Genomic DNA, 57193 nt, shown 5'->3' on the forward strand with positions numbered 1-57193 from the left:
CGGTCTGGTGCGTGCGATTCCAAGGCGGAGGAGGGAGGCGACGCGGAGCGTCGTCGACCGACGACAACGCGGGAAGCGTGCGTGCCAGACCGCGTCCGCTTTTCCGATCCGAGGTCACCCGACAGCCTCTCAGGCCCCGGTCCACTTCGGGTCGCGTCCGCTGTGGGCCAGCGCCTGTTCGAAGACCGTAGCCGACGCGGGCACCGTCACCTCGTCGGCGAAGCCTTCGTACTGCCGGTAGAGCGCGGCAGTGCTGTCGACGACACCGAGGACGTACGCGGCCGCCTCGTCGGAGAGCCGGAATTCCTCGCCGACGGCACTGGCCACGTCCCAGCCGTGCAGGGCCGTCTCCTCGATGAGCATCGCGGCGATGTCGGCGGCCGGGGAGGTCGATCCCCCGAGGTCGACCTCGCCGTCCCAGACCGCCGGGTCCGACCAGGCGGCGACCGCGCGGTCCAGCTGCGCCGCGTACTGCTGCGCCCAGTCGGCGTCGGCGGTGAAGTCGCGGGTGGTGAGCTCCTCGGGGAGGTCCTTGCGCAGGGCACGGTGCTCCAGGCCGTGGGAGGTGTACAGCACCCAGTGGTTGACGAGGCCGCGCACATCCCAGTCGCCGCAGGGCGTGTTCGGTGCGTCGAGCTGCTCGGTGCCGATGGAGCGGGCGATACGTGCCGCCTCGGCGGCGACTTCGGTCATGTGCGCGTGCTCGTTCTTCATACGTCCCAGTCTGCGTCCGTCCCGGCAGGCGGTATTGAAGAAACGCGACACCGGGGAACGCGACGCCGTCCGGTGCGACCGGCTCAGGACGTCGCGGCGTCCACGGCCGCGACGAGTTCGGCCACGGACATCGAGCCGGCCTCCCGGCGCTCGCGCGCGAAGGTGTTCGCGGTGCGGCGGAGTACCTCGTTGACCGGCGTGGGAATCCCGTGGAGGCGGCCGAGCAGCACGATCTCGCCGTTGAGGAAGTCCGCCTCGATCGTGCATCACGGGACGGCCCGTAGTGTTCCCGTCATGTCTTCGCTCTCCCCTCTTCCCGATGATGTGTTCCTGCTCGGCGGCGAGCTGCCCGTACGCCGCCTGGGCTACGGCACCGCCCAGCTGACCGGCCCCGGTTACTGGGGGCCGCGCGGTGAGCGGCAGGACGCCATGGCGGTGCTGCGGGCGGCCGTCGAGCAGGGCGTCACGCTCGTCGACACCGCCGACAACTACGGCCCGGGGGTGGCCGAGGAACTCGTCGCCGAGGCGCTCCACCCGTACCGCGAGGATCTGGTGATCGCGACCAAGGGCGGTGTGGTGCGCACCAGCGACAGCGCCTGGCACGTCGCGGGCCGGCCGGAGCAGCTGCGGGCGATGTGCGAGGCCAGTCTCCGACGGCTGCGGACGGACCGGATCGACCTCTATCAGCTGCACCGGCTGGATCCGGAGGTGCCGATGGCCGACCAGCTGGGCGCTCTGGACGCGCTGAGGCAGGAAGGTAAGATCCGGTACATCGGTCTGGACACCCTCACCGCCGACCAGCTGGAGCAGGCTCTCTCCCTGACCGGGATCGCCTCGGTGCAGAACCGCTTCAATCTCCTCGACCGTTCGTCGGACGCGGTACTGAAGGTGTGCGAGGCCCACGGCCTGGCTTTTCTGCCCTGGTTCCCGCTGGCCAACGGCGCTCTGACCGGCGACACCGCCGCGGCGCTCACCGGCATCGCCGACCGGCACGGTGCCACCCGCGGGCAGATCGCCCTCGCCTGGCTGCTGCACCGTTCCCCCGTGCTGTGCCCGACCCCGGGCACCGGTTCGCCCGCCCATCTGGCGGAGAACCTGGGGGCCCGGGAGATCCGGCTGTCCGCCGAGGACCTGAGCGGCCTGGAGGCGCTCGCACCCGCATGAAGGAGTACTCGCCCGTGACCACCGCCCGTACCACCTCCGCCGTACCCGCCCCGGCCGCCGCCCCCGGCCCGGCCGCCGAAACCGCCGCCCCGGTGATCCGGGCCGACGACGTCTCGCTCGTCCGGGACGGCAATGTACTGCTCGACTCGGTCTCCCTGACCGTACGGAGCGGTGAGCACTGGGCGCTGCTCGGAGCCAACGGCGCCGGGAAGAGCACGCTGCTGGGGCTGCTCGGCGCGGTCAACCACCCCACCCGGGGTTCGGTGGAGGTCCTGGGACGCACCCTCGGCCGGGTCGATCTGCGGGAGCTGCGGTCGCTGCTGGGGCATGTCAATCCGCGTCATCCGCTGCGTTCCCCGCTGTCGGTGCACGAGGTGGTGCTGACCGGCCTGACCAACTCGGTCGAGCCGGTGCCGCGCCGGTCGGTGGACGAGGAGCAGCGGGACCGGGCGGAGCGGCTGCTCAAGATGCTCGGCATGGGCGGCAAGTCGGGGTCGCGCTGGCCGGCGCTGTCGCAGGGTGAGCGGGGCCGTACGCTCATCGCCCGCGCCCTGATGCCGCAACCGCGGCTGCTACTGCTCGACGAGCCGGCCACCGGTCTCGATCTCGCCGCGCGTGAGCAGTTGCTCGACAGTCTGGACGTGCTGCGCGAGGAACATCCGGAGCTGGCGACGGTCCTGGTCACCCATCACCTGGAGGAGCTGCCCGCCTCCACCACGCACGCGCTGCTGCTGCGGGGCGGCCGGTGCGTGGCCTCGGGTCCGGCGGACGAGGTACTGACCACGGTCCGGGTCAGCGACTGCTTCGGGCATCCGGTGCGGATCTCCCGCACGGACGGCCGGTGGGCGGCGCGGGCACAGCGCGTCGCCCGTCGCTGACCGGGCTCAGAGGCTGTCGGCACCGGTGTCCGCGGCAGTGCCGAAGGGCGTGGCCTGGTGGAAGTAGAGCAGCCAGCCCGCGTCGGTCAGCCGCCACACCGAGCTGCGGTGGGCGAGGCGCCCCTTCGTCTCGGTGTCGTAGGTGAGGTGGACGAGGTCGTCGCCGAGCTGGACCCCGCTCATCCGGGACGCGGTCATCGGGCCGGGGCGCGGGGCGTCCTTCGCGGTGAGCGAGGCGATCATGGTCTCGCGGTCCCAGACCCGGCCGGCGTAGTCGATCTCGCGGTAGTCGGGGTGCAGCACCCGGGAGAGGAGTTCGGCGGAGGCGCGCACGGCGGGGTCCAGGAGGCGCAGCTCGCCCTCGACCGCCGAGGCCACGCCGGGGAACGGTTCGGTCATGCGGGGGCTCCGTCGCGCGTGGTCCCCGTGGGCGCCGTCATCTCCACCAGCTTGACCACGGTGTTCCAGTTGCGCGAGGTGGCGACGATGCCCTTGGTGACGGAGGACCGGGACAGCGCCTCGGCGAGTTTCGAACGGCCCAGCCCGTCGGGGGCGTAGAGGTAGAGCGCACGGTCGCCGAGGCCGAACGCCTCGGGGAGGAAGGCCGCCGGGTCGATCCGGGCGAAGCGGTCGGCGTCGACCGGCTGGTCGTAGTAGGTGATGTGCAGCTGCTTGCCTTCGAGTTCGGCGGCCGGGAACGGGCAGGCCGCCGCAACTGCCGCCAGGTAGGCGCCGTCCCGGACCAGACAGGGGACGGGGAAGCCGAACCGCTTCTCGATGGCCTGCTCCAGCTCGGCGGCGAGGGCGTTCTCGTCGTCCGACGCGCTGCTGAAGACGGCGTTGCCGCTCTGCAGGTGGGTGCGGACGTCGCCGTGTCCCAGTTCGGTGAGCAGCGTGCGGAGTTCGGCCATCGGGACCCTCTTGTGGCCGCTCACGTTGATCCCGCGCAACAGCGCCGCGTACATGGTCATGGGCACACCATAGGACGATCTCTTCGCACCGTGCGGCCGCCGCGCCCCGTGGGGGAGGGCGCGGCGGCCGCCGGTTCCGTCGTGACCGGGCATTCGCCGCCCGGTCACTGCTGCGGGGTCGGTTACTCGACGACCTTCAGCAGCTTGTTCGGCGTGCCCTCGGTCGCGTTGGAGATCGCGTCGGGGGTGGCCCCGTCGGTCAGCGCCGTGGCGACCTCCTCCGGGGTGGCGTCCGGGTGTCCGGCGAGGTAGACGGCGGCGGCACCGACGACGTGGGGGGTCGCCATGGACGTGCCGGAGATGGTGTTGGAGCCGTCGTCGCTGTCGTTCCAGGACGAGGTGATGTCCGAGCCCGGGGCGTAGATGTCCACGATCGAGCCGTAGTTGGAGAACGAGGACTGCTCGTCGTCCACCGTGGACGAGGCGACCGTGATGGCCTCCGGGACGCGGGCCGGGGAGCTCTCGCTCGCGTCGGCGGAGTCGTTTCCGGCGGCCACCGCGAAGGTGACTCCGGAGGCGATGGCCTTCTGGACCGCGGCGTCGAGCGCCTCGTCCGCGCCGCCGCCGAGGCTCATGTTGGCGACGGAGGGGCCCTCGTGGTTCTCGGTGACCCAGTCGATGCCGGCGACGACCTGCTCGGTGGTGCCCGAGCCGGAGTCGTCGAGCACCCGGACGGCGACAATCTTGGCCTTCTTGGCGACCCCGTAGGTCGCACCGGCGATGGTGCCCGCCACGTGGGTGCCGTGGCCGTTGCCGTCGTCGGCGCTGTCGTCGTTGTCCACGGCGTCGTAGCCCGAGCTGGCCCGGCCCTCGAACTCGTTGTGCGTAGTACGGACACCGGTGTCGATGACGTACGCGGTGACACCCTCGCCCGCGCTGTCCGGGTAGGTGTACGCGTTGTCGCCGGCCGTCTCGGTCTGGTCGATCCGGTCCAGCCCCCAGGACGGCGGGTTGGCCTGGGTCTCGTCGATGTGGAACTTCTTGTTCTGGACGACCTTGGAGACGGCCGGGTCGGCCGCCAGGCGCTTGGCCTCGGTGAGCGAAAGGCCGCTGGCGGAGAAGCCGTTGATGGCGGAGCTGTAGTTCCGCTTCAGCTTGCCGCCGTACTCCTTGGCGAGCTTCGCCTTGTCGGCCTTCTGGTCCAGCATCACGATGTAGCTGCCGGAGACGGCGTTCGCCGCGTCCGCGCCGTAGACGACACCCATCGCGGGAGCGGGTGCGGCGCCGGCGAGGGAGGTGTTGAGGAGGGTGACTCCGGCCGCTGCGGCCACCGCGGTTATCGCCGCGGTCAGCTTGATCCGGCGTGCGCGCTTGTGAATTGCCATGAAGAGGGGTCTCCTCGTCATTCTTTGTGGGGGGATTGACCCCCGGCCGGAAGATCTCCGGGGGTTGGCTCGAAACCCTCGCCGATTGACGCGCCCAGATCAAGACCTTCATACAGCTGTGACTTACTCAACAAAGTTGCGTAATAAGAAACCGGCCAGCCGCGCTCAAGTCGGGCACGGTTGCCGCGACATCCGCCGCGCACACCGGGCCCACGGCACGACCGGCACACTTCGCACATGGGAAGACGAACCCCGCCCGGCAGTAGGCGCGGACGGGGGGACGGCTTGTTTCCACCCCCGTGTTCACAGAGCCCTCACGAGGTGACCACGTTGAGGTCAGCTTCGGACGACCCGGACCTCGGAGACCCCCATCAGCCCGGCGAGGGGCACCTGCGCGGTGGTCTGCTCCGGACTCACCGTCAGGCCGTCGCCGCGCAGCATGTCGAGCAGCATCTCGGCGAGCGGCATCACCATGTGCCGGCCCCAACAGCGTTCGGAGGCATGCCCGAAGGGGAGGTATCCGGGCTGATCGTCCGGGTCGAGACTGTCCCAGCGCTCGGGGCGGAACTCGTCGGGGTCGTCCCAGAGCGCGGGGTCGCGGTGGCTCACCAGCGGCAGGATCAGTACGTCGTCGGCCGCGCCGATCCGGGAGTCGAGTGCGGGGTACTCCGGTGACGCCTTCCGCAGGACGTTCCAGGAGGGCGGCAGCAGTCGCATGGCCTCGTACAGGATGTTCCGGTTCGAGGTGTCCGCATCGAAGGGCGATCCGAGCCAGAGCGCGTTGGCGACGAGCGTCGAGACGGTGAAGCAGACCGGGGCCGCCGCCCGCCGGTAGAGGCCCATCGCGTAGCGCCGGTCGCTGTAGCTCCCGGCTTCGGCGGTCAGGCTCGCGATGGCGGAGACGGGTGCGCCGGGGCGGAGCCGGCCGGGCAGCGCGGCCCCCGCGGCGATGACCGTCCAGGTGAGCTTGGGCGTCAGCTCCAGCGCGCGGTCCATGAGGATGCGCAGCCGGTAGGGGTCGGCTCCGAGAACCAGATCGCGCAGGAACACATGGCCGACGTGCGGCCACGCGCCGGAGAGGTCGACCGCCTCGACGGGCTTCTTCAGTGCCGTCCGCACGTCCCGGCCGATGGCCTGCATGACCGTCGACGCCTCGGTGCGCGGAATGGAGCGCCCGTGAAGGGGTTTGAACGTGGGGCGTTCGTCCTCGGCGGCCGGCCTGGCGGCGAGGATCCGGTCCGTCAGGTCGGCCCCGGCGACGCCGACGGTGCCAGGGTCGAGGCGGAAGACCTCCTCGCCCCGGTGGTCTCGCAGGAGCGCCTGGAGTCTCGGCGCGAAGACGACGTCCCGGGCGCGGCTGCCGGTACCGGACATGTGCATCGGTGGTCTCCAAGAAGCGGGAAGGGCCCGCGCCCGGCGGGCCGATGAGGCCTGGCCGGACACGGGCCCGAATCGACTGACCGTGTCCCTCGAAGTGACGGACCGTTCTGTCGGTTTAGTACCAGTGGTACCAGGCGTACGCCTTCAGGCTCTTCTCCGGCGTCATCTTGTCCTTGAGCAAGAAAAGGAACTTCATAACAGCACCTCCATCTTTTACTCTGAATTTGCATTCATGCGGGCATGACTCTGACCGTTCACGACGACAATCCCCCGCCTCTGACCGGGAATTTCTCGCCGCTCACCGCCGACAGGAGTGAAGCTCAGCGCGAAAGGTATTGTCAATGACTTCTTTTTTCGCCGCGCCCGAATCGCGGCGAATCGGGCAGGGGTGGAACCAAGTCCGGGCGATTGCCGTCCGGGCAGGCTGAAACAGGCCGCGCGTTCAGTTTTCGGCAGCGTCCGACAGGCGAGACGCGCCGGAGGGACCACCGCGGCAGCAGGCACGATGCGGCACCCATACCCGCACAGGCGCACGGGCACAAGGATCTGAAGAGTCGAATTCAAGCCACTGAATGTCTGAATCGCCGACGTTCGGGAATATTTCGGACCGGTCTCCGCGATTCCCTCACTCTCACCGGAGAGCTCGGGCGGCGAGCCCAAAGAAACGTACCGGTCGGTAATTCCGGGTCCGGCCGCAAGAAAAACTGAGTGGCCCATGAAACCGGCCCGACCGGAACGGCGGCGGAATGACCGAAAGGACCATCCGCCGCCGCGTCGGCCGCAGGTGGGCTCAGCGCTGATAGCGGGCCAGGACCCGGTTCCCGTCGTCGACCAGACGCTTCCTCAGCTCGTCCGCCCCGACAACACCGCTGTAGTACTCCTGGAGGGCGGGCGTGGCGACCTTGTCCTTCCACTCCGGGTAGCCGCGCACCGACTGGGCGGGTGCCGGCCGGAGCGCCTTCGCGACGGCGACACCGGTCGCCCAGCCGTTCTCGGCGGTGTGCAGGGACGGGTCGGCGAGGGCCTCGGTGCCGGTCGGGAGCATCCAGTCGCCCTTGGCCAGGCGCACCATGTTCGGCGGCCGGAGCAGGAAGTCGATGAACTGCGCGGCCTCCTTCTTGTGCGGGCTGGCCTCCGAGACGGACAGGGTCTGCGGACTCACCCCCTGGGCGAGGCCCGCACTGCCCGCGGGAGCCGGCAGGACCGTCCATTCGAAGCCCTCGGGGGCCTGTCCGACGACCTGCTGGCGGTACGAGAAGCCCAGCGGCACCATCGCGTACTTGCCGCCGAAGAATCCGGGCAGGGTGTCGGAGCCGCCCATGCCGAGTGCGGTGCGCGAAGCACTGTGGTCGATGTTGACCTGGTCGTGAATGGTGCCGGGGACGATCCGGTCGCCCTCGTCCGCGCGGACGGTCACCTTGCCGTCGGCGCCTCGGTGGAAGAGCTCGCCGCCGCCGGAGAGGCCGAGGTTGAGGGTGACGGAGACCGGTTCCTTGAGCGGCCAGGCGACGCCGTATCGCCCCTTGCCCGTCAGCTCCTTGGTGACCTGCCGGAACTCGGCCCAGTTCCAGGGCTTGCCGGGGGTCGGGATGCGGACCCCGGACTCGGCGAGGATCTTGGTGTTGGCGATCAGGACGCGGGGCTCCTGGAGGAACGGCACTCCGTAGACGCCGTCGCCGAAGGTGGTGGTGGACCAGCTCTGCCGCGGGATGTCGGCGGTCAGCCGGCCGGGGAGCAGCCCGCGCAGGTCCGCGAGGTAGCCGCCGTACGCGAAGTCGGCCAGGTCGTCGGAGGCGTCGTGGATGATGTCCGGCGCCTCGCCGCCCTCGAAGGAGGTGAGCAGCTGGTCGTGGACGGTGTCCCAACTGCCCTGTACGTAGCTGACATGGATGTCCGGATGGGCTTCGTTCCACTCCTTCACCAGTTGCTTGTTGGCGTCGACGGACTCCTTCTGCCAGGCCAGCGACTGGAAGCTGAGCTCGATCCTCCCGTTGTCGCCCCTGCCGTCGTCCGTCCCCGCGCAGCCGGTGAGCAGCAGGGCCAGCGCGGTGGCCGCCGCGGCGGCCGTCGTCCGCAGGGATGCCCGCATCAGCTCTTCACCGCCCCGGCCAGCATGCCGCCCGTGATCCGCCGCTGGATGATCGCGAAGATGACCAGCGAGGGCAGAGTGGCGAGGAACGCGGCGGCGGCGAGCGGCCCGAGATCGGCCGCACCCTCCGCACCGATGAAGTGGGTCAGTACGACCGGCAAGGTCTGCTTCTCCGGAGTCTTGAGCAGGACGAGCGCGAAGAAGAGCTCGTTCCACGCGGTGATGAAGGCGAAGAGCGCGGTGGCGACGATGCCGGGGGTCAGCAGCGGGGCTGTGACCGAGACGAGTGTCCGCAGCCGGCCCGCACCGTCGACCGAGGCCGCCTCCTCCAGTTCGGCGGGCACGGCCCGTACGTATCCGACCAGCATCCAGAGCGCGAAGGGCAACGCCCAGACGGCGTAGACCATGATCAGCCCCCACCGGGTGTTGATCAGATGGAGGTTCTTCAGGATCAGGAAGAGCGGGATGATCAGCAGGACGAGCGGGAACGCCTGGCTGATCACGACCCATCCGGTGGCTGCCTTCGAGAGCCTGGAGCGGCGGCGGGCCATCACGTACGCCATGGGCGTGGCGACGACGACCGCGATGAGGGCGGCGCAGACCGCGGCGATCAGCGAATTGGCGGCGGCCTGGAGCAGCGGCTGTTCGTCGAACGCCTTGCGGAAGTTGTCGAGCGTCGGATGGTCGGGGATCCAGGTGGGGTGCAGGGAGCCGAGTTCGCGCGCCGGTTTGAAGGCGGTGGAGATCAGCCACAGGAACGGGAACGCCAGGAAGACGAGATAGCCGAGCAGCGCGGCGTACTGTCCGGCGCGTGCGGTTCTGCTGGTGCGCATGCTCATCGGTCCTCGCCTCCCCTGAGCCGGCCGGCGAGATGGACCGCGAGGATCACGGAGATCACCGCGACCATCACGCAGCCCATCGCCGCGGCGTATCCGAACTGTCCGTAGTGGAAGGCCTCTTCGTACGCGAAGAGCATCGGCAGCCGGGTGCGGCCGCCGGGTCCGCCGTTGGTCAGTACGTAGACCAGGGCGAAGGAGTTGAAGTTCCAGATGAAGTTGAGCGCGGTGATGGCGAGCGCGACCGGTCTGAGCACCGGCCAGGTGACGGTCCGGAAGCGGCGCCAGGCACCGGCTCCGTCCAGGGCGGCCGCCTCGTGGAGTTCTAGCGGGGTGTTCTGCAGCCCTGCGAGCAGGGCGACGGTGGTCTGGGGCATGCCCGCCCAGACGCCCACGACGATCACGGCGGGCAGCGCGGTGGCGAGTCCGGTGAGCCAGTCCCGGCCGTCGCCGAGGCCGAGATCGCGGATGGTCTCGTTGAGGACGCCCGCGTCCGGGTCGTAGACGAGCCGCCACATGATGCCCACGACCACCTCGGGCATCGCCCACGGAATGATCGCCAGCGCCCGCGCCAGCCAGCGCATCCGCAGATTCTGGTTGAGCAGCAGGGCGAGGCCGAGGGCCAGTACGAACTGCGGGACGGTGACGCCGAACGCCCACACCAGACCGATCCGGAACGAGTCCCAGAAGAGGGTGTCGTGGAGCAGGTCCTGGAAGTTGAGTCCGCCCACCCACTGGGTGGAGCGGGTGCGTCCGGACTGGGCATCGGTGAAGGCCAGCGCGATGCCGTAGAGCAGGGGGCCGACACTGAGAATCAGGATCGGGATCAGCGCGGGCAGCACCAGGAACCAGGTTCCGGCATTCCGGTCGACCGGCCGGGACCGTTTGTCCTGCGGCCCGCCGGGCGGGTCATGCTTTCCGGAACGTACGGTTGCACTCGCCAATGTCACGAATTAGCCCCCTTGCGTCATTCGATCGGCTTCATACCGTTCTGGCCGCTCAGGTGGCCTCCGTCATCGTGCTGACGCGCCGTCGGTTCGTCAAGGCAACCTGCACTGATGCGAAAATCGGAGCCATGAACGAGATGCGTGCGCGTGAGGTGCTGACCGCTGCCGGACTGTCCGGCGGTGCGGAGCTGCTCGCGATGGGTGAGAACGCGGTGTTCGCCGTCGGCGACCTGGTGGTCAAGGTCGGCCGGGACGCCGTGCAGCACCCGGAACTGCGGGACCGGGCCGAACGCGAGGTGGCCGTCGCCCGGTGGCTGGCCGCCTCGGACGTCCCCGCCGTACGGGCCGCCGAGCCCGTGGCGCGCCTGGTCGAGGGCCACCCCGTGACCCTCTGGCACCGGCTGCCCGACGCCGTACGCCCCGCCGAGCCGCGGGATCTGGCACAGCTGCTCACCCTGGTGCACGCGCTGCCCGCCCCGGACGGCTTCGGCCTGCCGCGCCGTGAACTGCTGGGCGGGGTCGAACGCTGGCTGCGGCTCGCGGGCGACGCGATCGACCCGGCCGACGCCGACTATCTGCGGGAGCGCCGCGACGGCTTCGCGGCGGCCGCCGCCGCACTGGTCCCGCACCTGCCCCCGGGGCCCATCCACGGCGACGCGCTGCCCCGCAATGTCCACGTCGGTCCGGAGGGGCCGGTGCTGGTCGATCTGGAGACCTTCTCCGCGGATCTGCGCGAGCACGATCTGGTGGTGCTCGCACTGTCCCGGGACCGGTACGGCCTGGCGCCCGAGGCGTACGACGCCTTCACCGCCACATACGGCTGGGACGTCCGCGAGTGGGAGGGCTGCGCGGTGCTTCGCGGGGCCCGGGAGACGGCCAGCTGTGCCTGGGTGTCCCAGCACGCGCCGGCCAACCCGAAGGCCCTCGCGGAATTCCGCCGCCGGGTGGCCTCGCTGCGAGACGGCGACACAGCGGTGCGGTGGTATCCGTTCTGAGGGCTGCCCCCGGACCTCGGCGGTGGGTCCGGGCCGTCAGCCCGCGGCGACCCCGGCCGCCTCCCGCAGCGGCCAGTGGCCGTCGATCACCGCGTCCGCGGTGCCCTTGCGGCGCAGGAACTGCTGGAAGTCCGCCGCCCATTGCGCGTACCACTCCACCTGGCGCTCATGCAGCTCGGCGGCGGTCAGCCCGGCCACCGAGCCGTGCCGCTCGGCTATGGCGTACGCCACCCGGACGGCGGCCAGCGCGTCCGCCCCCGCGTCATGGGCTCCGCCGTGCACCACGCCGTACTCGACGCAGACCGCTTCCAGGTTGCGCTTGCCCTTGCGGTAGCGGTCGACGGCCCGGTCGATGGTGTACGGGTCGATGACCGGCCCGATCCCCGCCCCGTCGAGCCGGTCGCTCAGCGACGGCAGCCCGTGCCGCTGCAACTCGGCCGTGAGCAGCGTCAGATCGAAGGCCGCGTTGTACGCGACGACCGGCACGCCGCGGCGCCAGTACTCCGTGAGCGTCCCGGCGATCTCGTCGGCCACCTCGCGCACCGGCCGGCCCTCCGCCGCCGCCCGCTCGCTGCTGATGCCGTGGATCGCCGAGGCCTGCTCGGGAATCCGGATGCCCGGATCCGCCAGCCAGCTGTGCTGCCGCACCGGCTCCCCGTCCCTGCCGCCGACGCCGACGATCGCGGCTGTCACGATCCGGGCCTCCAGCGGTTCCGTGCCCGTCGTCTCCAGGTCGAAGCCGACCAGCGCCTCCCGGTGCCAGCTCATCCCGTACCTCCTTCGTGGTGCTCTCCCCCAGGTGATGACCACCCTCGCATGCACCACTGACAACGCGGTCCCGGCCCCTCAGGAGACGGGCCGGGAGTCCGCCCACACGGACTCGAATTCCTCGCGGTACGTCTCGAACAGCCCGTGCTCGTTGTCCTGCCCCGCCCGGACCACGGCGCGCCCGCCGCCGCGCAGCACCAGCACGGGCGCCTCCATGCCGCGTGCGCGCCGCAGATAGGTCTGGACGACCCCGACCGCGTCCGTCCCGTCGCCGTCCACCAGATAGGCCGTGAAGCGCGGCGTCTCGTCGAACACATGGATCTCGAAGGCGCCCGGATCACGGAGCTTGGAGCGGACCCGGCGCATATGGAGGATGTTCATCTCCACCGACCGGCTCAGCTCGCCCTTCTTCAGACCCAGCTCCCGCTCCCGGCGCTTGACCGCGCTGCTCGCCGGGTTGATGAAGAGCAGCCGGACCCGGCAGCCCGACTCGGCGAGCCGGATGAGCCTGCGGCCGGAGAAGTTCTGCACCAGCAGGTTGAGCCCTATGCCGATCGCGTCGAGCCGGCGCGAACCGCCGAAGAGATCCTCGGCCGGCAGCTGGCGCTGGAGCCGCACCCGGTCGGAGTGGACGGAGACCACGTCCGCGTACCGGTCGCCGACGAGCTCCTCGACGGCGTCGACCGGGAGCCGGTCGGCCGACGGGACCGCGGCGCCGCTGCCCAGGATCTCCAGGAGCCGGGCGGAGGCGCGCTCGGCCTGGGCGAGGACCGCCTCGTTCAGGGCGCGGTTGCGGGAGACCACGTTGCGGGCGACCTCCAGCTCGTCGAGCGCCAGCTCCACCTCGCGCCGGTCGTCGAAGTACGCCTCGAAGCACGGCCAGTGCTGGACCATCAGCTCACGCAGCTGAGGCAGCGTGAGGAAGCTGAGGACGTTGTCGTCGGCGGGGTCCAGCAGATATCCCTTGCGGCGCGAGACCTCGCGCACGGCGACGGCGCGCTGCACCCACTCCTGCCCGGCGGGCCCGGCGGCGGCCACCACCCAGTCCTCGCCGTGGACCGGCTCGTAGATGGGCCGGAGCACCGCGGCGACCACGGCGCGCAGCCGCTGCTCCACGAGATTCAGCCAGATGTAGGCCCGGCCGGCCCGCTGGGCGCGCGTACGCACCTCGCTCCAGGCGTCCGCTCCCCAGTCCAGTTCCGCGCCGATCTCCATGGGCTGCGCAAGTGAAACCGCCCCCGGCGGGACATCGGTGGAGTCCCCCTCGTGACCTGGGTCACCTGGGGGCAGCTCGAAGCCTCCCGAGCTCACCCGCGCACCGCCTTCCACTCCCCCACCAACGATCAAGGAAGGGTACTCCGGGAGCGGGAGCCGGTGCAGCCGGATGCACATGCTGCTTCGTCAACTCCCCTATGGTGCAGGCATGTTCCCGGCGGCAAGATCTGCCGTAGTGAGGGGATTCATAGTGATTAAGCACCCCATCCGGGGCCCTGTACCGGGCGAGGGCCTGGGCCGGGGGTCCCGATCCCGGTTCCGGGCGACACGGAGAGGCCCGATGTTGACCGGACCGCGTGCCGTGCCGGTCGGTCTTAGGTAGCCGCACCTCTTTCGGGGAAGATCTGGCTCCAGGGCCCGTCCGGCGGATCAGGGCCGGACAGGGCCCAGGGCGTGTCCGCAAGCTCCAGGCACCCGGATCAGAAGTGGAAGAGTCGAGCCTATGCAGGTCTGGCCGGGACAGGCGTATCCCCTCGGCGCCACGTACGACGGCGCCGGGACCAACTTCGCGGTCTTCTCGGAGGCCGCCAGACGAATCGAGTTGTGCCTGCTGCACGACGACGGTTCCGAGACGGCGGTGGAGCTCAGGGAGACCGACGCCTTCGTCCGCCATGCCTATCTGCCCGGGGTGATGCCCGGTCAGCGGTACGGATTCAGGGTCCACGGGCCGTACGAACCGGAGCGCGGCGCCCGCTGCAATTCGGCCAAACTGCTGCTCGACCCGTACGCCCGCGCCGTCGCCGGGCAGATCCGTTGGGGCGAGGCGGTGTACGGCTATCCGTTCGGCCGGCCCGACGCGCGCAACGATCTCGATTCGGCGCCGCACACCATGACCTCGGTCGTGGTCAACCCGTACTTCGACTGGGGCGACGACCGGCGGCCCCGTACGGACTACCACCGCACGGTGATCTACGAGGCCCATGTGAAGGGCCTGACGATGCTCCACCCGGGGCTGCCGAAGGAGCTGCGCGGCACCTACGCGGGGCTGGCCCATCCGGAGGTGATCGCCCATCTGACGGAACTGGGCGTCACGGCCATCGAACTGATGCCGGTTCACCAGTTCGTCCAGGACCACCGGCTGTCCGACGCGGGGCTGGCCAATTACTGGGGCTACAACACCATCGGCTTCTTCGCCCCGCACAACGCCTACGCCTCCTGGGGCGACCGCGGCGAGCAGGTGCTGGAGTTCAAGCAGGCCGTACGGGCGCTGCACCAGGCCGGCATCGAGGTGATCCTCGACGTGGTCTACAACCACACCGCGGAGGGCAACCACCTGGGCCCGACGCTCTCCTTCCGGGGCCTGGACAATTCCTCGTACTACCGGCTCGCGGACGACCAGCGGTACTACACGGACACCACGGGGACCGGGAACTCCCTGCTGATGCGGTCGCCGCATGTGCTCCAGCTGATCATGGACTCGCTGCGGTACTGGGTCTCGGACATGCATGTGGACGGCTTCCGCTTCGATCTGGCGGCCACCCTGGCCCGGCAGTTCCACGAGGTGGACCGGCTGTCTTCGTTCTTCGACCTGGTGCAGCAGGACCCGGTGGTCAGCCAGGTGAAGCTGATCGCCGAGCCGTGGGATGTGGGCGAGGGCGGCTACCAGGTGGGGAACTTCCCGCCGCTGTGGACCGAGTGGAACGGCAAGTACCGGGACACCGTGCGGGACCTGTGGCGGGGCGAGCCGCGGACGCTGGCCGAGTTCGCGGGGCGGCTGACCGGGTCGTCGGACCTGTACCAGGACGACGGTCGGCGGCCGCTCGCCTCGATCAACTTCACCACCTGCCACGACGGATTCACGCTGCACGACCTGGTCTCGTACAACGACAAGCACAACGAGGCGAACGGCGAGGGCAACCGGGACGGCGAGAGCCACAACCGGTCCTGGAACTGCGGGGTGGAGGGGGAGACCGACGAGCCGGAGGTCCTCGATCTGCGGACGCGGCAGATGCGGAACTTCATCGCCACGCTGATGCTGTCGCAGGGCGTGCCGATGCTGAGCCACGGCGACGAGTTCGCGCGTACCCAGCAGGGCAACAACAACGCGTACTGCCAGGACAGCGAGTTGTCATGGGTGCACTGGCCGGACCCGGCCGAGGTCCCGGAGGACGAAGCGGACGAGGCCGCACCGGACGGGGCGAACGGTCCGGGCAGCAGTCTGCTGGAGTTCACCCGGGCGATGGTCTGGCTCCGTCGCGACCACCCGGTCTTCCGGCGCCGCCGGTTCTTCCACGGCCGTCCGGTCGAGGGCACGCACGACGAGCTCTCGGACATCGCGTGGTTCACGCCCGAGGGCCGTGAGATGACGCAGCGGGACTGGCAGGCCGCGCACGCCAAGGCACTGACGGTCTTCCTCAACGGACACGCGATCTCGGAACCGGGGCCGCGCGGCGAGCGGATCTCCGACGACTCGTTCCTGCTGATGTTCAACGCGAGCGCCGAGACGCTGGAGTTCTCCGTTCCGGTGAATCACGGCCGGCAGTGGCTGGTGGTGGTCGACACGGCACGCCCGGTCGGAGTCCTGCCCGGCTCGGGGCCGAAGGTGGCGGGAGGCGATCGGGTGACGCTGGTCGGGCGCAGCATGGCGGTGCTCCAGCGGCCCGCGTAGGGCGTGTCCGGCCACCGGGGACACCGCCGGTCGAGCCCTTTGCGGCGTTCCGTGACACAGAAGCCGCCAGGCTGGGTACGAACGTCCGCATGACGCCCACCGCCACCTACCGGCTCCAGCTCCAGCCGGACTTCCCGTTCGCGGCCGCCGGACACGCCGTGCCGTATCTCGCCGCACTCGGCGTCTCCCACCTCCATCTGTCCCCGGTCCTCGAAGCCGTGCCCGGCTCCCGGCACGGCTACGACGTCGTCGACCACGGCCGGGTCCGTGCCGAGCTCGGCGGTGAGGACGGGCTGCGGGAGCTGGCCCGCACGGCGCGTGAGCACGGTCTCGGGCTGATCGTGGACATCGTGCCGAACCACATGGCCGCCGTCCCCCGCCACAACCACGCGCTGTGGGAGGTGCTGCGCGAGGGCCCCGGATCCCCGTACGCCCGCTGGTTCGACATCGACTGGGCGGCGGGCGGCGGCAAGGTGCTGCTGCCGGTGCTCGGCGGACGGATCGGCGAGGAGATCGGCCGGCTGCGGGCGGACGGGGACGTGCTGCGCTACGGCGAACAGGAATTCCCGCTGCGGACCGGCACCGCCGATCTGCCGCTGCCCGAGCTGCTGGATGCCCAGCACTACCGGCTCGGCTGGTGGCGGCTGGCCCGTACCGAGCTGAACTACCGGCGGTTCTTCACGATCTCGGAGCTCATCGGGGTGCGGGTGGAGGACCCCGAGGTCTTCGCCGCCACCCACGGCAAGATCCTCGAACTGGTCCGGGACGGTGTCCTCGACGGGCTGCGCATCGATCACCCCGACGGGCTGGCCGACCCGGCGGCCTACCTGGAACGGCTCGCGGCGGCGGCCGACGGGCGGTGGACGGTGGTGGAGAAGATCCTCACCGGCGGCGAGACGCTGCCTGCGGACTGGGCCGTCGCGGGGACGACCGGGTACGACGCACTGCACCGCGTCGACGGGCTGTTCGTCGACCCGATGGGCGCCGCGGAGCTGGTCGGCCGCTACCGGGAGTTCGCGGGACCCGCCGGTGACCGCGGCGGTTACTGGACGGCGACCGTCCGCCGGGCCGCGTACCGGGTGGTGACGCATGAACTGGCCGCCGAGACCGAGCTGCTGACCCGGCTCGCTGTACGGATCTGCGCCGACGACCCCGCGCTGCGCGATCACGCCCCGTGGACGCTGCACGCCGCCGTGCGCGAACTGCTCGTGCGGGTACCCGTCTACCGCCCGTACGCGACGGCCGGCGGGCCCCGCACACGGACGGCCGACGAGACGCTGCCGGACGCGGTCGTACGGGACGCGAAGGCGATGTTCACCGTGGCGGAGGAGGCGTCGGCCGTCGATGTGGTCCGGGAGCTGGCGCTGGGGCGGCTGGGAGAGGGGCCCGACCGGGCCGCGTTCTGTGCCCGGTTCGCCCAGACCGCTTCCGCGCTGCGCGCCAAGTCCGTCGAGGACACCGCGTTCTACCGGTACGTGCCGCTGATCTCGGCGAACGAGGTGGGCGGCGATCCCGGTCAGCCCGCGGTGACGCCGGAGGAGTTCCATGCGTTCTGTGCCCGGCTGGCCCGCGACTGGCCGGCCACCGGCACGGCGCTGACCACCCATGACACCAAGCGGAGCGCCGATCTGCGGGCCCGGGTCGCGGTGCTGACGGAGTGCCCGGAATCATGGTCCGGACTGCTGACGGAGCTGGAGCGGACGACCCCGGCCACCGCTCCCGACGCTCAGCTCGCCTGGCAGGCCTGGCAGACGGCCGTGGGCTGCGCGAAGCTGCCGGGCGGCGAGATGGCGGGCCGGCTGGAGCCGGCGCTGCTGAAGGCGGTCCGCGAGGCCGGGCTCTTCACCAGCTGGACCGAATCCGATCCGGCGTACGAGCGGGCGGTGACGGACTTCGTCGCGGCCGGGCCGGCCGCCGGCACCGGTCCGGTGCGCGAGACGCTGGAGCGGTTCGCGAACACGCTCGACCCGTACGTGCGGGCCAATGTGCTGGGTGCGGCGCTGGTGCATCTGACGATGCCCGGTGTGCCGGATCTGTACCAGGGCACGGAGCGGGAGTACGTGGCGCTGGTCGACCCGGACAACCGGCGGCCGTTCCGCGAGCCGTCCGGGGACGGGGCCCGCGGCGAGAAGGGCGAGCTCACGGCGGCCGCCCTGCGGCTGCGGCGCGAACGGCCCGAGGTGTTCGGCGAGTCCGGTACGTACGCCCCGCTGGGCGCGCATGGCCCGGCGGCCGCGCACTGTCTGGCGTTCTGCCGCGCCGGCGAGGTGGTCACCGCCGTGACCAGGCTGTCGTTGCGGCTGGCGGAGTCGGGCGGCTGGCACGACACCGAGCTGGCGCTGCCGGACGACGGGCCGTGGACCGATCTGCTGACACCCGGGCGGGAGTTCGCCGGGGGCCCGGTCGCCCTCGCCGAGCTCTTCGCCGGGCGGCCGGTGGCGCTGCTCAGCCGGGCCGGACGAGGAGGGCCCGCGGACCGCGGGTGAGCAGCCCGGTGCCGGCCGGGCGGAATCCGTCCGCCCAGCGAAGCCGGGGCATCGCGTCGAGCAGCGCGCGCAGGCCCTGCCCTGCCTCCAGCCGGCCGAGCAGCACGGCCGGGCAGGACACGGGGCCGGTGAGGGACCGGCCCTGGTCGCGGCGGAAGGGGTCGAAGAGGTCGGGTGCGGCGAACCGTTCCGGATCGCGGCCGGCCGAACCGATCAGACAGGCGACGTCCGCCCCCGCGGGCAGTGTGCCGCCGCTGAGGGTGACCTCGGCGACGGTGCGGCGCAGCACGACCTGGACCGGCGGGTCGCGGCGCAGCGACTCGGTCCAGGCCCGGTCGGCCAGGGCGGGTGCGGTGCGCAGGGCGGCGAGGAGGTCGGGGGCGTCCAGCACATTGGCGAGGAAGGAGGCGAGCGCGGTCTCGCGGAGGCCGGTGTGCCGGGTGCAGGGTGTGGCAGCGGTGGCTGTCGTACCTGTCGCGGCGCGGGACAGCCGGACGGCGTACGGTCGGGCGCTCGCGCCGGGAGCGGCGCCGACGGGCAGCCAACGGCAGAACTCCGCGACGAGGTCGGCCTGTTGGCGGCCCGCGAGCCGGCGCGCCAGCACGTACGCGGTCCGCTCGATCCGCGCGACCATGTGACGTGGTACCGGGCCGGGGTCCGACATGTGACGTGGTACCGGGCCGGGGCCCGGCACGTGACGTGACACTGATTCGGCGTCCGGCATGTGACATGGCATCGCCCCGGGCGCGGTCGTGTGGTGCCGGCGGGGTGCGCAGTGGGGGCTGCCGTGGCAGAGGCCGAGCGGGGCGGGGCCGCCACGGGGCGCGGCGTCGTGCGGGAGGCCGGTGAACCGGGGGTCGGTGAGCGCCGTGGCCACGTCCGCGTACCGGCTGACCAGCCAGGCGCCCAGGGGTGCGTCGTAGCAGAGCGGGTACTCCTCGCGCAGGACACGGTAGAGCCGGTACGGGTCGTGCGCCGCGCCCGGTGCGAGCAGGCTGGGGCCGGTGCTCGGGCGGGGGCCGCGCGCCGGCCTGCCGGCCCGACGGCCGAGGTCCGGTGCGGGTATGCCTTCCGGCGCGTCGGCCTGCATCGGTACCCCCGGGGCATCAGGGCGCCGGTGTGCGGCGCGGCTTCCCACCAGGGGACCATCGGCGGGCGCGTCGCGCAGTCGGCGTACGGCCGTCCGGGTGACGGCGGTTCGCCCGGTCGGGGGTCTCAGTCCGTCGGCGTCCCGGGGCGGAGCGGCCGGGCGGCCCCGAGCAGATCCGTGAACGCGGCGGCGGCCCCCGTGAGCTCGACGCGGGAGAAGACCGCCGGTCGACGCCGCCACGGAGGTTCGACGGCGAGGACCGCGCAGTCCTCACCGACCGCTCCCCGGACCACATGCGCCGGAGCCGTGGTGACTCCGACCCCGGCGGCCGCCATCCGCACCGCCGTCGACGTGTGTTCGGTGCGCAGCACCGTACGGGGTGCGAAGCCCGCCTCTCCGCAGGCCAGGTCCAGGAACGCCCGGCCCTGGACCACGGGTTCCATCGCGCAGCGCACCCAGGGCCGGTCGGCCAGCTCCCGCAGCCGGACCGAGGTGCGTCCGGCGAGCGGGTCGTCGAAGGGGACCACCAGGACGATCTCCTCCTCGCCGACCGGTACGACGGGCCCCGGCCAGTGCGCGGGCGGCGGGCCGACGGCGAGGTCGGCCGTGCCGCGTTCGAGCTGTTCCGCCAGGGCTTCCGGGGTGGCGTACTCGTGGAGGACCAGGCCGACCCCGGGAGGCGCCCGGCGCCAGCGCGCGAAGACCTCCGGGAGGATGCCGACGGCCACCGCGTGCACCGTCGCGATGTGCAGTTCGCCGCCCTCCGCACCCGCCGCCGCCCGCGCCGCCCGCCCCGCCTGGGCGGCGCTGCGTACGGAGCGTTCGGCGTGCGGCAGGAAGGCACGGCCCGGGAACGGTGGGGGTGAAGGCGACGCTGGACTCGGTGGACTGGCCGGCCCTGGTCGCCACCCGGGACGACATCGTGGCGCGCAACCACCGGGGCGTGGTGGACCACCTCGCCCATGCGGCGGTCGAAGTGGTGCACGGGAGCGCCGAGTTGACCGGGCCACGCAGTGCACATGTCACCGGTCACGGGGCAGTCGTCGCGCGCCGCGGCATCGTCCTGGCGACCGGGTCACGACCGCGCATGCTGCCGGGCCTGAAGGCCGACGGGCACCGGGTCGTCACCAGCGACGACGCGTTGTTCGCGCCGGGGCTGCCGCGGTCCGTCCTGGTGCTGGGCGGCGGGGCGATCGGCGTCGAGTACGCCTCGTTCCACCGGTCGATGGGCGCCGACGTGACCCTGGTGGAGGCCGCGGACCGGCTCGTACCGCTGGAGGACGTCGATGTGTCGCGCCATCTGACCCGGGGTCTGAAGAAGCGCGGGATCGATGTGCTCACGGGGGCGCGGCTGGCGGACGCGGACGTGGTGGCCGACGGGGTGCTCGCGGCCGTACACACCTCGCGCGGCGAGACCCGCACCGTGCGGGCCGAACGGCTGCTCGTCGCGGTGGGGCGGGCCCCGGTGACCGAAGGGCTGGGGCTCGCTTCGGCGGGGCTGGCCGCCGACGACCGCGGCCATGTCGCGCCCGCCGACTGGTCGCGTCTCGAAACATCCGTGCCGGGCATCCATGTGGTGGGCGATCTGCTGCCGCCGCCGTCCCTCGGCCTGGCCCACGCATCGTTCGCGGAGGGCCTGCTGGTCGCCGAGACGCTGGCCGGTCTGCCCTCACCGGCGGTGGACTACGCCGCCGTCCCCCGGGTCACGTACTCGTCCCCGCAGACCGCCGCGGTGGGCCTGACCGAGGCGGAGGCCCGTAACGCCGGGCACGACGTCACGGTGGGCACCATGCCGCTGACCGCCGTGGCCAAGGGGATGGTGCACGGGCGGGGCGGCATGGTGAAGATCGTCGCCGAGCGGGGCGGCCGGGTCCTCGGGGTGCATCTCGTCGGTCCGCAGGTCTCCGAGATGATCGCCGAGAGCCGGCTCATCGTCGGGTGGGATGCCGAACCGGCCGACGTGGCCCGTCACATCCACGCCCATCCGACGCTCTCCGAAGCGGTCGGCGAGGCCTTTCTCACCCTCGGCGGACGCGGGCTGCACCAGCGGTCCTGAGCCGGCCCGCTCCCAGTCGGCCGCCGCCCCCGGCCGGGGCGCTCTCAGTCGGGCGGCCCGAGGACGGGCGTGGAGAGCCGGAAGCTCATCCGTCCGAAGCTCACCTGGTCCCCGTCGCGGACCGGGACCGTGCCAATGACCCGCTGGCCGTTGACACAGGTGCCGTTGGTCGAGCCGAGGTCGCGCAGCAGCCAGCAGCCGCTCCGCACGGTGAGCTCCGCGTGGAGCCGGGAGACGGTCTCGTGGTTGAGCCGCAGGCCGTTTCCGGGATCGCGGCCGATCAGCAGGGGGTGCGGGCTCGGGGTGGGGAGCAGGAGCTTCGGGAGCCGTTCGGTCTGCCAGACCCGGCGCACCCGGCCGGGAAATCCGGACATCCCGCCCACCACCCGGAGTATCCGCCGTGACCAGCGGTTCCCGCCCTCCAGGTCGGCGGTGAGCGCGTCCAGTTCCTCGGAACGCCGGGCGGTGAGGGCCAGTTCCATGCGTCGCATGAAGGTGTCGTGGGACAGTCTGCCCTGTGCCGCGCCGTCTCTGAGCACGCCGAGCACACGATCGCGCTGGGCGTCGGACAGCCGCACGGGATACGTGTGGGACTCGAAGGAGGACGTCACACGACCAATTGTCGGTCCGACCGCCCCGGAGTGTCCAGAACGGGCCCGTGTCCCGCCCTTCGACCTGCGCAAAACACCCCGCGAACGCCCTCGTGGACAGCCCTGCGGAACCCTGCCGTGGATATCACCGCGCACGGCCGTGGCGACGTTGCTACTGTCTCCCGCCGCAGGCCGCCCGGAATTCACCGGATGGCACTTCCGCGCATCCCGAGGAGCTCGTGTGACCCTTGCACCACAGGAACTGACCATCCGTCCGCTCGCCGGCCCGCACGAGCTCGGGCTCTTCCGCCGACTGTCGTACACCCTCGATCACGAGCTCGCCGACGACCTGGAGAGCGGGCGCCGTCGCCCCGAGTGGATGTGGGTGGCGACGCGCGGCGAGGACGTGGTGGCACGGATCGCGTGGTGGAGCCGGACCGGAGAGGCGCCGTTGCTCCTGGACTTCTTCGACCTGGACGACACCCTGCCCGAGCCCGAACGCGGCGAGGCGGGCCTGAAGCTGCTGGAGACGGCGACGGCGGCGGTCGTGCCCGCCGGCGCCCCGCGGCCCGAGTACGGACGTTTCGTACCGGCCGACTGGCGCGAGGACCCGGCGGCCCGCGATGCCGTCGAGGCCCGGATCCGGGTCATGGAACGCTCCGGTGCGCGGATGCTGGTCGAGCGGCTCCGTCTGGAGTGGCGTGCCGGTACGCCGGTCCCCGCCGACAGCGGCCGGCTCCGGTTCCGCCCGGTCGGCGACCGTGAGGATCTCCTCGCGCTGATGACCCCGGTGATGGAGGGCACCCTCGACGCCCACGGGCAGGCCGACCTGGCGTCCGGGCTCGGTGCCCGCGAGGCCGCCGAGAAGCACTACGACGAGGAGCTGGCCGGGTACGGGACACCGCGCGAGTGGTGGCGCGTCGCCGAGCTCCCGGACGGTGAACCGGTCGGGTTCGTGATCCCGGCACGCAACGACTACAACCCGATCATCGCCTACATCGGTGTGCTGCCCGCCCGGCGCGGCCACGGCTACATCGACGACATCCTCGCCGAGGGCACCAGGGTCCTGGCCGCGCAGGACGGCGTGGAACGGATCCGGGCCGCCACCGACCTCGGCAACGTACCGATGGCCGAGTCCTTCGCACGCCTCGGGTATGTGAACTTCGAGCGCTCCTTCGACATGGTCTGGGACTGATCCGGCCCACCGGCAGGGCGGTTACGCCGACCGCTCCCCCGCGAGTCCGGGGGCGAGTTCCGCCAGCCATTCCAGGCGGAGTTGCTGCTCGGCGGGGATCGTCGCGTCCTCGCCGCGCGGCCCCACGTTGAGCAGCAAATTGCCGCCCCCGGCCGCCGTCTCCCGTACCAGCGTTTCCAGCGCCTCGCGGCCGAGGTACGCCAACAGCCGGTCGTTGACGACGCCGTGCGGAACGGCGAAGCGGTAGTACTCGATGAGCCGCTGCACATCGGCGCGTGAGCCGGGCCAGGCGATGTCGTTCCAGAGGATGTCGGGGCGGTACCGCCGGATCAGTTCGCGCATCTGGGTGCCCGCGTACGCGGGGTAGCTGCCGCGCGGCACGGCCGAGACGGTGTCCGCGCCGGTTCCTATGGGGCGGTCGTCGAAGGTCCGGTCGAGTCCGCCGGAGCAGTGGACCCCGAAGCGCAGCCCCTCGGCCCGTACGGCTTCGGCGAATTCACCGACGATGTCACGTGTGGTGTGCCAGCGCGCGCGGTGCGGGTTGGCGACGCCGGAGACCCTCCGTCAGGTCGGTGTCCCGGACCGCCCGCCTTCTGTGTGCGGATCAGGTCGCGATACCAGGCGTAGGAGTCCTTGGGCGTCCGGCGCAGTGTTTCGTAGTCGATGTGGACCAGGCCGAAGCGCTTGCTGGCACCCTCGGTCCATTCGACGTTGTCGGTGAGCGACCAGGTGAAGTAGCCGCGTACGTCGACACCCGCGTCGATGGCCGTACGCAGGGCCCGCAGGTGTCCTTCGAGGTACGCGATCCGGCGGGTGTCCTGGGCGGGCTCGTCGACGGCGCAGCCGTTCTCGGTGATGTAGAGCGGCGGGAGCCGGTCGCCGAAGCGGTTGTGGAGCTGGACGAGGGTCTCGCGCAGGCCGTCGGGGACGACGGGCCAGCCGAAGTCGGTCTTCTCGTAACCCTCTATCTCGCGGATGCCGAAGGGGAGTTCGGCGGGCATCCGGAAGCCGGAGAAGGTCTCCTGGGCGTCGGCGTCGGGGGCGCCGACGAGGGTGGGGTTGTAGTAGTTGACCCCGTACCAGTCGAGCGGGGTGGAGATGGTCGACAGGTCGTCCTCGACCGGGCCCGGCATCAGCGCGGCGAAGTTCTCGTCGGGGTAGCGGCCGGTGAGGACCGGGTCGGCGAACAGCCAGTTGGTGATCGTGTCGTACAGCTCCGCGCCCAGGCGGTCCTCGGCGCGGTCCCCGGCGGTCCAGACGGGGGTGTGCGAGACGGCGATGCCGATGTTGTCCGCGCCCGCACCGCGCAGCGCGCGCACGGCCAGGCCGTGGGCGAGGAGCTGGTGGTGGGCGGCGGGCAGGGCGTCGAAGAGGAGGGCGCGGCCGGGCGCGTGCTCGCCGAGGGCGTAGCCGAGCATCGTGACTTCGGCCGGTTCGTTGATGGTGATCCACATCGGTACGCGGTCGGCGAGGCGCTCGGCGACGATGCCCGCGTACTCGGCGAAACGGTAGGCGGTGTCCCGGTTGAGCCAGCCGCCCTCCTCGTCCAGCGGCAGCGGGGTGTCCCAGTGGTAGAGGGTGGGGGCCGGGGTGATGCCGTGGGCGCAGAGTTCGTCGACGAGGCGGTCGTAGAAGTCGAGCCCCTGCGGGTTGACCGGTCCGCTGCCGCCGGGCACCACGCGCGGCCAGCTGACGGAGAACCGGAAGGCGTCGGCGCCGAGGCCGGCCAGCAGGGCGACGTCCTCGCGGTAGTGCTGGTGGAAGCCGGTTCCGCGGGTGGTGTCGGTGCCGTCCTTGATCCGTCCGGGCTGCGCGGCGAAGGCGTCCCAGCCGGAGGGGCCCTTGCCGTCGGTGTCGGCCGCCCCCTCGGTCTGGAAGGCGGACGCGGAGGCTCCCCAGAGGAAACCGGGCGGGAACGACGGCACAGTCATCTCGGCCTCCACAGCCGTAAGAGGGAGTGCGTATTGAGCGGAACCTGGCGGGGCAATGATCAGAACCAGACCTTAATCGCCAGTAACGGGCTCGATCCAGTGTCGTGGGCCGGTGATCGCGGCTGTTGCCGACGATGGGGCACGGGGGCGAGGAGACGAGGAGCGTTGCATGCTGTTCGAGGTATGGGCACCGGATGCGGACTCGGTCGGGCTGCGGCTGTCGGGGGAGCTGCGGGCGATGGGACGCGATCCCGGGCGGGACGGCTGGTGGACGGCCGAGGCGGAAGCGTCGGACGGGGACCGCTACGGCTTCGTCCTGGGCGGGGACGGGAGTGGGAGCGGCGGGGACGAGGGCGGGGAGGGCAACGACGGGGACGGGGTTGGCCCGCGGGTACTCCCCGATCCGCGTTCGCGCCGTCAGCCGGACGGGCCGGACGGCGAGAGCGCCGTCGTCGACCACTCGTTGTTCGAATGGCGCGGCGACTGGGCGGGCCGGGGGCTTCCGGGCGCCGTCCTGTACGAGTTGCACATCGGTACGTACACCGACGAGGGCACCTTCGACGCCGCGACCGCCCGGCTGGAGCACCTCGCCGAGCTCGGCGTCACCCATGTGTCGCTGATGCCGGTCTGCCCGTTCCCCGGCACCCACGGATGGGGGTACGAGGGGGTGTCGCTCTGGGCCGTGCACGAGCCGTACGGCGGACCGGAGGGGCTCAAGCGCTTTGTCGACACGGCGCACGGTCTCGGGCTCGCGGTCCTCCTGGACGTGGTCCACAATCACCTCGGTCCGTCCGGCAATCACCTCCCGGCCTTCGGCCCGTACTTCACCGCGACCCATCACACGCCGTGGGGCGCGGCGGTGAATCTCGACGCCCCCGGTTCGGACGAGGTGCGGGCGTTCCTGCTGGGCAGCGCGCTCGCCTGGCTGCGGGACTACCGGCTCGACGGGCTGCGGCTCGACGCGGTCCACGCCCTGGCCGACGGCCGGGCGCTGACGTTCCTGGAGGAGCTGTCCACGGCGACCGACGCGCTCGCGGCCGAACTGGGCCGGCCGCTCCCGCTGATCGCCGAGTCCGACCTCTGCGATCCGCGGACCACGACCCCGCGCGAATCGGGCGGCCTCGGCCTGCACGCGCAGTGGAACGACGACTTCCACCACGCCCTGCACACCGCGCTCACCGGGGAGTCCCAGGGTTACTACGCGGACTTCGCCGCGGCTCCGCTGGCCGCCGTCGCCAAGACCGTGACGAGCGCGTTCTTCCACAACGGCACGTACTCCGACTTCCGGGGCCGTACCCACGGCCGCCCCGTCGACATCGCCCGCACGCCCGCCCAGCGCTTCGTCGGCTACGCCCAGACCCACGACCAGATCGGCAACCGGGCCCTGGGCGACCGGCTCTCCGCCACGCTCTCCCCCGGCCTGCTGGCCTGCGCCGCGGCTCTCGTCCTGACCGGGCCCTTCACGCCGATGCTGTTCATGGGCGAGGAGTGGGGCGCGCGCACCCCCTGGCAGTTCTTCACCGACCACACCGATCCGGCGCTCGCCGAGGCGGTGCGCAACGGCCGGCGGCGGGAGTTCGCGGCGCACGGCTGGGCGGCGGACGACATTCCGGACCCGCAGGACCCGGCCACCCGCAACCGTTCCTGTCTGGACTGGAGCGAGCCGTCGCAGGAGCCGCACGCCCGCCTGCACGCCTGGTACCGCGAGCTGATCGCACTGCGCCACGCCCTGCCCGACCTCCGCGACCCGGACCTGGCGTCGGTGCGCACCGCCCACGACGAACAGGCCCGCTGGCTGGCGTACCGCAGGGGCGATCTGCGGATCGCGGTCAACCTCGGCGAGAAGCCGGCCACGATCCCGCTGGGCGGCGGCCGGCGCCGGGGCGGCGGGGACCGGGTGGTGGCGGCGTGGGAGCCGGTGGATGCCCCGGGCGGCGACGGGCTGCTGCACCTGCCGCCGGAGTCGTGCGTGGTGCTGACCGACGGCTGAGAGCCTGTCGGGTGACCTCCGACCGGCTCTGAGGGGCGCGGCGGGGCCGGTCCGCCGCGCCCCTCGTCCGGCTATTCGACGATCGCCAGCTCGCGCGCGGTGGTGTTGAGGCGTCGGCCGCCGTCCTCGGTCACGGTCACGATGTCCTCGATCCGCACACCGAACCGGCCCGGCAGATAGATGCCCGGCTCCACCGAGAAGCACATCCCGGGCACCAGCGGCTGCTCCTCGCCCTCGATCATGTACGGCGGTTCGTGGGTGGTGACACCGATGCCGTGGCCGGTGCGGTGGATGAAGCGTTCGCCGTAGCCGAACTCGGTGATGACCGCGCGGGCCGCACGGTCGATCTCCTGACAGCCGACGCCCGGCCGGACCGCGTTGCAGCCCGCCTCCTGCGCCTCCCGCACGATGTCGTGGACCCGCTGCTCCTCGGCGGTGGGTTCGCCGACGTGGACCGTACGGGAGGTGTCCGAGCCGTAGCCGTGCTTGAGGCCGCCGAAGTCGAGCACGACCATGTCGCCCCGCTCGATGGTGCGGTCACCGGCCTCGTGGTGCGGATTGGCACCGTTGGGGCCGGAGCCGACGACCGTGAAATCGACCTGGGAGTGCCCGAACCGCTTGAGCAGCTCGGCCAGTTCGGCGGCGATGTCGGTCTCCTTGCGGCCGGAGAAGCGCACCTTGAGGATCTCGCCGTACGTGGCGTCGGCGGCGGCTCCGGCGGCCGCGAGCCGCTCCAGCTCATGGGCGTCCTTCACCGCGCGCAGCATCGGCAGGGCCTCGGTGAGGGAGACGTACGAGGTGCCCGGCAGTGTGCGTTGCAGCCCGAGCAGATGCATCGCCCAGGCGTTGTCGCTGATCCCGAACCGGCCCGCGCCGTCGAGCAGCGGGGCGGTGACGGCGTAGGGGTCCTTGCCGTCGGTCCAGTCCCGGAGGGTGAGGGCCGGGGCGCCGACGGCCTTCTCGGCGTCCGGGGCCTCCAGCGTCGGGACGACGAGGACCGGGTCCTGACCGGCCGTGAGGACGAGGACGGTGAGGCGTTCGGTGTTCACGGGCTGGTAGCCGGTGAGGTAGACGAGATCGGGTCCGGGCGCGACCAGGACGCCCGCGAGTCCGGCCTCGGCGGCGGTGTCGGCCGCACGCCTCATGCGGGCCCGGTAGTCGTCGGCGGTGAACGGTACGGGCTGGTTCTGGCTGGACATGCGGGACCTCCTGGCGACGCGACACGGCACACAGCATCCTGCCCGTCCGGGCCGGTCGACGCGAGCGGGGCTCCGGTTTCCGGATCCGGACGTACGACGAGGTCGGCGCCGTCCCGGCCACGCTCGACCAGGCGCGCGTTGGCCTCGTCGGACCGCATCACCCAGCGCTCGGCGTACGGCCGCGGCTTCCCGAACCGCACATGCCGCTCGACGAGCCGCCGTACCCGCAGGGCCGGATCGGTGTCCAGGAACCACACCTCGTCGAGCAGCCCGCGGACGGGGGCCCAGGGGCCTTCGTCGTGCAGCAGGTAATTGCCCTCCGTGATGACCAGCGGAATGTCCGGGGGTACGGGGACGGCCCCGGCGATCGGCTCCTCCAGGGCGCGGTCGAAGGCGGGGGCGTACACGATGGTTCCCGCTTCCGGTGTGCGCAGGCGTCCGAGCAGGGCCGCGTATCCGGCGGCGTCGAAGGTGTCGGGGGCGCCCTTGCGCGCGGCGCGGCCGAGCCGTTCGAGTTCGGCCTGGGCCAGGTGGAAGCCGTCCATGGGGACGAGGACGGCGAGGCCGTCGAGTGCGTCGACGAGCCGGGCCGCCAGGGTGGACTTGCCGGCCCCGGGCGGCCCTGCGATGCCGAGGATGCGACGGTGACCGGGGACGGCGAGGCGGCGGGCGCGGGCCGTAGTCCCGGCGGGATCGCTGTCGACGGTGGGATCGCTGGTGGTGGGGCCACTCGTGTCCATGCGGGGCATTGTCCCGCCGCGTCGTGCCCGGCCGGGCGGCCCGTCGGGTCTCCGGACGACCGGAACCACGGAGGTATCCGCCCGATCGTCGGCGCCACGGTGGTCAGACCTCCCCCAGCAGCAGGTCGGTGGTGGTGACGGCGGCGCATGTGCCGGCCGCCCAGCGCAGCGCCATCTCGTGGTCCTCGCGCGAGAAGTCGGCCACGGCGTCGGCGACCAGGAAGGTCTGGATGTCGTGCGTCCAAGCGTCGCAGGCGCTCATCAGGACCCCGATGTGTGCGTACACGCCCACGACGATCAGCTGATCGCGGCCGAGGTCCCGCATCTGTCCGAGCAGACGGGTCCGGGCGAAGGCGCTGTACTTCCGCTTGGTGAGCAGCGTGTCACCGACCTGTGGTTCCAGCGGTGCCGGAATCGCCTGCGCGTGCGCGTCGTAGGGGAGACCCGGGCCCCAGAAGTCCTGTTGCAGTCCGCGCTGCGCGCGCGACTGGCCGCCGGGCAGCGCGGAGTAGACGACGGGAATACCGGCCCGGCGCGCCTGTGTGGTCAACCGCTCGACGTTCACGAGGAGTTCGGTGAGCGGCGAGGCGTCATCGGTGAAGGCGCCGAGGAAGTGGTTCTGCAGATCGTGCACCAGCAGCAGGGCGCGTTCCGGGTCCGGGACCCACGGGACACGGTTCGTGGGCAGTTCGTCCGCGGTGGGCATGGGGTACGGGGCGATGGCGGGGAGTGCCATGGTGGGCGGCCTTTCAGTGGTACCGGTGTGAGGTGGGCACTTCGGGACGGTGCAGGAAGAACGCTTCGGGGCGGTGCTGCGGGGCGCGGAGGCGACGGCGCGGAGATCACTTCTGTTGACCTGCCGATTCCGGTCTGCGGGAAGGTATCGACGAACTCGACGCAATCGGGGACCTCGCAGTCGGCCGGGCCGCGTTCACGCACGAATTCCTTGACGGGGGCCGGTTTCGGCGGCTCGGCGCCGGCGCGCAGGATGACGTGGGCCCAGGTCCGTTCGCCGAGGTACGTGTCGGTTCGGGCCCGGGTCGGCGTCGGTCAGCTCCGCGACAGGTGCGGGTCGAGCGCGAGGCCGGTGGGCGAGGAGCCCTCGGCATGGACCCGCCGCACCTCCTTGAGGGCGCGGGTGTCGAGGACGACGATGTCGCCGACGGCGACCGGTGCCGCACAGAGCACAAGTGCGGGACGCCGTCGGACGGTTTCCCTGCTGTTGTCTCGCATGTCCACTCCCTGAACGCATACAGAGGCAAGCCGAATGCGACCTCGACCCACTCACCTCTTAGGCAAGGCTAACCTAAGTTGATATTCAGAGTCCATGGCTGAGCCCGCCTCCGGCCGTACGTTGCCGGAGGCGGGCGCAACAGCGATCGGACGGGATCCGGTCCGGGGTCCCTACGGCTCCCCGGCCCCACGGATCACTCCGGCTCTCCCCGGACCAGTCTGATCCGCTTCGCGAACTCGCGGAAACCACCCGGGGAGCGGCGCATCACGTCGCGGTACTCGCATGCCTCGAAGTCCAGGGAATCGAGGTCGACTTCACGAGAAACGGGATCGACCGAGCGAGGGCACAGGAAGGAGAAGAGCCACACATGGGCGTACGCGTCGCGTTCCGGCAGCGCGTCCCAGTCGCTTCCGCACGCATCGGCCGGCGTGTTGACGCAGAAGGCCAGGGCGCGGTGCTCGCTCCCGTTCCACTCCTCGCGGAGCCAGCTCTGGAAGTTGGCCTTCGCTCTCTCGACATCCTGTGCGCTGTGCTCGCCCCTGAGAATCCTTCTCACGATCACGGCCTGCGGCTCAGGCATGCTCACCATGACGCCCATGGTCTCGGCGTTCCGCGGGACAAGAGGGCCTGTCGGCACCGGCCCTCCCCACCGCCGCTCCGCGTCAGCGCGCCCCCTTGCCCTCCAGGTACGCCAGCACCGCCAGCACCCGTCGGTGCACCGTGCCGTCGTCGGGTTCCAGGCCGAGCTTGGCGAAGATCGAGCCGATGTGCTTGCTCACCGCCCGTTCCGTCACGACGAGTTCGGCGGCGATGGTGCCGTTCGCCTTGCCCTGTGCCATCAGTTCCAGCACCTCGCGTTCGCGCGGGGTGAGGCTCTGCAGCGGTTCGGCCGACGACTTGCGGGTCAGCAGCTGGGTCACGACCTCGGGGTCCAGCGCCGTGCCGCCGCCCGCCACCCGGTCCAGTGCCTGGAGGAACTGGTCGACCCGGCCGATCCGGTCCTTCAGGAGGTAGCCGATGCCCTGGGCGCCCTGGGCGAGCAGCTCGGTGGCGTACGTCTCCTCCACATACTGCGAGAGCACCAGGATCGGCAGCTCGGGCAGCTCCGCACGGGCGGCGAGCGCGGCACGCAGCCCCTCGTCGCGGAAGGTGGGCGGGAGCCGCACGTCGAGCACGGCGGCGTCCGGGCGGTGTTCCAGCAGGGCGGGCAGCACCTCGGGCCCGGTCGACGCGGCAGCCACCACCTCGTGGCCCGAGCTGGTGAGCAGCAGGATCAGCCCCTCCCGCAACAGCGCGTTGTCCTCGGCGATCACGATCCGCACGGCAGCTCCACTTCGATGTCCGTCGGCCCCCCGATGGGGCTGCTGATACGGGTGGTGCCGTCCAGGGCGGCGATCCGCCGCCTGATGCCGACCAGCCCGCTGCCGGACCCACCCCGGTCCGTGGCCTGCGTGGGCCGGGGGCTCGGGCGATCGCCGCCGGTGGAGAGCATCTCCGAGGTTCCGTACCGTTCGCCCGCGCCGCCGTGCCCATTGTCGCTGATGGCCACCCGCAGGGTGCCGGGGGTGCGTTCGATGCGCACGGTGGCGGCTGTCGCACCGCTGTGTTTGCTGATGTTGGTGAGGGCCTCGGCGATGACGAAGTAGGCGGCGGCCTCGATCGCGGCCGGAAGCCGCCGGCCGTCCTCGACGCCGTCCAGCTCCGCGGTGACGGGCACGCCCGCATCGGCGGCCAACGCCCTTACCGCGCCTGCCAGTCCGCGGTCCGTCAGCACCGGCGGATGGATGCCGCGCACCACGTGCCGCAGTTCGGCGAGAGCAGCCTCCGCGCCGTCCTGCGCCTCGTCCAGGCGGATGCGCGCGGCGCCCGGGTCGTTGTCGAGGAGTTGTCTGGCGAGGCCGATGCGCAAGGACAGGGCGACGATCCTGGCCTGGGCGCCGTCGTGCAGATCGCGTTCGATGCGCCGCAGTTCGGCTCCGTGCGCCTCGACCGCACCGGCCCGGCTCTCGGTCAGCTGGGCGATCCGTTCGGCGAGCGCGGTCGACGGCGACGAGGTGAGCAGCGACCGCGTCCATCCGGCCGACAGGTCCGCGAGTACGCCGTGCCAGCGCAGCACCCACCCCTGCCGCTCGGGCAACGGGGTGCCGTACTCGTCGGCGGCTCGCCGGTCCAGCACATGCACGACCGGCAGCGCGACCCCGTCCACCAGGAGTCCGACCGGCCACAGCACCATGGCGAGGTAGCCGAGGGCATTGCCCATGAGTGCCTGGAGGGGCAGCCAGAGCGCGTCGCGCCAGACCGTCGGATCGGCGAGCACCCGCCGGACCCGTTCGGAGAGTTCGCCGCTGTCCAGTGGCGGATACGGCGTCGGTGCGAACGGGATGCCCAGGCGCGCCGCGGCCCTGCGTCGCTCGGACTCCGCGAACCGGCGCAGCACCTTGGCGGCCTCCGGCAGCGCGGGCAGCCCGATGAGCACAGCGGCGAACAGTAGGACCGCCACCACCAGGAACGCGCTCACATAGGCGAGCAGCGCGACCGCGATGCCGATGGCCAGATAGCGCGAGGCGTCCCACGAACGCCGGATGGCGGCCGTCAGCGGGGCGGGAGTGGTGCTCATGACGCAGAACGTTACGGGGGTTCGTCCGTCGTCGGAGTGGGGCCCTCCCCCGGGCCGGGGTGGAGCTGGCTGCACCCCCGTTCCGGGATCGCACACCCTCGCCCGGCCGGTCTCCGGTTCGTAGCGTTTACCCAGGTCAGAAGGTACGTGGCGGGGCAGAGAAGGAATGGTGGAGTCAACGGTGGACACGATCACGGCGGTGCGGGCGTCCGCGCTGAGGTTGGAGTCGGTGAGCCGGCGCCACGGCCGGCGCGGCCGGGAGACGACCGCGCTCGACGCGGTCAGTTGCGTGGTCCCTGCCGGGAGCTTCACCGCGGTGGTGGGCCCCTCGGGTTCGGGGAAGAGCACGTTCCTGCAGTGTGCCGCGGGTCTGGACCGTCCGACGTCGGGCACGGTACGGATCGGGACCACCGATCTCGGTGCGCTCTCGGAGGCCGCGCTGACCCGGTTGCGGCGGGACCGGATCGGCTTCGTCTTCCAGTCGCACGCCCTCAATCTGGTGCCTTCGCTGAGCATCGAGGAGAACGTCGTGCTGCCGCTGGTGCTGGCGGGCGCCGACCCGGCGGACGAGCGGGTGCTGACCCGCGGGCGGGACCTGCTGGCCCGGGTCGGCCTGGCGGACCGCGGCGCGCAGGGTCCCGCGACGCTCTCCGGCGGGCAGCAGCAACGGGTGGCCGTGGCAAGGGCGTTGGTGACCGAACCCGAGGTCATCTTCGCGGACGAGCCGACGGCTTCCCTGGACCCGGAGTCGGCGGCCCTGGTGCTCGGTCTGCTGCGGGACGCGGTACGGATCGACGGCCGTACGGTCGTCATGGTCACCCATGATCCGGTGGCGGCGAGCTGGGCGGACACCGTGCTGACGATGGACGGCGGCCGGCTGCGATGAACAGGAACAAGGGAAGCAGGACCAAGGAGAGCAGGAGCGAGGGGAGCAGGAGCGAGGGGAGCAGGAGCGAAGGGAGCAGGAGCGAAGGGGCGGCGCGGCCCCGGCCTGATGTGCGGACCGGTGTCCGACGGGCGTCGGCGTTTCTCGCCCGGCGTTCACTGAAGGCCCATCGCCGGGCCTGGGGCGCGGTGTTCGCGGCGACGACGGCGGCGGCCGCGCTGATCGGCGCCTTCGCCCTCGTCGTCGGTTCGCTGCTGCTGGCGCAGCCGCCGGTGGAACGTTACGCGGGGGCCGACGCGGTGGTGGCGGCCGACCAGAAGGTGACGTACACGGCGAAACCGTGGGGCAGCGAGCCGAAGACCGCGACGACGTATCTGCCGGAGCGGGTACGGCTCGACCGCTCCGTGGTGGCGAAGGCCGCCGCCGCGCACGGCGTCGCGAAGGCCGTCGCGGACGATTCGGTACCGGTGACCGTGGGCGGCGAGGGCGGCGCGGCTTCGGGCCTCGGCCGTTCCTGGGCGGCCGCCGCGCTCACCCCGTACCGGCTGACGGACGGACACGCGCCCAGGTCCGCCGCCGAGGTGGTCATCGACAGCGCGCTGGCGGCGGCCACCCGGAGCGGGACCGGTGACCATGTGACATTGCAGGTCGACGGGGCTCCCCAGCCGTACACCGTCAGCGGTGTCGTAGGCACCGGTCACCGGGGCGGCTCCCCCGCCGTCTTCCTCACCGAGCGGCACCTCACCGCCCTGGCCGGGCACCCCGGCACGGTGGACGCGGTCGGCATCGTCGCCGAGCCGGGGGTCTCCGCCGACGCGCTGCGGGCCTCGCTGGAGGAGGCGTTGCCCGACCGCGCCCGTGGCGACCGCGAGGTCCGGGTGCTCACCGGCCCGGAGCGCGGGCAGGCCGAGTACCCGGACGCGCTCGGCGCCCGCGGCGAACTGCTGCCGCTGCTCGCCTCCATCACGGGAACGGTCTTCATGGTGGCGCTCCTGGTGATCGCCACCACCCTCTCCCAGGCGGTCCACCAGCGCTCCGGTGAACTGGCGCTGCTGCGTGCCGTCGGGGCGACGCCCCGGCAGCTCAGGTCGGCCGTCGGCCGCGAGGTGAGCCGGGTGGCCGGTGCCGCGGCGGTGCTGGGCGGGGTCGGTGCCGTACCTCTGGGGCTGCTGATGCGGTCGCTCCTGACGACGGACCCGCTGCCACTGCCGGTGCCGGTGTGGCTGCCGTTCGCCGCGGCAGCCACGGCGGCGTCGCTCGTCGCGCTCGCCGCCCGTCCGGTGTCGGTCCTCGCGGCCAGGTCCATCACCGGGCTGCGGCCCGCCGCGGCGCTGGGCGCGGCCCGTGCGCCCGAGCCGAGCGAGCCGGGACGGGTGCGTACGGTCGCCGGGACGGTACTGGCCATGGCGGGCGTCAGCGCGGCCGGTGCGGCGACGGCGCAGGGCGGGCAGGCCGCCGCGGTGGCCGCGTCGGGTGCGGCGACATCGCTGATCATCGCCGTGGCGCTGCTCGGTCCGTGGATCGCCCGGGTGGCGATGAGGGTCCTCGGCACGCCGGTACGACGCGTCGGCGGGGTCTCCGGCTTCCTCGCCGCCAAGTCCGCCGCCGCGCACAATCGGCGCCTCGGTGCGGCGATCACCCCGATCGTGCTGGTCGTCGCGTTCGTCTGCGTACAGCTGGCGGCGGGCTCGACGCTGGAGCGGGCCGCCGACCGGCAGGCCGGTGCCGCGCTCCGGGCCGACCTGGTGGTGACGGGCCCGGCCGCCGGACTGCCGGCCGGTGCGGCTCGGGCCGTGCGCGGGGCACCGGGGGTGGCGGCGGCGACCGGTGTGCTGCGCTCCGGTGTCGTCCTCGCGCATCGTGAGATGGGTGATCCGAAGCTGGACCGGCTCCCGGTGCTGGGGGTGACGGCGGACCAGCTGTCCGGCACGCTCGATCCGCGGGTCACCGCGGGCGATCCGGCGGACCTCACCGGCCGGGGCACGGTGGCGGTCGGCGAGGACCGGGCCGCCGATCTCGGTGTCGGCATCGGCGACCCGGTGGAGCTCCGTCTCGGCGACGGCACCGAGGTGCGGCTCCGTGTGGTGGCGCTCTACGAACGGGCGCTGGGGCTCGGTGAGTTCATGCTGCCGCGCGAGGCACTGGCCGGGCACGTCTCGGCCCTTCGCGACCAGCGGATCCTGATCCGTTCGACGGACGGCACGGCGGCCTCCGCCGCCGCCACCGCCGCTTCGGTACGGCGTGCGCTCGCCCCGTACACGGGTGTGCGGGTCCGGCCCGCGACGGCCGACGACGTACGGATCGCACCGTCGTCGTCGGACCAGGACAACGCGATGGTCATCATCGGTGTCGGGGTGATCGGTGGCTTCGCGCTGCTCGCGGTGATCAGCACACTGTCCCTGATCACGGTGGGCCGCCGCCCCGAGTTCCGTCTGCTGCGGTTGGTCGGTGCGGGCCGCCGTCAGGTGCGGCGGATGCTGGTGCTGGAGACGGGACTGGTGGCGGTGGCCGGGCTCGCGATCGGCACGCTGGTCGCGGCGGTCCCGCTGATGGCGTTCGCGGTGTCGACGACCGGTTCGGTGCCGTATCTGCCACCGGCGCAGTACGGGGTGCTCGCCCTGGCCGTGATCGTCGCGGCGGGTGCGGGAACGCTGTGGCCGGGGTCGTCCGGTGGCCGGTTCGTCCTCGGGCGCCGCAGGTGAGGACGCCTCCCGTGGTCCCGTCCGGCAGCCGCGGGCCGGCGCGTCACGGCGCTGCGGGCAGGGGCAGCGCCCCCTCCCGTACCGCCGCCGCGGCCAGTGCGTCGAGCACCGGGGCGATCAGCGGATGCCCCTCCGCCCCCTGCCGCACCGCGGCGAAGACCCGGCGGGTCGGCGCGCTGCCCTCCACCGGCCGCACCACCACGCCCGTCAGCTCCATCCCCAGCAGCGCCGACCGCGGCACCAGCGCCACCCCGGCCCCCGCCCCGGCCAGCGCGACCACCGCGCGGAAGTCGTCCGAGGAGTGCTCCAGCCTCGGCTGGAAACCGGCGAACTCGCAGGACAGGACCACCACGTCGTGGCAGGGGTTGCCGGGGTAGGGGCCGATCCACGTGTCCTTCTCCAGGTCGGCGATGGCCACCTGTGTCCGGCCGGCCAGCCGGTGCCCGACCGGCAGCACCGCGTCGAAGGGCTCGGAGTACAGCGGCACCCGGGTCAGCCGGCGGTCGTCCTCGCCCGGGGCGCCCCGGTACTCGACGGCGACGGCCACGTCGACCTGCCGGTCGAGCACCATCGGCACACTCGCGTCGCCCTCGGCGTCCTGGACCCGGACCCGGATGCCGGGCGCGGTGCGCGTCAGTTCGGCGATGGCGGGGGCGAGGACCAGGCCGATACAGGTGGCGAACGCGGCGACGGTGACCGTACCCGCGTCCCCCGCGCTGTAGGCGGCGAGCTCCGCCTCGGCCCGTTCCAGCTGGGCCAGCACCGCGTTGGTGTGGGTCAGCAGGATCTCCCCGGCGGGGGTGAGCCGGGCGCCGCGCGCGCCCCGTTCGACGAGCCGGTGTCCGGTCTCCTGCTCCAGCGCGGCGAGCTGCTGGGAGACCGCGGAGGGGGTGAGGTACAGCGCGGCGGCTGCGGCCGTCACCGTGCGGTGGTCGGCCACCGCACGGAGGATCCGCAACCGCCGTGAATCGATCATGTGACCCATTGTCCCAGGTCACGGAGGGAACCCCGCCGCCGGGCGGGGCTCCCGGGTGAAGCCCCCGGGTGAGGCCCGGGTGCTACTCCCCCAGCGCGGCCCGCGCGTCGACGAACGCGTCCACGGCCCGGTTCACGTCCTGTGTGGAGTGCGCGGCGGAGAGCTGGACGCGGATCCGGGCCGCGCCCTGCGGGACGACCGGGTAGGAGAACCCGATCACGTACACACCGCGCTCCAGGAGGAGCTCCGCCATCCGGCCTGCCTTCGCCGCGTCCCCGATCATGACGGGGGCGATGGCGTGGTCGCCGGGCAGGATGTCGAAGCCCTCCTCGGTCATCCGGGTACGGAAGAGCGCGGTGTTGGCGTTGAGCTGCTCGCGCAGGTCACCGGCGGCCTCCAGCAGGTCGAGGACCTTGAGCGAGGCCGCCGCGATGACCGGGGCGAGGGAGTTGGAGAAGAGGTACGGGCGGGAGCGCTGGCGCAGCAGCGCGACGATCTCGGCGCGGGCCGCGACATAGCCGCCGGACGCGCCGCCGAGCGCCTTGCCGAGGGTGCCGGTGATGATGTCGACCCGGTCCATCACGTCGTGCAGCTCCGGCGTGCCGCGGCCGCCGGGGCCGACGAAGCCGACGGCGTGCGAGTCGTCGACCATGACCATGGCGTCGTAGCGCTCGGCCAGGTCGCAGATCTCGCGCAGCGGCGCGACGTACCCGTCCATGGAGAACACGCCGTCGGTGACGACGAGCCTGCGCCGGGCGCCGGACGCCTCCTTGAGCTGCTTCTCCAGGTCGTCCATGTCACGGTTGGCGTAGCGGAACCGCTTGGCCTTGGAGAGGCGGATGCCGTCGATGATGGAGGCGTGGTTGAGGGCGTCGGAGATGACCGCGTCCTCCGGGCCGAGGACGGTCTCGAAGACACCGCCGTTGGCGTCGAAGCAGGAGGAGTAGAGGATCGTGTCCTCCTGGCCGAGGAACGTGGAGAGCCGCTGCTCCAGTTCCTTGTGGACCTCCTGGGTGCCGCAGATGAAGCGGACCGAGGCCATGCCGTAGCCCCAGCGGTCCAGCGCCTCGTGGGCGGCGGCGATCACCTCGGGGTGGTCGGCGAGGCCCAGGTAGTTGTTGGCGCAGAAGTTGAGTACCTCACCGGGTCGGCCGCCCGCGGTGACGGCGACCGACGCGGACTGCGGGGTGCCGATCACGCGCTCGGGCTTGTGCAGTCCGGCGGCCTCGATCTCTTCGAGGGTGGTGCGCATGTCGTCGCGTACGGAGTCGAACATGAGGGGTGTCTCCCAGCTGTCTACGGTGGCGTCGTCCACGGGGGCGTCGGGTCAGGAGGTCCAGTCGAGGATGACCTTGCCGCCGCGGCCGCTCGCCGCGTCGTCGAAGGCCGCTTCGAAGTCGCGGTAGCCGTACCGGCCGGTGATCACGGGGGCGAGGTCGAGGCCGCCCTCCAGCAGTACGGACATGGCGTACCAGGTCTCGTACATCTCACGGCCGTAGATGCCCTTGACGGTGATCATCGAGGTGACGATGCGGGCCCAGTCGACGGCGAACTCCTCGGACGGCAGTCCGAGCATGGCGATCCGGCCGCCGTGCGTCATGTTCGCGATCATGTCGCGCATGGCCTCGGGCCGGCCGGACATCTCCAGGCCGACGTCGAAGCCCTCGCGCAGTCCGAGGCTCTTCTGGCCGTCGGCGACGGTCTCCTCGCCGACGTTCAGGGCGAGGCTCACACCGACCTTCCGGGCCAGCTCCAGGCGGGCCTCGCTGACGTCGGTGATGACGACGTTGCGGGCGCCCGCGTGCTTGGCGACGGCCGCGGCCATGATGCCGATCGGTCCGGCGCCGGTGATCAGTACGTCCTCGCCGACCAGCGGGAACGACAGCGCGGTGTGCACGGCGTTGCCGAACGGGTCGAAGATCGCGGCGATGTCGAGGTCGACGGGGACCCGGTGCACCCAGACGTTGGACGCGGGCAGGGCGACGTACTCGGCGAAGGCCCCGTCCCGGCCGACGCCGAGGCCGAGCGTGGAGCGGCACAGGTGGCGGCGGCCGGCCAGACAGTTGCGGCACTTGCCGCACACCAGGTGGCCCTCGCCGCTGACCAGGTCGCCGACGTTGATGTCGACGACGTCGGCGCCGGTCTCCGCGACCTCGCCGACGAACTCGTGCCCGAGGACCAGCGGGGTGCGTACGGCCTGCTGCGCCCAGCCGTCGTAGTTGCGGATGTGCAGATCGGTGCCGCAGATACCGGTACGGAGCACCTTGATCAGTACGTCCGAGGGGCCGATCTCCGGCTCCGGCACGTCCATCAGCCAGAGTCCCGGCTCGGCCTTCTGCTTCACGAGTGCCTTCACGGCTGCGGCTCCCTGCGCTGGTGCGGCGTTGAGTACCCCGGGCCGGGGGCATGCCTGTGGGAAGCCTGCGGCCCGGGGAGGATCGAGAGGGACGGGGCAATGGCAGCGCGCGTCGATCGGCTGCCGCGCACCATCCTCTGCCGTCACGGAGAAATCTGCCGCACCCCGCGCCACAGGTCCATCGAGGTTTTCTTAAGCGCGCCCGCAGCTCCGCTTCATGCCGTGCTCCGCCCCGGCGTCACATGTGGGCGCCGCTCCCGCCCGGCGCCCGCGCCGTTCCGCTTCATACCTCCGTGTACGGCCCCAGGAAGCGCGCCCGCCCGCTCCGGACCCGGTAGAGGAACATCCCCGTCTCGGTCGGCACCTGATGGGTGGAGTGGAAGGAGAGCGTCCGGGTGATGCCGGGGTGGCTGGTCCGGAACAGCCGCTGTGCGACGCCACCGCGTTCCGCGTCGGCCGCGCTCGTGGACCGGGCGGCGCGGGCGATCAGCCCGACCGCGTCGTAGGCCTCGGCGGACCAGTCGGCCGGCGCGGCCCCGAACCGCTTCCGGTATGCGGCCGTGAAGGCCTTCGCGGCCGGGAGCGCCGCCGGGTCGGTGTAAGCCTGTGCGAAGACCCATCCTTCGGCGGCCTTTCCCGCGCCGCGGAGGAAGGCGGGTGCCAGGACCGGCCCGACGGACATGCCGGTACCGGTGAATCCGGCGTCGGCCAGGGCGGTGGCGCAGCGGGCGCCCCGGCCGGGGGACGATCCGGCGTACACGACCGCGTCCGCTCCCGCCGCGACCGCCGTGTGGGCGGCCGGGGCGAAGGTGGTGGTGTCCGCCTCGACCGTGTGCACGGTCACCTCGGTCCCCTCGATCGCGGTGTCCCGGAAGCGGTAGGTGATCGACCAGCTGCTCCGGGGGTCGGCACGGTCCTCGACGACGACCACCCGTCGGGCCGGACGGACTTGGGCCACGTACCGGATCAGGGCGATGGGCAGCGAGTCGTCGAAGGGCCGGGTCACGCAGAGGGACTTGGTGCCCGCCCAGTCGGCGGTGGTGGATCCTGCCGCGACGACGACCTGGGCGAGGCGTGCGTTCTCGTAGCGGCCGACGACGGCCGCGGCGGCGACGTCCCCGGTGGGGCCGACCACGGCGAGCACTTCCGGATCGGCGATCAGCCGGTTGGCGACGTGCAGGGCACGGGCCGCGTCCCCGGCGTCGTCCTCGGTGCGCAGGGCGAGCAGGAAACCCGTGTCGGTACGGGAGTTGTGGTCGTCGACGGCGAGCCGGATCCCGCGTTCATGCGCCAGGCCGACCGCCCTGCCCGGCCCGCTGAGGTCCGCGTGCAGACCGATCGTGTACGTGGGAGGGGTGCGGGAGGACGCTCCCTTGTCGCGCTGTCGCCCGGCCACCAGGGCAGCGACCGCACCGCCCGTCAGGAGGACCGCACCTCCGGCCGCGGCAGTGAGGAGACGCCGTCGCGACGGACCGGGCGGACCGGGGGCCCCGACGACGGTGGGCGGTTCGGGGGCGGGGAGCGCGAGGGCGGCGGCCGAGCGTTCGGCGATCAGTGCGGACAGACCCGGCGGTGCCCAGGAGCGCCCGTCCGGAGGTGCGGCACCGGTGAGCCGTTCTTCGACCTGACGCGCCGGGGGCCGGTCCGCCGGGTCCTTGGCGAGGCAGGCCGCGACGAGGGGCAGGAGTCCGGGCGGCAGCCCGTCCAGGTCGGGCTCGTCGTGAACGGTCCGGAAGAGCACCCCCGCGGCGGTGCCGTGGCCGAACGGACGCCGCCCGGTCGCCGCGTACATGAGGACGCAGCCCAGCGAGAAGACGTCGCAGGCCGGTCCGAGCGGCCCCGCCGAGGCCTGTTCGGGGGCGAGGTAGCCGGGTGTGCCGATCACGGCGTCGGTCGCGGTGAGGGCGGTGGCGCCCTCGTGGCGTGCGATGCCGAAGTCGATGAGCCGGGGCCCGTCGAGGGCGAGGAGCACGTTGCCGGGCTTGACGTCGCGGTGGATGAGACCGGCCTCGTGCACCGCGACGAGCGCGCCGGCGAGGCGGGCGCCGAGCACACGGACAGTGGTGGCCGGCAGCGGCCCCTCGGTGGCGACGGCCTCGGCCAGCGAGGGGCCCGGCACGAACGCGGTGGCCAGCCAGGGTTCACGGGCCTCGGTGTCGGCTCCTGTCACCGGGACCGCCCACGGTCCGGTGACCCGCCCGGCGGCCTCGGACTCGCGCCGGAAGCGGGCCCGGAAGCCGGGGTCGGCGGCGTGCTCGGCCCGGATCACCTTCACCGCGGCGAGCGCCCCGCCGGACGAACGGGCCAGGTAGACCACGCCCATGCCGCCCGCGCCGAGCCGCACCAGGGTGCGGTACTCGCCGATGGCGCGGGGGTCGTCCGGGGTGAGCGGCCGCATGCCGGATCAGGTCCCGGTCCTCGGCGCCCGGCCGAGATAGTGGTAGGCGCCGCCGCGCACCCCGTACAGATATGCGTCCGAGCCCTTGAGGCGGTGGGTGTCGTCGAAGGCGTAGGTCCGGGACACCCCTTCGTACGTGGCCGCGGCGATGCCCGCCACCAGTGCGGACCGCGCGGGCCGCTGGGCCCCCTTGGTGAGGGCGGTGAGGGCGGCGATGACGAGCCCGGCCGCGTCGTACGCCTCGGCGGCCCAGTGGCCGGGGCCTCCCCCGAATCTCTTGCGGTGCGCCGCGGCGAACTCCTTGGCCTCGGGAGCCGTCGCGTCGATGTAGGGAGCGGTGAACTCCCAGGTTTCGGCGGCTTCCCCGGCGTCGCTCAGGAAGCGTACGTCCATGACGGTGTGCATGGCCATGCGGGGCCCCTCGAAGGGGGTGGCGGCGAGAGCGCGCGCGGTACGGGCGGCTCCGGCCGTGTCGCCCGCGTAGAAGAAGGCGTCGCTGGCGTGCGCGAGCATGTCCGCGACGACCGGTGCGAAGTCGCGCGTACCGGTCGGCACCACTCTCGGGTAGGCGGTCCCGGTGGTGAGCACACCGGCGTTCATGTTGGTGAGGTATCCCACCTGGTAGGCGGACTGGCCGCCGGACCGGTCGAGCAGCACCCCGAGCCGTTCGACATCGGGTCTGAGCAGCAGCCGGTTGATGATCGGCGCGGACAGCGCGGCATCGGACGGGGCGGCCTGGAAGAAGGACCTCTTTGACCTGGCGGGGTAGGCGATCTGGAGCGAGGACACGGTGATGACCGGCAGCATCGCCTCGTCGTACGCGCCGAGGACGGAACCGGTGGCGGGGTCGCCGGTCGGGCCGATCACGGCGAGCACATCGCGGTCCCGGGTGAACTGTTCGGCGACCCGAACGGCCCGGGTGGCGTCCCCGCAGTCGTCGAGCGCCTTCACCTGGAGCGTGAAGGGCTTGTCCTTGCGGGAGTTGAACCGTTCGACGGCGAGGCGTACGCCACGCTCCTGTGCCCGTCCGGCCGCGCTCCGGGGGCCGGACAGATCCGCCTGTACGCCGATGATCCAGGCCCGCTCGCCCGCCCCGGCCGTACCGGTCGCGCCCTTGTCGTCGCGCGGCCACTCCCGTACGGCGAACGCGCCGCCGCCGGCCGCGACCACCGCCGCGGCGCCCGCCAGCAGAAGGAGTCCCCGGCGCCCCGGTCGGGGCGCGCTCGTCACGGGTTCCCCGGCGGTCGTGGCATCGATGCCGGGCAGCGCGAGCATCGCGGCGGACCGGTCGGCGATCAGCCGTACGACGTCCTCGGGCAGCCAGTCGACGGACCCGTCGGGTGCGTCCTCGACGATCCGCGCGTCGAGCTGCGCGGCGGTGGGCCGCGCGGCGGGTTCCTTGGCCAGCAAGGCGCCCAGCAGCGAACGGAGTTCGGGATCGTCGACCCCTTCGAGGTCGGGTTCGTCGTGAACGGCGCGGTAGAGCAGCGCCTCGACGGCGCCGCTGCCGAAGGGCGGCCGCCCGGTCGCCGCGTACGCCAGGAGGCAGCCCAGCGAGAACACATCGCCGGCGGGTCCGGTGGCCGTTCCGCCGCCGGATGCCTGCTCCGGCGAGAGGAAGCCGGGGGTCCCCACCACCAGGTCCGTCGCGGTCAGCGCGGTGGCGTCGACGGCTCGCGCGATGCCGAAGTCGATCAGGCGCGGGCCGTCGACGGTGAGCAGCACATTGCCCGGTTTGACGTCGCGGTGGACGAGTCCGGCGGCGTGCACGGAGGCCAGCGCACGGGACAGCAGCCGTCCGAGCACCCGGACGCTCCGCGCCGGCAGCGGCCCGCACCGGGCGACCGCCTCCGACAGGGCCGGTCCCGGTACGAACGCCGTGGCCAGCCAAGGGCGTTCGCCCTCCGTCCCGGCACCGGTCACCGGAACCGCCCAGGGGCTCTCCACCCGGCGGGCGGCCTCGACCTCGCGGCGGAAGCGGGCCCGGAAGCCGTCGTCCTCGGCGTACTCGGGCAGGATCACCTTGACCGCGGCGAGCGCCCCGGTGTCCGTACGGCCGAGATAGACCACCCCCATCCCACCGGCGCCGAGCCGCCCCAGCAGGCGGTGTCCGCCGATCCGTGACGGGTCCGAGGCACGCAGCTCATCCATCGACCGCCCCTCCCTCTCTCAACTCTGCTTCTCGACAGCGGACTTGAGCCGGACCAGCATGGTGGCCTGGGCCTGGGTGGTAAGTGCGTCGATCTCCCTCTCGGTCCGCCCCTCGGCACCCCTGCCCGTCACGGCCACGGTGAACTGCAGAGCCTGCGCCTGCTGCCAGAGGTACGGATGGGGGCCACCGAGCGCGGCGCTCCGGTACTTCCCGGCCTCGATCAGCGCGTCCTCGGAGTTGTTCTGGGCACTCTCCCCCTGCGTCAGCGAGGCGGAGACCATCGAGCCGATCAGTTCGCCCTTGCGCAACTGCTGAGTGGGGCAGCGCATCGTCTCCTCGATCGACTCGGCCATCTCCCACCGCGCGTCCTCACGGGTGCGGTGGACGGTCATGACGGCGGAGAGCCGGATGGGCCCCTTCCCCTGGGCGGCGGGCACCTCGAACGAGCGGGTGACGGTGGCGAGGACACTGCTCACCGGCTTCTCCTGGCGCCAGACGCAGTCGGCCCCGAGGACGGGCCAGGTGGCCGGGTCGCTCTCGTACGGGCTGCGCTCGACCACCCCGGGCCCGAAGCTCCCGGGGTCGGCAATCACCCGCCCGATCAGGTCGAGCGCGGCGCTCCTGGAGGCGGGAAGCCGGGCCGGGTCCGCATCGATGGACCCGTCCCCCTCGGAACCGGCCGCGGGGTCCGCGCTCATGCTTCCGGACGGACGGGGGCTCCCGCTTCCCTCTCCCGGGCTCTCCCCTCCGCCGGAACATGCCACCAGCAGCAGTGGGGCCAACGCCAGGATCCCGTATCTGCGTATCGGCCCGCTGCACATCACGATCGACCACCCCGTCTCCCCGATGCCGCGTCGATCCTATGAGCGCGGGCCGGACACGGGCAGTTCTGGGCAGAACTGTTGCGGCTTCAGGACGTTGGGGCGGCGGTCGGGCGGCTCGACGGCCGCTACGCCGCCGGCTCGGCCGGTTCCGGGTCGGTGGCCAGGCGGGCGTGCAGGTGCTCGTCGTGGTACTTCCCGTCGCCGAAGCGGTAGGAGTCGCGCAGTGTGCCCTCGGGGAGATAGCCGCAGCGGTCGGCCACCCGGCAGGAGCCCTCGTTGCCCACCGCGTGGGCTATCTCGATCCGACGGGCATCGGCGGTGGCGAAGCCCCAACTCGTCACCGCCCTGGTCGCCCTGGTGGCGATGCCCCGCCCGCGGGCGGCCGGCAGCGTCCAGTAACCGATCATCGCCAGGCCGTCCTCGCGGTCGACCCAACGCAAGGCGACATTGCCCAGCAGGGCACCTCCGGCTGCTTCCAGCACGGCGAACGAGGCGCTGGCACCACGGTCCCAGGCCCCGTCCCGCGCCTGCACCCAGGCCAGGGCGGCGCTGCGGTCGGCCGCCGCGAGCGGGCTCCAGAGGGCGATCCGCGGATCCGCCGCCGCGGCCACCAGGCCGTCCAGCACGGCTTCCGACTCGGCGTCCTCCCGGCTCCATGGGCGCAGCACCACATCACCGAGGTCGAGTGCGGTGCGGACGAAGGCCTGTCGGTCGATGGGGTCCTGCGCGGTCTGCGGGGGCATGGATGTGCTCATGACCCCATTCATACCCGGCCGTACGGGACCCCGCCAGCGAATTTCCGCCGGTCAGGGGCGGTGGTCCGCGGTCCACCCCGGCCCGGGAATTGGACGACTGTTAACCCCCGCGTGCCCTTGTGATTCCCGCACGACACGGACGCAACCGATCGAATAGGTCTGGACCACTCGCGGACGCCTTGATCCGCCACCCCATTCAACACTCCCTTTTAACGCTCCCTTCGCAAATGGTCTATACCTTTGACGGTATGGTGGATCACCCGATGCCGCCAAATGCCTGGCCATGGGGGTCTTATGATGATCCATCACCTTCCTCAACCGCCGTCCGACCACGAGCTCTACTGGTACTTCGGGCCGCAGCGCCGCTGGGTACTGATCAGCACCTCGTTCGCCTTCGCACTCACCGCGGCGACGATGCTGACCTTCGCGCTGCGCACTCCGGCCCTGTGGGCCTTCCTCGCGGTGCTCGCCCTCAATGTCGTCGCCCTCGCGCTGTCCTCGGTCAACAGCCTGCGCCAGCGACGGCTGACCAGGCGCTCGCACGAGGTGCTCGTCCATGCCTGGGACCCGGCCGAACTGCCCTATGTGGACCTGTACTTGCCGACCTGCGGCGAACCGCTCACCGTTCTGGACAACGCCTACCGCGCGGTCTCGGTGGTCGACTGGCCCGGCGCGCTGACCGTCTGGGTACTGGACGACGCCGCGAGCCCCGAGGTCGCCGAGCTGGCCGCCTCGTACGGATACCGGTACGTCGTCCGGCCCGACCGGGGTCACCTCAAGAAGGCCGGCAATCTCAACCACGCACTCACCTTGAGCAGCGCGGAGTACATCGCCATCCTGGACGCCGATTTCGCGCCCAGACCCGACTTCCTGCGTCATCTCGTCCCGTATCTCGCCGACCCGGGTGTCGGTATCGTGCAGAGCCCCCAGTGCTTCGACACCTACGGGTCGATGAGCTGGATCCAGCGCGCCGCCGGATCGGCCCAGGAGTGGTTCTTCCGCTGGATCCAGCCGTCCCGGGACGCGAGCGACGCCGCGATCTGCTGCGGCAGCAACGCGGTCTACCGCCGCAGCGCCATCGACCTGGCCGGCGGCTTCGCCAGGCTCGACCACAGCGAGGACCTGTTCACCGGGCTCGCACTCCACGAACAGGGGTTCCGCACCCTGTACGTTCCGGTGCTGGTGGCCAAGGGCACCTCGCCGGACAACCTGGCGTCCTTCGTCAACCAGCAGTACCGCTGGGCGATGGGCAATCTGCATCTGCTGGGGACGCCCGTCCTCAAGCGCATGGGCGCCCCCTGGCGGATGCGGCTGTGCTTCTACGAGGGCATCGTCGGCTACCTGACGACGGCGGTGAACACCTTCGCCGCTCCGCTGCCGCCGTTGGTGATGCTGTTCCGGTACCCCGACGACGTCCGCCCCTGGCACGTGCTGCCGCTGCTCGCCCCGCTCTGGCTCTGGCACGTACTGCTGCCGCGGATCAGCCGGACTCGCTGGCGGGTGGAGGTGATCCGGGCCAACGTCCTGACGAGCGTCGCCGCCGGGGCCGCCTTTCTGCACACCCTCCGCGGCCGCAGCGCGGCCTGGGTGCCCACCGGGGCCGGCGATGCGGCGAAGGGCGGCATGGCCCGCCGGGTCGTGATCGTCTCCCTCGCCTGGCTCTGCTGCTCCACCGGCGCGGCCGCCGCCGGGCTCGCCCTGGCGGTGGCCCGCAACGGCTGGGAACCCAACTGGGGTCTCATCCTCTACCTGTTGGTGCAGTGCCAGATCAACCTGCCTCTGATACGTGACCTGTTGACCGAACTGCGCCCCGCCGGCCCGGCACGCGGGCCCGCGCGGCCGGTACGTCCCACGGGGCGCTCCCTGCTGCCCAGGCGCTGGCCCGAAGCGCTGGCCGCCACAACACTTCTCCTGCTCACCGCCCTGCTCGCATCCGGTTGGGTCAACCCGATGCTGCCCTGGCTGAGTTGAAAGGCCCGTCAGATCAATGTCCACGACCATGGCTCCCGGCTTCCGTCGCCCCGGGTTCCGCCCAGACATCGAGGGGCTGCGCGCGGTCGCAGTGCTCGGGGTCCTCGCCTTCCACGCGGCCGTGCCCGGCCTGACCGGCGGATTCGTCGGAGTGGATGTCTTCTTCGTCATCTCCGGCCATCTGATCACCGGGCTCCTGGTGCGTGAGGCCGTCACCACCGGGCGCATCCGGCTCGGCGAGTTCTTCTCCCGCCGGGCCCGCCGGCTGCTGCCCTCCGCCGCCGTGGTCCTCGGCGCCGTCGCACTGGCCGGGGCCTGGCTCACCGTCCCGCTGCGCCGCACCGAGCTGGAGTACGACGTGGTGGCCGCGGCGCTGTCCGCCGCCAACTGGCGCTTCGTCCAGCAGCAGACCGACTACCTCGCGGCAGGCCACGACCAGAGCCCGTTGCTGCACTTCTGGTCGCTGGCGGTGGAGGAGCAGTTCTATCTCTTCTGGGCCCCACTGCTCGCCGGGTGCGTGTATGTCGCCGCCAGGGCGGCACGCCGGGGGCGCGCCGTGCGGTCGGCGGTGACCGCCTTCACCGTACTGCTGACGCTCGGCTCCTTCGCCCTGTCGCTGCGCTGGACAAGTGACTCCGTTTCGCTGGCATACCTCGGAACTCCCTCGCGGGTATGGCAGTTCGACATCGGTGCGTTACTGGCACTGCTGCCCTGGCACCTGCTGCGCGGCCCCCGCCCGTTGCGTCTGCTGTGCGGGTGGGCGGGGGCAGGGGCACTGTTGTGGTGCATGGTCGAGTACGACGCGTCGACCCCGTACCCCGGATACGCGGCGCTCGTGCCGACGCTGGCCACGGCAGCGGTCATCCTGGCCGGGATACCCGACCGGTCGGCCGGCGGGAGCGCGAACGGCCTGGACGCGTACGGGGTGGGGCGGCTGCTGGCGGGCCGGGCACCCCGCGCGGTCGGACGGCTCTCCTACACCCTCTACCTGTGGCACTGGCCCGTACTCGTACTCGCCGAGGCCCGCCTCGGCGCTCTGGACTGGCCGGCGAAGGCAGCGCTGACGGTGGCGTCCGCGTTGCCCGCGCTGGCCACCATGCGCTGGGTCGAGCAGCCGGTGCGTCACAGCAGGACCGTGTCCGAACTGCCCCGGCGTGGACTGTCGGTGGGGGTGTCGGCCGTCGCCATCCCGGTCGTCCTCGCGCTGGTGATGGGCACCACGACCCTGCGTCTGCTGGGCCCGGCCGCACCGGTGGACGTGAAGGGCCTGCCGCCGGGCGCGGCCGAGGGCCCGCATCTGCTGTCACGGAACGGCACGCCGTTCAAGGACGGCCCCGTGGTACCCAGTCCCGTGCAGGCGCGCAAGGACTTCCCGCCGGACGGGGCCTGTGAGGTGGCACCGCCGGTGACCAGCAGTCCGCCCTGCCTGTTCGGGGCGACCGACAGCCCGGACCGGATCGTCCTGCTCGGCGACTCGCATGCCGGTCAGTGGTTCTCCCCGATGCTCGCCCTGGCGGCCCAACGCGGCTGGGCCCTTGAGGAGTTGGTGAAGCAGGGCTGCCCGCTGCCGGAACTGCGTGTGGTCAATCCCCAGTTGGGCCGCACCTATCACGAGTGCGACACCTGGCGCACGGACACCCTGGCCCGGCTCGGCAAGGGGCCCAAGCCCCGTCTCGTCGTGATCGCCTCCCTCAACCGCTACACCGATGACCAGCGACTCCTCACCAGGGGCTGGGAGAAGACGCTCGAGCCCCTGCGTGCGCTCGGGGTCCCGATCGTGTACCTGGAGGACACCCCCGTGCCGGGGAAGGACATCCCGGCCTGCGTCTCCGGGCACACCACGGACCCGGAGGCATGTGCGTTCGACCGCGACACCGCACGGTGGCCCGACCCGCTGGCGCGGCGGATCGCGTCCGGCCGGCTGCCCGGGGTGCGGGCCGTGTCGGTCGACCCGGTCCTGTGCCCGCCGAAGGGGACGACCTGCCCGGCGGTGCTGGACCGGATCCTGCTGTACCGGGACGACGCCCATCTGACCGATGTCGCCGCCGTGGTCCTCACGCCCCGGCTCGAACGGCTCCTCACGGAGGCCGGAGCACTGTCCGGCGGCCCGGGGCCGGAGTCGGACGGCTGGACCCGGATCATGCACGACGACTTCGAAGGGCCGGCGGGCAGCCGCCCGTCCGCCGCCCGCTGGAAGTACGACATCGGCACCTGCTATCCGGGCTGCCCGGCCCCGCAGTGGGGAACCGGTGAGATCGAGACCATGACGGACTCGACCGACAACGTGCGCCTGGACGGGAAAGGTGCACTGGAGATCGTCCCCACGCTCAGGAACGGCAAGTGGCACTCCGGCCGGATCGAGTCCCGGCGGGCGGACTTCGCGCCGCCCCCCGGCGGTGTGATGCGGATCGAGGCGTCCATCGCGCTGCCCGATGTCACCGGCTCCGCGGCGGCGGGCTACTGGCCGGCCTTCTGGACCCTGGGAGCGAAGCTCCGCGACGGCTTCACGGGGTGGCCTTCGGTCGGTGAACTCGACGTCATGGAGTCCGTCAACGGCCGCGACACCGTCTTCGGCAGCATGCACTGCGGCACCCTCGAAGGCGGCCCCTGCGAAGAGCCGGTGGGCCTCACCTCGGGACCGCGGCCGTGCCCCGGCTGCCGTACCGCCTTCCACTCCTACGCCGTCGAGGTCGATCTGACGCCCGGTGCCGAGGAAGTGCGCTGGTACCTGGACGGCCGTGTCCACCACCGGGTCACCGAGGCGGGAATGGACTCCCGGACGTGGGACCGGGCGGTGCACCACGGGCTGTTCCTGATCCTGAACGTGGCCATGGGCGGCAAACTCCCGGCCGCCGACGGCGCCACCGCTGGCCCCGGCACCGAACCGGGACACCCGATGCGCGTCCAGCACGTCACCGTCTCGACCCGGGAGGGCGCCCCCCGCTCCTGACTGACCACACCGCGCCGCGCCGCACCACACACCGAGTCGGCTCCGGTGCGCGGCGCGGCGCGGTATCAGGTGTTACAGGTCCGACGCGACATGTCACGCGTCACTCGTCGAGCGTCACGCGCCACTCGTCAGGAGAGGGCCAGCTCGGTGACGTTGTTGGCCTCCAGGACCCACGTCGCGCTCAGGCCGCCCTCCTTCACCCGGGCGTCGCCGTCACCCTTGAGCACACCGATGCGGTTGCCGGACAGGGCGATCTGGATGGCCTGGTTGTACTCGTGGACCCAGGTCGCGCTGAGGCCGCCCTCCTTCACGTGTGCCTCACCGTTGTCCTTCAGGACGCCGATGCGGTTGCCCGACAGTTCGAGCTGGATGATGTCGTCGGCCTCCCGGACCCAGGAGGCACTGAGGCCGCCTTCCTTCACCCAGGCGACACCGTTGCCGGTGAGGACGCCGATGCGGTTGCCGGCCAGGTCGATGCCGATGACGTTGTCGGACTCCCTCACCCAGGAGGCGCTGAGGCCGCCCTCCTTCACCCAGGCGACACCGTCACCGGTGACGACACCGATGCGGTTGCCCGACAGTTCGAGCTCCTTGACCTTGTCGGACTCCTTGACCCACGTGGCGCTCAGGCCGCCCTCCTTCACGTAGGCCCCGCCGGTGTCCTTCAGGACGCCGATGCGGTTGCCGGACAGGGCGATCTGCTTGACGTCCGTGGCTTCCTTGACCCACGTGGCGCTCAGGCCGCCCTCCTTCACCCAGGCGACACCGTCACCGGTGAGGACGCCGATGCGGTTGCCGGAGAGGGTGATCTGCTTGACGCCCCCCGACTCCTTGACCCATGTGGCGCTGAGACCGCCCTCCTTCACGTAGGCGTCGCCGTTGACACGCAGGGTGCCGATGCGGTTGCCGCCGTCGCCGGAGACCGTGCCGGGAACCGCGTTGGCCGTGGACGAACCAGCGAGACCGGCCAGCGCCAGAACGGCAGCTGCCGCGGAGAGAGTCTTGAGATTCAACGGAGTAACTCCTGTACACAGAGGGATCCTTGGGCCCAATGAGCAGTGCCCTCGGGGGATTGAGCAATCCGAAGACGATCAACGACCGGAGGGGCAGCGGGTGCCGGGGCCATTTGGGTGACGGAGGCGCATTGAGCGGGGCTCGCCGCGCGCCGGGCCCCACGAGCCCGGCCGGGTCCGGACGAAGGCCCCGGGCGACCTTCCGGCGGGGTGCGTGCGAGGCGGTGTGCCTTGATAGCGTCGCTCCCGCGATTGCGGACCGCTCCCCGCCGGGGTCGTCGCTGCGCCCGGACGGCGCGCCCTCGACGGGCGGCCTGCGGAGCGGGCGTGCTGACGGTACGGGGACGTCGCGGCAAGGACGAAGAGGGCCGACGCATGAGCCTCGCGCAGTTGCACTACACCTCTGCCACCGCGGGGGACGACGGGGGCGGCGCACGGTTCACGGCCGTCAGCGCCGGCATACCCACGCCGGTGCTGGCGGAGGCCGAGCAGCTCCTCGGCTACGAGCCGCCCGCCGGAGCTCCTTACCACCCCACCACCGGCGAACTCCGTTCCTTTCCGGAGGCGTTCAGCTTCAGCACCCTGTCCGACGGCAGTCATCTGCTGAGCCGCACCGTGGCGCTCGGCGGCCCCGGCGCCGGCGGTTTCCACGCGCACGCGGTGCACCTTCCGGCCGGTACCCGGCTGCCGGGCGACGCGCTGCCGATCACGGCCTGGCGGTCGCCGAACTGGGCCTCCGTCGCGCCGGTCGGCGGCACCCCCGGCCCCATGGCCGCCCTGCCCGCCTCCGCCGCCTTCGGTCCCGAGGCGCTCAACGACTTCGCGGTCTCCCGGAGCCCCTGGCTGGCGGCGGTCTTCGCCGACCTGCGCCGGGTGTGCGAGGAACCGGCGCGGGCGCGGCTCGTTCTCGTGGAGCGGCAGTGCGCCGATGTGGCCCGGTGGATCGCCCTGGCCGGAGCCGTACTGCCGCCGGAGACCGCTCAGCGGCTGACCTTCACGACCTATACCCGCCGGCCGTCCGATTCCCCGCACCAGGTCGTCGGGGTGCTGCCGGAGGACGCCCCCGAACCGACCGGCCCGGACGGCGCGTTCCTGGTGCGCGACTGCGCCGGGGCGCGCCCCGGCGAGCCGGTGGGCGATGCCTGGGCCGAGACCTGCGCCCGGATCTGGCGCAACCGGTCCCCCGAGCTGTTCCGGGTGGCGGCGGAGCTGCCCGGCGAACCCTTCGCCGCCGGGCCGCTCGCGGTGACGGCACTCTGCGCGGGCGTCCCGCTCGGCCCCGACGGGCGCGCCGCGGCGGCGAACTGGGCGGCCGAGCGGCCGTACGCGCTGGACGAGGAGCGGACCCGGCGGCTGACCGACGCGCTGACCGCTCCCGGTCTTGACCGCACGAGCACCGAACTGTCAGGGGTCGCAAGGCTGTTGACCGCCCTCGACGGCAGGTCCGCCGCCGCCACGACGGCGACGCTCGGCGCCCTGCTGGTGACGGAGGCGGTCCATGGCGGCGATGTCGCACTCGAACCGCCCGCGCGCTCGGTCTTCGCCGGACCGGCCGGGGAGCGTGCCGTCGCCGCGCTGGTCACGGCTCTGGGCGACGACCTCCGTACCGAACTCGCCACCGGTACGCCCCTGGCGGCCCCCGCGACGCCCGTTCCCGGGCGGAGTGTGGGGCGTGCCGTGCAGTTGCTGCGGATCGCTCGGCTGCTCGATGTGGACTGCGCGGAGCTGCTCCCCGACGTCGTGGGCCGGATGGCCCGGTCCCTGCTGGACGAAGGGCCGGCCGACTGCGCCGCGGTACTGCTCGATCTGCTGGACGAGCAGTTCGATGTCCGTACGGCGCTGCTCGGCGAGCTGGACCGGATCGCCCCGCAGGATCCGGCGGCGACGGAGCGGCTGCTGGCGCAGGTCTCGCTGCCGTTCACCGGGGCACAGGCACTGCCGCATCTGCGGATGTGCGCGGCGGCGCCGGACGCCAGGGCGGGCGGCGGCGACCGGGTGAAGGTGCTGAACACGATGCTGCGCGCCGGTGGAATGTCACCGTTCACCGAGCCGTTGGTGCTGCGTACGGCGGTGGGTCTCGCCTGGGGCGACGGCACCCCCACGGCGGGCGAGGCCCGGCTGCTGCTGGGTGGGAGCACTTCCGACGCGCACCGTACGGCCGGTACGTGGGCCGTTCTCGTCGCGGCGGCGCTCGGCGCCCCCGCCGACGACGCGGAGGCCCCCGAGCTCGCCCATGACCTGTTGCGCGGCTTCCCGCAGGAGATCGACGCGCGGACGCGCGGTGCCCTGCTCCTCCTGGAGTTCGCGCGGGACGTCCGCTCGGGGGCGGCGGAGCCCGGCTGGGCGGAACAGGCCCGGAAGCTGTGTGCCGGGGCCGAACCGGTGGAGCCGGGCGTGCGCGAGCAGGCGTTCGGCGCCCTGGCCGGGCAGCTGCTCGCCCCGGACCGGCCGGAGGCGGAGCTGTACGCGTTCGTCCACAGCGACGATCCGGATCTCATCGCGGCCTACGGCGGCGCCGCCCGGCAGGACGCGGTGCTCGCCCGGCTGCGCTCCGACCCGGCCTATGTCGCCGACTGCTTCACCGTCTGGAGCTCCCACCCGCACGCGGGCCGTGCCTGGGGCGAGACCCGGGCGGCACTGCTGGAGGAGGTGCTGCGTCCGGTGGTGCGCGGCCTGTCCGCCGACGAGGTGGCGGCGGTGGAGGAGGCCGCCGAGCGGGCGGGCAGCAGCCGTACGGCGGAGGCGTTCCGGACGTGGAACCGGCCGGGCGGCCTCCGCAGGCGGCTCGGCAGCAGACTGGCGGCGCGGGTGCGCCGGTCGTGAGCGACATCCTCCGGCAGTCGCGGTCGGGCCACGGAAGTCGTGGCCCGACCGGGGCGACCGGTACCGTGTGACCTATCGATCTCGTGCGCTCCCGGCGGGCTGCGTGACACCCCCAGGAGGAACAGATGACGACGAACCGCGGACGCAAGGACGTCATCCGGGACCGGATGGCCGCGACCGGCGAGTCGTACAACGTCGCCGCCCGCAATCTGAAGGCCATGAAGGACATGGGCGCCACGCGTGAGGCCGTCCTCACTCAGCGCTGGCGTCCCGCCGACACACTCGACGTCCCCTGCCCGTGCGGCGGCACGTGCGAGCCCGGTGAGCGGTGCGAGCGCTGCCACGCGCTCCACCGGCACGTGGCGCGCTACCCCGGCAGCGTCACGGACGTGGAGACCTGGGCCGACCGTTACGACTGCATGGGCTGCGCGTCCTCGTACATCCTGACCGTGGTGCTGCCCGGTCGGCCGTGGGGTGTCGCCGAGACCGTGATCCGTGGCGGATCCGCGGAGCCGGTCGTACGGGCCCGGGTGTTCCCGGGTGTCGCCCATCCGCTGCTGCGGCCGGAGAGCGCCGGGGGCGAGACCGAGGACTGACGACCGGCCCCCGCCCTCGCCCCCGCCCCCGCCCCCGCCCCCGCCCCCGTCAAGGCGGAGGCCCCGGCCGCCCCGGAGTCACCGGACGGCCTGGACGACGGTCGCGCCCACCGCGACGGCGAGGACCAGGGCCGCGACGACCAGGGACCGCGGGTTGCCGAAGTTGACCGTCCAGCCGATGCCGACCCGTTTGGGCACCAGGACCGCGGGATCATCGGCATTGACGTAGATCGTGCCGGCGACGCGCCAGAAGCGGTCGTCGTCGCGCGCGACCAGTCCGGTGCGCTCCTCGCCCGTGTCCTCCGGCAGCCTGCTGCCGGAGGGCCCGACGCGCAGGACGAGGCGGGCGACCACGGCGAGCACCGCGACGAACGGCACGCCGGTGACGGCCAGGGTCACGACCATGGAGCGGGTGTCGCTCCACATCAGCGCGGACAGCCCGAGCAGCATCAGGTTCACCAGGGCGGTGATGCCCATCATGGAGCGGGCCGTGACGGTGAGGTAGCGGCGGTACCGTGCGGCGCCGGCCACCGGGCGTGCCACATCGAGGTCGGCACGGGCGCGGAGCAGCCCGGCGACGACGGCGGCCATGGTGAGGGTGAGGAGGACCTGGCCGAGGACGAGGCTGAAAGCGGTCCACACGCTGGTCGTGTACATGTGGTAGACGGTTCCGCCGGAGGAGCGTTCGGGCAGTGCGATGCGGTCGGGCAGGCCGGGGTAGACGACGACGCCCGCGGCGATGCTGACGGCGATCACGACGAGCGCGGGGACGGTCCAGCCCCAGGGGAAGCGGACCGGGTCGGTGCGCAGGGACGTGTCCACGACGGCGCCCTGCCGGACCTGTCCGTACCATCCGCCCTCCGCCTTCGCGCGGGCGACGCCGCGGTGGGCCCGTACCCACAGAGCGGCGGCGAGGGCGCAGAGCAGCAGGGAACCGGCGGCTCCGGCGGTGAGGGTGCCGAGCGCGGCGCCGAGCGCCGAGGCGAGCACGGTGACGACGGCCGCGGCGACGAGCATCGCACCGCGGTAGCGACTGCGCTGTTCCTCGACGGCGGCGGCGCGCGCCTTGTCCGGCGGTACGCGGACGCCGAAGGGTACGCCGGAGGGGTTGAGGAGCGGGCTGGGAGCGGTGTACAGGACGGCGCTCAGCACCGCGAGTATGCCGAAATTGAGAGCTGCGTCGACCAGCAAGGTGTTCACCTGTCCGTTCTTGTCGCTGATCCCGGTGGAGCGGGGCACCGCACCGGGACACGGAATGACGTTTCGGGGTCTCGTTCCGCGCGCCGCTTCGCGAGGGACGTCGTGCCGCGGCTTCGCGGTCCCAGGTCTCCCGCCCGGCCCCACGGGTCAGGGCTTTTCGTCCTCCCTCCCGGGGAAGCCGTCCAGAACCGCCGCGACATGCCTCTTCACCTCCTCCTTCGCGATCCCTCGCACGTCCAGCTCGGCGAGGAGGGTGCGCATGCGTGCCTCCCAGTCGACGCCGGCCCGCAGTTCGTCCGACGGCTGCTTGACGTCCGGCCGGGCCGCCGCACCGCTCTTGCGGTTGATGCGGATGATCCCTTCGCGTCGTAGCAGGTCATAGGCCTTGTTGACGGTGTGGAAGTTGATCGCCAGGTCGACGGCCAGCTGCCTGGTGGAAGGAAGACCGGCACCGGGCGCCAACGCCCCTTCCGCGATGGCTTCCACCACCCGGTCCCGGATCTGCTGATAGAT

At 72.2% G+C, this 57193-nt stretch carries 44 protein-coding genes and 4 pseudogenes (1 of these 48 cut by a window edge); 14 read left to right on the top strand and 34 right to left on the bottom strand.

Features of this window, described 5'->3' with window-relative positions; all coding sequences use genetic code 11:
- Window positions 1-129 precede the first annotated feature (129 nt).
- Together ACFVX4_RS20520 and ACFVX4_RS20525 are read right to left on the bottom strand one after the other, a co-directional pair.
- Complete coding sequence (locus ACFVX4_RS20520) at window positions 130-714, bottom strand: TIGR03086 family metal-binding protein (protein ID WP_389979153.1); 585 nt, start codon at window positions 712-714, stop codon at window positions 130-132.
- Window positions 715-797: 83 nt separating this feature from the next.
- Window positions 798-977 (bottom strand): annotated as a pseudogene (locus tag ACFVX4_RS20525) (ketopantoate reductase C-terminal domain-containing protein); the annotation flags it as partial.
- 31 nt (window positions 978-1008) lie between these two features.
- On the opposite strand from ACFVX4_RS20525, the gene ACFVX4_RS20530 reads away from it, so the two are divergent.
- The gene (locus tag ACFVX4_RS20530) at window positions 1009-1878 is read left to right on the top strand and encodes an aldo/keto reductase (RefSeq protein ID WP_389979156.1); all 870 of its coding nucleotides are present in this window, start codon (window positions 1009-1011) and stop codon (window positions 1876-1878) included.
- Between the two features lie 92 nt (window positions 1879-1970).
- Window positions 1971-2756, top strand: a complete 786-nt coding sequence (locus ACFVX4_RS20535) for an ABC transporter ATP-binding protein (RefSeq protein ID WP_389979580.1) — start codon at window positions 1971-1973, stop codon at window positions 2754-2756.
- Window positions 2757-2762: 6 nt separating this feature from the next.
- On the opposite strand, the gene ACFVX4_RS20540 is transcribed toward ACFVX4_RS20535, so the two are convergent.
- The 8 genes from ACFVX4_RS20540 to ACFVX4_RS20575 form a co-directional block, all read right to left on the bottom strand.
- Window positions 2763-3155 carry a DUF4440 domain-containing protein gene (locus ACFVX4_RS20540; RefSeq protein WP_389979159.1) on the bottom strand — a complete coding sequence of 131 codons (393 nt, stop codon included), beginning with the start codon at window positions 3153-3155 and terminating at the stop codon, window positions 2763-2765.
- The gene (locus ACFVX4_RS20545; protein ID WP_389979162.1) at window positions 3152-3727 is read right to left on the bottom strand and encodes a DUF1697 domain-containing protein; all 576 of its coding nucleotides are present in this window, start codon (window positions 3725-3727) and stop codon (window positions 3152-3154) included. The genes ACFVX4_RS20540 and ACFVX4_RS20545 overlap by 4 nt, the downstream gene beginning before the upstream one ends.
- A gap of 122 nt (window positions 3728-3849) precedes the next feature.
- Entirely contained in the window at window positions 3850-5052 is a 1203-nt protein-coding gene (locus ACFVX4_RS20550) for a S8 family peptidase (protein WP_266428466.1), read from the bottom strand.
- A 336-nt stretch (window positions 5053-5388) separates the two neighbouring features.
- On the bottom strand, window positions 5389-6432 hold the full coding sequence (locus ACFVX4_RS20555; protein WP_389979167.1) for a cytochrome P450: 1044 nt from the start codon (window positions 6430-6432) through the stop codon (window positions 5389-5391).
- Window positions 6433-6547: 115 nt separating this feature from the next.
- On the bottom strand, window positions 6548-6628 hold the full coding sequence (locus tag ACFVX4_RS20560) for a tryptorubin family RiPP precursor (RefSeq protein WP_350985409.1): 81 nt from the start codon (window positions 6626-6628) through the stop codon (window positions 6548-6550).
- A gap of 594 nt (window positions 6629-7222) precedes the next feature.
- Entirely contained in the window at window positions 7223-8521 is a 1299-nt protein-coding gene (locus ACFVX4_RS20565) for an ABC transporter substrate-binding protein (RefSeq protein ID WP_389979170.1), read from the bottom strand.
- On the bottom strand, window positions 8521-9360 hold the full coding sequence (locus tag ACFVX4_RS20570; protein ID WP_389979173.1) for a carbohydrate ABC transporter permease: 840 nt from the start codon (window positions 9358-9360) through the stop codon (window positions 8521-8523). The genes ACFVX4_RS20565 and ACFVX4_RS20570 overlap by 1 nt, the downstream gene beginning before the upstream one ends.
- Window positions 9357-10301, bottom strand: coding sequence for a carbohydrate ABC transporter permease (locus tag ACFVX4_RS20575; RefSeq protein WP_389979584.1), 945 nt, complete (start codon window positions 10299-10301; stop codon window positions 9357-9359). The genes ACFVX4_RS20570 and ACFVX4_RS20575 overlap by 4 nt, the downstream gene beginning before the upstream one ends.
- A 131-nt stretch (window positions 10302-10432) precedes the next feature.
- On the opposite strand from ACFVX4_RS20575, the gene ACFVX4_RS20580 reads away from it, so the two are divergent.
- Window positions 10433-11299: a phosphotransferase enzyme family protein gene (locus ACFVX4_RS20580; protein ID WP_389979176.1), complete on the top strand. Its 867-nt coding sequence runs from the start codon at window positions 10433-10435 to the stop codon at window positions 11297-11299.
- Window positions 11300-11335: 36 nt separating this feature from the next.
- Here the strand turns inward: ACFVX4_RS20580 and ACFVX4_RS20585 are convergent, their stop codons facing one another.
- Entirely contained in the window at window positions 11336-12067 is a 732-nt protein-coding gene (locus ACFVX4_RS20585; protein ID WP_266428447.1) for a 3'-5' exonuclease, read from the bottom strand.
- Between the two features lie 78 nt (window positions 12068-12145).
- Window positions 12146-13378 (bottom strand): SAV2148 family HEPN domain-containing protein, encoded by a 1233-nt coding sequence (locus ACFVX4_RS20590; protein WP_266428444.1) that lies wholly within the window; start codon window positions 13376-13378, stop codon window positions 12146-12148.
- A 406-nt stretch (window positions 13379-13784) separates the two neighbouring features.
- Here ACFVX4_RS20590 and glgX point away from each other — a divergent pair, with 406 nt between their 5' ends.
- The gene (gene glgX / locus ACFVX4_RS20595; protein ID WP_389979180.1) at window positions 13785-15950 is read left to right on the top strand and encodes a glycogen debranching protein GlgX; all 2166 of its coding nucleotides are present in this window, start codon (window positions 13785-13787) and stop codon (window positions 15948-15950) included.
- A gap of 89 nt (window positions 15951-16039) precedes the next feature.
- The gene (treY, locus tag ACFVX4_RS20600; protein ID WP_389979183.1) at window positions 16040-18436 is read left to right on the top strand and encodes a malto-oligosyltrehalose synthase; all 2397 of its coding nucleotides are present in this window, start codon (window positions 16040-16042) and stop codon (window positions 18434-18436) included.
- Here the strand turns inward: treY and ACFVX4_RS20605 are convergent.
- The gene (locus tag ACFVX4_RS20605) at window positions 18396-19526 is read right to left on the bottom strand and encodes a cytochrome P450 (protein WP_389979186.1); all 1131 of its coding nucleotides are present in this window, start codon (window positions 19524-19526) and stop codon (window positions 18396-18398) included. The two genes, treY and ACFVX4_RS20605, sit on opposite strands and share 41 nt — an antisense overlap.
- A 125-nt stretch (window positions 19527-19651) precedes the next feature.
- Window positions 19652-20374, bottom strand: a pseudogene (locus tag ACFVX4_RS20610) (LysR family transcriptional regulator substrate-binding protein); the annotation flags it as partial.
- Here ACFVX4_RS20610 and ACFVX4_RS20615 point away from each other — a divergent pair.
- A pseudogene (locus tag ACFVX4_RS20615) lies at window positions 20372-21582 on the top strand (dihydrolipoyl dehydrogenase family protein); the annotation flags it as partial. The pseudogenes ACFVX4_RS20610 and ACFVX4_RS20615 sit on opposite strands and share 3 nt — an antisense overlap.
- Window positions 21583-21626: 44 nt before the next feature.
- Here the strand turns inward: ACFVX4_RS20615 and ACFVX4_RS20620 are convergent.
- Window positions 21627-22193 (bottom strand): DUF1707 and FHA domain-containing protein, encoded by a 567-nt coding sequence (locus tag ACFVX4_RS20620; protein ID WP_389979189.1) that lies wholly within the window; start codon window positions 22191-22193, stop codon window positions 21627-21629.
- Window positions 22194-22413: 220 nt separating this feature from the next.
- On the opposite strand from ACFVX4_RS20620, the gene ACFVX4_RS20625 reads away from it, so the two are divergent.
- Window positions 22414-23367, top strand: coding sequence for a GNAT family N-acetyltransferase (locus ACFVX4_RS20625; RefSeq protein ID WP_389979191.1), 954 nt, complete (start codon window positions 22414-22416; stop codon window positions 23365-23367).
- 21 nt (window positions 23368-23388) lie between these two features.
- Here the strand turns inward: ACFVX4_RS20625 and ACFVX4_RS20630 are convergent, their stop codons facing one another.
- Window positions 23389-23874, bottom strand: coding sequence for an alpha-L-fucosidase (locus tag ACFVX4_RS20630; RefSeq protein ID WP_389979586.1), 486 nt, complete (start codon window positions 23872-23874; stop codon window positions 23389-23391).
- Window positions 23775-25298, bottom strand: a complete 1524-nt coding sequence (locus ACFVX4_RS20635) for a GH1 family beta-glucosidase (protein ID WP_389979194.1) — start codon at window positions 25296-25298, stop codon at window positions 23775-23777. The genes ACFVX4_RS20630 and ACFVX4_RS20635 overlap by 100 nt, the downstream gene beginning before the upstream one ends.
- Before the next feature lie 169 nt (window positions 25299-25467).
- On the opposite strand from ACFVX4_RS20635, the gene treZ reads away from it, so the two are divergent.
- The gene (gene treZ, locus ACFVX4_RS20640) at window positions 25468-27288 is read left to right on the top strand and encodes a malto-oligosyltrehalose trehalohydrolase (RefSeq protein WP_389979197.1); all 1821 of its coding nucleotides are present in this window, start codon (window positions 25468-25470) and stop codon (window positions 27286-27288) included.
- 71 nt (window positions 27289-27359) lie between these two features.
- Here treZ and ACFVX4_RS20645 read toward each other — a convergent pair whose 3' ends face one another.
- The 7 genes and pseudogenes from ACFVX4_RS20645 to ACFVX4_RS20675 form a co-directional block, all read right to left on the bottom strand.
- Window positions 27360-28487, bottom strand: a complete 1128-nt coding sequence (locus ACFVX4_RS20645; RefSeq protein ID WP_389979200.1) for a M24 family metallopeptidase — start codon at window positions 28485-28487, stop codon at window positions 27360-27362.
- 89 nt (window positions 28488-28576) lie between these two features.
- Window positions 28577-29227 (bottom strand): annotated as a pseudogene (locus tag ACFVX4_RS20650) (nucleoside/nucleotide kinase family protein); the annotation flags it as partial.
- 103 nt (window positions 29228-29330) lie between these two features.
- Window positions 29331-29963 carry an isochorismatase family protein gene (locus tag ACFVX4_RS20655; RefSeq protein WP_389979202.1) on the bottom strand — a complete coding sequence of 211 codons (633 nt, stop codon included), beginning with the start codon at window positions 29961-29963 and terminating at the stop codon, window positions 29331-29333.
- Window positions 29964-30277: 314 nt separating this feature from the next.
- Window positions 30278-30460 (bottom strand): hypothetical protein, encoded by a 183-nt coding sequence (locus ACFVX4_RS20660; RefSeq protein WP_389979204.1) that lies wholly within the window; start codon window positions 30458-30460, stop codon window positions 30278-30280.
- A 194-nt stretch (window positions 30461-30654) separates the two neighbouring features.
- Window positions 30655-31050 carry a hypothetical protein gene (locus tag ACFVX4_RS20665; RefSeq protein WP_389979206.1) on the bottom strand — a complete coding sequence of 132 codons (396 nt, stop codon included), beginning with the start codon at window positions 31048-31050 and terminating at the stop codon, window positions 30655-30657.
- 73 nt (window positions 31051-31123) lie between these two features.
- Window positions 31124-31783, bottom strand: coding sequence for a LuxR C-terminal-related transcriptional regulator (locus ACFVX4_RS20670; RefSeq protein WP_389979208.1), 660 nt, complete (start codon window positions 31781-31783; stop codon window positions 31124-31126).
- Window positions 31771-33078 (bottom strand): sensor histidine kinase, encoded by a 1308-nt coding sequence (locus ACFVX4_RS20675; protein WP_389979211.1) that lies wholly within the window; start codon window positions 33076-33078, stop codon window positions 31771-31773. The genes ACFVX4_RS20670 and ACFVX4_RS20675 overlap by 13 nt, the downstream gene beginning before the upstream one ends.
- A 166-nt stretch (window positions 33079-33244) precedes the next feature.
- Between ACFVX4_RS20675 and ACFVX4_RS20680 the strand changes: the two genes are divergently transcribed.
- Together ACFVX4_RS20680 and ACFVX4_RS20685 are read left to right on the top strand one after the other, a co-directional pair.
- Window positions 33245-33964 (top strand): ABC transporter ATP-binding protein, encoded by a 720-nt coding sequence (locus tag ACFVX4_RS20680; RefSeq protein WP_389979214.1) that lies wholly within the window; start codon window positions 33245-33247, stop codon window positions 33962-33964.
- Entirely contained in the window at window positions 33961-36666 is a 2706-nt protein-coding gene (locus ACFVX4_RS20685) for an ABC transporter permease (RefSeq protein ID WP_389979217.1), read from the top strand. Before ACFVX4_RS20680 ends, ACFVX4_RS20685 begins: the two co-directional genes overlap by 4 nt.
- 43 nt (window positions 36667-36709) lie before the next feature.
- Here ACFVX4_RS20685 and ACFVX4_RS20690 read toward each other — a convergent pair whose 3' ends face one another.
- The 7 genes from ACFVX4_RS20690 to ACFVX4_RS20720 form a co-directional block, all read right to left on the bottom strand.
- Complete coding sequence (locus tag ACFVX4_RS20690) at window positions 36710-37642, bottom strand: LysR family transcriptional regulator (RefSeq protein ID WP_389979220.1); 933 nt, start codon at window positions 37640-37642, stop codon at window positions 36710-36712.
- Window positions 37643-37724: 82 nt separating this feature from the next.
- The gene (locus ACFVX4_RS20695) at window positions 37725-38918 is read right to left on the bottom strand and encodes a glycine C-acetyltransferase (protein ID WP_385328072.1); all 1194 of its coding nucleotides are present in this window, start codon (window positions 38916-38918) and stop codon (window positions 37725-37727) included.
- Window positions 38919-38969: 51 nt separating this feature from the next.
- Window positions 38970-39998 carry an L-threonine 3-dehydrogenase gene (gene tdh / locus ACFVX4_RS20700; RefSeq protein ID WP_389979223.1) on the bottom strand — a complete coding sequence of 343 codons (1029 nt, stop codon included), beginning with the start codon at window positions 39996-39998 and terminating at the stop codon, window positions 38970-38972.
- 283 nt (window positions 39999-40281) lie between these two features.
- Window positions 40282-42396, bottom strand: a complete 2115-nt coding sequence (locus ACFVX4_RS20705) for a bifunctional serine/threonine-protein kinase/ABC transporter substrate-binding protein (RefSeq protein ID WP_389979226.1) — start codon at window positions 42394-42396, stop codon at window positions 40282-40284.
- Window positions 42397-42402: 6 nt separating this feature from the next.
- Complete coding sequence (locus tag ACFVX4_RS20710; RefSeq protein WP_389979229.1) at window positions 42403-44547, bottom strand: bifunctional serine/threonine-protein kinase/ABC transporter substrate-binding protein; 2145 nt, start codon at window positions 44545-44547, stop codon at window positions 42403-42405.
- 18 nt (window positions 44548-44565) lie between these two features.
- Entirely contained in the window at window positions 44566-45369 is an 804-nt protein-coding gene (locus tag ACFVX4_RS20715; protein ID WP_389979589.1) for a hypothetical protein, read from the bottom strand.
- A 128-nt stretch (window positions 45370-45497) separates the two neighbouring features.
- A complete protein-coding gene (locus tag ACFVX4_RS20720) occupies window positions 45498-46127 on the bottom strand; it encodes a GNAT family N-acetyltransferase (protein ID WP_389979232.1) in 630 nt (209 codons plus the stop codon).
- 294 nt (window positions 46128-46421) lie between these two features.
- Between ACFVX4_RS20720 and ACFVX4_RS20725 the strand changes: the two genes are divergently transcribed.
- Both ACFVX4_RS20725 and ACFVX4_RS20730 read left to right on the top strand, forming a co-directional pair.
- On the top strand, window positions 46422-48098 hold the full coding sequence (locus ACFVX4_RS20725) for a glycosyltransferase family 2 protein (RefSeq protein ID WP_389979235.1): 1677 nt from the start codon (window positions 46422-46424) through the stop codon (window positions 48096-48098).
- Between the two features lie 16 nt (window positions 48099-48114).
- Window positions 48115-51048, top strand: coding sequence for an SGNH hydrolase domain-containing protein (locus ACFVX4_RS20730; RefSeq protein ID WP_389979238.1), 2934 nt, complete (start codon window positions 48115-48117; stop codon window positions 51046-51048).
- A gap of 128 nt (window positions 51049-51176) precedes the next feature.
- On the opposite strand, the gene ACFVX4_RS20735 is transcribed toward ACFVX4_RS20730, so the two are convergent.
- Window positions 51177-52061 (bottom strand): peptidase S1, encoded by an 885-nt coding sequence (locus tag ACFVX4_RS20735; RefSeq protein ID WP_389979241.1) that lies wholly within the window; start codon window positions 52059-52061, stop codon window positions 51177-51179.
- Window positions 52062-52436: 375 nt separating this feature from the next.
- On the opposite strand from ACFVX4_RS20735, the gene ACFVX4_RS20740 reads away from it, so the two are divergent.
- Together ACFVX4_RS20740 and ACFVX4_RS20745 are read left to right on the top strand one after the other, a co-directional pair.
- Window positions 52437-54884, top strand: coding sequence for a GTPase-associated protein 1-related protein (locus ACFVX4_RS20740; protein ID WP_389979592.1), 2448 nt, complete (start codon window positions 52437-52439; stop codon window positions 54882-54884).
- A gap of 125 nt (window positions 54885-55009) precedes the next feature.
- Window positions 55010-55480, top strand: coding sequence for a hypothetical protein (locus tag ACFVX4_RS20745; RefSeq protein WP_389979244.1), 471 nt, complete (start codon window positions 55010-55012; stop codon window positions 55478-55480).
- Window positions 55481-55558: 78 nt separating this feature from the next.
- Here ACFVX4_RS20745 and ACFVX4_RS20750 read toward each other — a convergent pair whose 3' ends face one another.
- The gene (locus tag ACFVX4_RS20750) at window positions 55559-56719 is read right to left on the bottom strand and encodes a DUF1648 domain-containing protein (RefSeq protein WP_389979247.1); all 1161 of its coding nucleotides are present in this window, start codon (window positions 56717-56719) and stop codon (window positions 55559-55561) included.
- Window positions 56720-56827: 108 nt separating this feature from the next.
- Window positions 56828-57193, bottom strand: partial view of a GntR family transcriptional regulator gene (locus tag ACFVX4_RS20755; RefSeq protein WP_389979250.1) — the 3' portion only. The gene runs 36 nt beyond the window's last position; the window shows 366 of its 402 coding nt (coding positions 37-402); the start codon falls outside the window, past its right edge; the stop codon is at window positions 56828-56830.

Origin of the sequence: Streptomyces sp. NPDC058240 (assembly GCF_042882135.1) — a bacterium.
Taxonomy (GTDB): domain Bacteria; phylum Actinomycetota; class Actinomycetes; order Streptomycetales; family Streptomycetaceae; genus Streptomyces.

What these genes read in the sequence shown, in the direction of transcription:
- ACFVX4_RS20540 (WP_389979159.1), bottom strand. Translation starts at nt 3,155, where the DNA reads ATGACCGAACCGTTCCCCGGCGTGGCCTCGGCGGTCGAGGGCGAGCTG.
- ACFVX4_RS20695 (WP_385328072.1), bottom strand. Translation starts at nt 38,918, where the DNA reads ATGTTCGACTCCGTACGCGACGACATGCGCACCACCCTCGAAGAGATC.
- ACFVX4_RS20550 (WP_266428466.1), bottom strand. Translation starts at nt 5,052, where the DNA reads ATGGCAATTCACAAGCGCGCACGCCGGATCAAGCTGACCGCGGCGATA.
- ACFVX4_RS20705 (WP_389979226.1), bottom strand. Translation starts at nt 42,396, where the DNA reads ATGCGGCCGCTCACCCCGGACGACCCCCGCGCCATCGGCGAGTACCGC.
- treZ (WP_389979197.1), top strand. Translation starts at nt 25,468, where the DNA reads ATGCTGTTCGAGGTATGGGCACCGGATGCGGACTCGGTCGGGCTGCGG.
- ACFVX4_RS20545 (WP_389979162.1), bottom strand. Translation starts at nt 3,727, where the DNA reads ATGACCATGTACGCGGCGCTGTTGCGCGGGATCAACGTGAGCGGCCAC.
- ACFVX4_RS20635 (WP_389979194.1), bottom strand. Translation starts at nt 25,298, where the DNA reads ATGACTGTGCCGTCGTTCCCGCCCGGTTTCCTCTGGGGAGCCTCCGCG.
- ACFVX4_RS20685 (WP_389979217.1), top strand. Translation starts at nt 33,961, where the DNA reads ATGAACAGGAACAAGGGAAGCAGGACCAAGGAGAGCAGGAGCGAGGGG.
- ACFVX4_RS20680 (WP_389979214.1), top strand. Translation starts at nt 33,245, where the DNA reads ATGGTGGAGTCAACGGTGGACACGATCACGGCGGTGCGGGCGTCCGCG.
- ACFVX4_RS20725 (WP_389979235.1), top strand. Translation starts at nt 46,422, where the DNA reads ATGATGATCCATCACCTTCCTCAACCGCCGTCCGACCACGAGCTCTAC.
- ACFVX4_RS20745 (WP_389979244.1), top strand. Translation starts at nt 55,010, where the DNA reads ATGACGACGAACCGCGGACGCAAGGACGTCATCCGGGACCGGATGGCC.
- ACFVX4_RS20660 (WP_389979204.1), bottom strand. Translation starts at nt 30,460, where the DNA reads ATGCGAGACAACAGCAGGGAAACCGTCCGACGGCGTCCCGCACTTGTG.
- ACFVX4_RS20720 (WP_389979232.1), bottom strand. Translation starts at nt 46,127, where the DNA reads ATGAGCACATCCATGCCCCCGCAGACCGCGCAGGACCCCATCGACCGA.
- glgX (WP_389979180.1), top strand. Translation starts at nt 13,785, where the DNA reads ATGCAGGTCTGGCCGGGACAGGCGTATCCCCTCGGCGCCACGTACGAC.
- ACFVX4_RS20740 (WP_389979592.1), top strand. Translation starts at nt 52,437, where the DNA reads ATGAGCCTCGCGCAGTTGCACTACACCTCTGCCACCGCGGGGGACGAC.
- ACFVX4_RS20710 (WP_389979229.1), bottom strand. Translation starts at nt 44,547, where the DNA reads ATGGATGAGCTGCGTGCCTCGGACCCGTCACGGATCGGCGGACACCGC.
- ACFVX4_RS20665 (WP_389979206.1), bottom strand. Translation starts at nt 31,050, where the DNA reads ATGGTGAGCATGCCTGAGCCGCAGGCCGTGATCGTGAGAAGGATTCTC.
- ACFVX4_RS20675 (WP_389979211.1), bottom strand. Translation starts at nt 33,078, where the DNA reads ATGAGCACCACTCCCGCCCCGCTGACGGCCGCCATCCGGCGTTCGTGG.
- ACFVX4_RS20585 (WP_266428447.1), bottom strand. Translation starts at nt 12,067, where the DNA reads ATGAGCTGGCACCGGGAGGCGCTGGTCGGCTTCGACCTGGAGACGACG.
- ACFVX4_RS20580 (WP_389979176.1), top strand. Translation starts at nt 10,433, where the DNA reads ATGAACGAGATGCGTGCGCGTGAGGTGCTGACCGCTGCCGGACTGTCC.
- ACFVX4_RS20645 (WP_389979200.1), bottom strand. Translation starts at nt 28,487, where the DNA reads ATGTCCAGCCAGAACCAGCCCGTACCGTTCACCGCCGACGACTACCGG.
- ACFVX4_RS20530 (WP_389979156.1), top strand. Translation starts at nt 1,009, where the DNA reads ATGTCTTCGCTCTCCCCTCTTCCCGATGATGTGTTCCTGCTCGGCGGC.
- ACFVX4_RS20560 (WP_350985409.1), bottom strand. Translation starts at nt 6,628, where the DNA reads ATGAAGTTCCTTTTCTTGCTCAAGGACAAGATGACGCCGGAGAAGAGC.
- ACFVX4_RS20690 (WP_389979220.1), bottom strand. Translation starts at nt 37,642, where the DNA reads ATGATCGATTCACGGCGGTTGCGGATCCTCCGTGCGGTGGCCGACCAC.
- ACFVX4_RS20715 (WP_389979589.1), bottom strand. Translation starts at nt 45,369, where the DNA reads ATGTGCAGCGGGCCGATACGCAGATACGGGATCCTGGCGTTGGCCCCA.
- ACFVX4_RS20565 (WP_389979170.1), bottom strand. Translation starts at nt 8,521, where the DNA reads ATGCGGGCATCCCTGCGGACGACGGCCGCCGCGGCGGCCACCGCGCTG.
- ACFVX4_RS20555 (WP_389979167.1), bottom strand. Translation starts at nt 6,432, where the DNA reads ATGCACATGTCCGGTACCGGCAGCCGCGCCCGGGACGTCGTCTTCGCG.
- ACFVX4_RS20520 (WP_389979153.1), bottom strand. Translation starts at nt 714, where the DNA reads ATGAAGAACGAGCACGCGCACATGACCGAAGTCGCCGCCGAGGCGGCA.
- ACFVX4_RS20570 (WP_389979173.1), bottom strand. Translation starts at nt 9,360, where the DNA reads ATGAGCATGCGCACCAGCAGAACCGCACGCGCCGGACAGTACGCCGCG.
- ACFVX4_RS20655 (WP_389979202.1), bottom strand. Translation starts at nt 29,963, where the DNA reads ATGGCACTCCCCGCCATCGCCCCGTACCCCATGCCCACCGCGGACGAA.
- ACFVX4_RS20730 (WP_389979238.1), top strand. Translation starts at nt 48,115, where the DNA reads ATGTCCACGACCATGGCTCCCGGCTTCCGTCGCCCCGGGTTCCGCCCA.
- treY (WP_389979183.1), top strand. Translation starts at nt 16,040, where the DNA reads ATGACGCCCACCGCCACCTACCGGCTCCAGCTCCAGCCGGACTTCCCG.
- ACFVX4_RS20605 (WP_389979186.1), bottom strand. Translation starts at nt 19,526, where the DNA reads ATGCAGGCCGACGCGCCGGAAGGCATACCCGCACCGGACCTCGGCCGT.